Consider the following 56,968-nt stretch of genomic DNA (forward strand, 5'->3'; position numbering starts at 1 on the left):
GCGCGGAGCGAGCGGGGGGCGAAGCTCTCCGTCTCGGCCATCAGGTCGTCGGAGAGGGCGGCGAAGACCGCGGCGGTCCCGGCGGCGTCGCGCAGACCGAGGCCGCGGACGAGGAGGGCGCCGTGTTCGGTGACGAGGGCGCGCAGGGCGTCCCGGTGCCGGGCGGCCCAGTGCGCCGGGTCGCCGCTCGGCTCCACGGGGAGGACCGGCGGTCGGCCGACCCGCAGGAGCGGGACGGGCAGGGGCGGTGAAGGGGGCGATGCCATGGGGCCTCTTTCCGTGACGGGTGGTGAGGGGTGTCGGGTGGCGGGGTGGGTCGGTGGCTCGGTGGGGTCGGCGGGTGGTGGTGGAGGGGTCAGGCCGGTGGTGGGGTGATGCGGTCGAGGACGGCTCGGGCCGTCTCGGTGGGGCGGGTGTGGTGGAAGTGGTGGCCGCCGTCGGGCAGCCGGTGGAGGGTGACGTCGGCGGCGAGCCGGCGCCAGGCGTCGTGCGGCCGGCCGGTGGTGCGGGTGAGCGGGTCGTCGTCGGCGAGCACCAGGGTGAGCGGCACGGTCAGCCGGACGGGGGGTTCGTCCTGGTCCAGCACGGCGGCGAGGTAGCGGTGTGCGACCGCGCTGTCGTGCCGGTGGGCCGCGGCGCGGGCGGCGTGGACGTCCTCGGGGGCGGCGGGTTCCGGGGCGTCACCGGAAAGGGGCGGGGCGGTGTCCGTCCCGGTGCCGGCGGCGTGGGCGGCGAGGGCCGTGCCGGCGTCCGTGCGGTCGGCGGTGGTGCGGACGGCGGTGAGGCGGGTCCCGCTCCCGGTGACCCGGACGGCTGCCGGGCCCGTCCCGCCCGCGGCCGCGGGCACGGTGGAGTCGGCGGCCGCGGGCCCGGTGGAATCGCCGGCCGCGGGCCCGGCGGCGTCGGCGGCCGCGCGTTCGGACATCGCGTGCCCGGAGGTCGCGCGCGCCTCCCCGGTGGCGCCAAGAGCCGCAGCTGCCTCGTCCGCCGGGCCCGGGACCGCGCGCAGCTCCGCCGTGTCGCCCGGTGCCGTCGACGCCTCGCCGGCCTCCGCCAGCAGGCGGGCGCCGATGAAGACATGGCGGGCGGGGGCTCCGCGGTCCTGGAGGAGGCGGGCGGTGGCGACGGCGAGGGCGGCGCCGGCGGAGTGGCCCCACAGGACGACTCCGGTCAGTGCGCGGCGGGCGATCTCGTCGGCGGTCGCCTCGGCCACCCGTTCCAGCGGGGCGAGGGGGGTGCGGTCGGCCGGGTCGTGGCCGGGCAGTTCGACGGCGTGGGCGGCGTACCCGGCCGTCCGCAGCGCCTCGGCGAGCGGGCGGAAGCCGAGGGCGTTGCCGCCCGCGCCGGGGAAGGCCACCAGATGGCCGCGGGGTGCGTCCGCCGGTTCGGCGAGGGTCTGCAGCAGTCCGTGGTCCGGGCCCCGGCCGTCGTCGAGCAGGGCGGCCAGGTCGGCGAGGACGGGGCGGCGGATGAGGTCCTTGAGGGAGACGGCCCGGTCGAGGGCGATGACGAGCTTGACCGCCGCCAGCGAGGTGCCGCCGCGGTCGAAGAAGTGGTCGTCCCGGCCGACGGCGGCCTCCGGGACGCCGAGCACCTCGGACCAGGCCCGGGCCAGGCGCCGTTCGGCCGGGGTCCGCGGCGGACGGTGGCGCTCCTCCGGCGGCGCGGGGCGGGCGGCGAGCCCGGCGAGCGTCCGCTTGTCGATCTTGCCGTTGCCGGTGAGCGGCAGCCGGGCGTGCCAGTGGAAGGCGGCCGGCAGCATGTAGGCGGGCAGCGACTCGGCCAGACGGGCGCGCAGCGCGGTGGTCTCCAGGGGGTGCGGGCCGCTGTAGAAGGCCACCAGGTGGGTACCGGGACCCTCGCCGCTCACGACGACGGCGCCGTCGCGGACGCCGTCCACGCGCAGCAGCGCGTTCTCGATCTCGCCGATCTCGATGCGGAAGCCGCGGATCTTCACCTGGGCGTCGCGGCGGCCGAGGAACTCCAGCTTGCCGCCCGGCAGCCAGCGGCCGATGTCGCCGCCCTGGTAGAGCCGTTCGCCGGGGCGGTGCGGGTCGTCGCCGAAGGCCTGGCGGGTGCGCTCGGGGTCGTTGACGTAGCCGCGGCCGACGCAGACGCCGGAGAAGACGATCTGGCCGGGGGCGCCGAGCGGGACCGGTTCCAGGTGGTCGTCGGTGACGTAGACGCGGGCGTTGGAAACGCACGGGCCGAGCGGGATCCGGTCGCCGTCGGGGGCGCGGTCCATGACCTCGTGGTTGGTGTCGTCGGAGGTCTCGGTCAGCCCGTAGGCGTTGACGAGCCGGATGCCGGGGTGGGCGGCGAACCAGCGTTGGACCAGCGGCTTCTTCAGCGCCTCCCCGGTGACCGAGACGCAGCGCAGGTCCGGGAGCGGGCGGGGGGTGCGTTCCAGGTGGGTGAGGACGGCTTCGAGGTAGGACGGGACGACCTGGAGGACGGTGATACGGGCGGCGGCGAGGGTGTCGACGAAGCGTTCCACGTCCAGGACGACCGGCTGTTCGACCAGGTGGGTGCGGCCGCCGACCAGGAGGGCGGCGACCAGTTGCCACAGCGAGATGTCGAAGCACTGGGGTGCGGTCTGGGCAACGGTGTGGCCCTCGGCGATGCCCAGGTCGGCGATCTTGGCGTGGAGATGGTTCAGGAAGCCCGCGTGTTCGCACAGCGCGCCCTTGGGCTCGCCGGTGGAGCCGCTGGTGAAGTAGAGGTAGGCGAGTTGGTCGGCGGCGACCCGTACGCCGAGGTCACCGGTGGGGTGGCCGGCGGCGAGGGCGGCATCGATGCGGAGGGTGCGGACCGCGGGGAGGGCGGCGAGGGCCTGGTCCAAGGTGGTGGTGCTGCCGGGTTCGGTCAGGGCGAGGGTGCAGCCTGCGCGGGTGAGCATGGCGGCGATGCGGTCGGGCGGGAAGTGCGGTTCGACGGGCAGGTAGACGCCGCCCGCCTTGAAAACGGCCAGGACGGCGGCCATCCAGTCGAGGTTGCGTTCGGTGACGACGGCGACGACGCCCTCCCGGGTCAGGCCCCGGGACAGGAGGGCGTGGCCGAGGGCGTTGGCGCGGTCGTTGAGTTCCCGGTAGGTGAGGGAGCGGTCGCCGAGGACGGCGGCGACCGTGTCCGGGTGGGTGCGGACGCGGTCCTCGAAGAGTTCGTGGAAGCGGCGGTCGGGCAGCGGGCGGTGGGGCCCGGCCAAGGCGTCGAGCTGGAAGCGGCGTTCGGCGTCGGAGAGGAGGCCGTGGCGTCCGTAGGGGGCGTCGGGGTCGGCGGCGAAGTGGGTGAGGGCGGTGCGGTGGTATCCGGCGATCCGGGCCGCGCTCTCCGCGTCCAGCGCATCGGTCCGGTGGCGCGTCCGCAACCGGGCGCCGCTGCCGTGGCGGGTCACCGACAGCCGCAGCACACTGGTGCCGAGCGGGTCGCCGCCGTGGCCGTACGGGTCGATTTCGGCTTCGAAGAGCACGGGGTCCAGGCCGAGTTCGGCGGCGAGGCGGGGGACGGCGCAGGCGCGGTGGGCGGCGAGGTCGGTGAGGTGGCGGGCGGCCTCCTGGGCCAGTTCGCGCCAGGTGACGGGGGCGGCGGAGAGGCGGCAGGGCAGTGCGGGGCCGGTGGCGGCGGTGGTGCAGCCGGTGGTGACCTGCCGTTCCCCGGAGAGGGCGGCGAGCACCCTGGTGTGCGCGGCGAGCAGGATCGCCTCCCACGGGACGCCGTGCTCGCCGCCCCAGCGGTCGAGCCGGTCCAGCAGCTCGGCGGGGAGCGGGAGTTCATGGGTGGCGACGCCGGGCACGGGGGTGGGGGCCCAGCGGGGGACGGCGGTGAAGCCGGCACCGGTCAGGACGGTGCGCCAGTACTCCCGGTCGTGGTCGGTCGGCTTTGTCATCAGGAACCCTTCCTGTCTGTACGGACGGGACACGGCGGGCCGCGGCGGCCGGGGTGTGCCGGTGGTGGTGCGGCCGCCGGGGGTCAGCGCGGTGCGTGCTCCGGGGCGGTGGCGCCGGGCCCGCGGGGCCGGGGCGGCACCGGGGCCGGCCGGCGGCTGGGGTCCGCGGGGGCGGCCGGGTTGCCGGCCCAGTGGGCGTGTGCGGGGACGTCCTCGCCCTTCATCAGGAAGGAGTCGGCGCCGAGTACCGCGCCTTGGCCCATCGTCACGCCGTAGTGGACGAGGGCGCCGACGCCGAGGGTGCAGCCGGCGGCGAGGGTGCTGTGGGCGGACTTGAAGGTGCCGTCCTCCTGGGAGTGGCACTGAATCTTGCTGCCGAAGTTCAGGGTGCAGTCGTCGCCGATGGCGGTCAGGGTGCGTTCGGTGAGGATGCAGCCGTCGTCGAAGACGCGGCGGCCCATCCGGACGCCGAGCAGCCGCCACAGCAGGCTCTTGAAGGGCGTGCCGTTGAAGGCGTTGAAGTGGGTCTCGGGCACCTTCCACACGCGTTCCTGGTGCCAGAAGTCCCGCTCGTAGATGGAGCACACCTGGGGGCGCAGGGCGCGGAAGCGGGTCAGGCAGCGTTCCACGAGGGCGTAGTAGACGGCGGTGTACGTCATGGCGCCGACCAGGAAACCGGCTTCCATCAGGGTGCCGAGGGTGTCGTCGTCCCCGGTGGTCACGAGGCTCATCAGGACGATGCCGTGGAAGTGCGCCCAGCGGATGAGCAGGAAGAGGGCGATGGTGCGGAGGTTGTAGCGGTTCTTGGCCCGGAGGCGGTCGCGGAGGGTGTCGCCGGTGCGCAGGTGGTCGAAGCGGGCGTCGCGTTCGACGGTGCGCGGGATCTCGAAGCTGGGCGAGCCGAGGAGGCCCACGCCGGTGCGGATCTCGCCGTCGAGCGGGATCATCACCTTCGTCGCCAGCAGGCAGTTGTCGCCGGTGCGGCCGCCTGCGGGGTAGGCGATGAAGTTGCCGAGGAAGTTGCGCCGGCCGATCGTGGTGCGGCCGACGCGGAAGGACGAGCCGGAGAAGTCGGCGTTCAGGACCGAGAGTCCGTCGGCGATCATCGTGCCACCGCCGACGGTGGTGAGGAACGGCGAGTCGTGCTGGAGGAAGCAGCCGAAGTTGGAGCCGGTCTGTTCGACGCGGGACAGGTCGTACCCGATGCCTTGCAGGTAGGGGACGATGTAGCTGCTGTCGCCGAAGAGCTGGATGAAGAACTTGAGGTTGGTCAGGCGGGCGATGGTGCGGTGGGTGCCGTAGCGCAGGCCGTACAGCGGATAGGCCTTGTCCGGCCGGATCGTCCGGCGCAGCAGGCGGGGGACGGTGCACAGCACGCCCAGCCCGAGGGTGACGGCGCCGAAGAAGAGCGTCAGGGACAGCAGCAGGGCGTTGAGGTGGAACACCGCCGAGGTCAGGGGCTGTTCGTCGAGGTCGCCGTGGCCGCCGAGCACCGGGAGGCCGGTCCAGAGCAGGGAGAGCAGCAAGAGGGTCAGCGGGATGCCGACGAGCAGGGTCTTGGCGAGGTCCGCCGCGCCGAAGACGGCCCGCCGCAGCGTTCCGCAGCGCCGGGGGGCGACGCGTACGTAGTCGACGTCGGTGGGTCGGGCCGGGGAGCCGTGCCACCGTTCGCCCGCGGGGACGGTGTCGCCGCGCCGGAGGGTGGAGGTGTGGCCGAGTTGGGCGCCGTCGCCCATGGCGCTGTCGATGTCCAGGACGGTGCGTTCGCCGACGAAGGTGTCCCGGCCGAGGGTGACGGGGCCGGTGTGGATGCGTCCGGCGTGGGCCCGGTAGCAGAGGAAGAAGGAGTCCTTGCGGATGACGGAGCCGGCGCCGATGGTGAGCAGGTCGGTGCAGACGGGGACGGTGCGGGACAGGACGGTGACGTGCCGGCCGATCCGCGCGCCGAGCGCCCGCAGGTAGAGCGGGTAGAGCGGGCTGCCGACGAAGAGCACCACGGGGTTGGCGTGCACCAGCACCTTCACGATCCAAAAGCGCAGGTAGACGGCGCCCCAGACGGGGAAGTCCCGGGGCGTCCAGCGCCCGATGAGCAGCCATTTGGCCAGCACCGGGAGGGCGCAGAGGCCGGTGAACTCGGCGCTGCCGAAGACGACGGCCCGGCTGTAGAGCGCCGGGAGCGAGGCGGCGCGGGAGACCCAGGAGTAGCCGCGGGTGGTGGCGAAGGCGATGAGGCAGGAGTAGCCGAGGAAGAAGGCGAGTTGTGCGGCGCCGCAGGCGAGGTAGCGCGCGGTGGGGTGGGCGGGCAGCGGGCCGGCGGGTTCCTCGGGGACGGCCGAGGGCGCGGCCTCGGCGGGACTGCCGGGCACGTGGCCGGCGCAGGCGGCGGCGAGCGCGGCGATGGTCGGGTGCCGGTAGATGTCCTTCATCGAGACCGCGGGCAGCTCTCCGCGCTTGCGGACGCGGGCGCAGAAGTGCGCCATCACCAGGGAGTCGGCCCCCAGGTCGTCGAAGAAGTGGCTGTCGGCGGGGACGCGTTCGGTGTGCAGGACGTCGGCGAGGACGGCGGCGAGCGCGGTCTCCAGGGCGGGCGCCGGGCCGGTGGCGTCCGGGGCGGCGGGTGGTGCGGCGCGTTCGGGGTGGCCGGGCGTGGTTCCGGTCGGTTCTTCTCTCCCCACGTGAACTCCTTGGACGCGTCGTGCCCGTGCGCGCGGGCGGGGTGCGGTGGTGATCGGTGCGGCGGGACGGTGGCGGATCAGGGGGTGCGCATCCGGGGGCTCAGCGGGGTGTGCCGGTGCCCGGGGAATCCGGCAGGCCGCCTTCGGCGCCGTTCGCGTACCGCTCGCTTTTCTTCCGCACAGCTCCCCCATTTCCCGTCCCCGTCGAAGGGATCGTTGAAGAAAGTAGAACTGCCCTCTCGCTCGAACCAGCCGGGTGCAGGCCACAAAACCAACCGGTCGCCCCGCACGGAAAGGATCACCATCCCGCGGCGGAGCGCCCGACCCGCGCTCCGGGAGAATTGCGCGTGACGCGTCCATCACCTGCGGATCTCTCTCCGTTCGGGAGACGGCACGACAGGATCACCGGCCTTCACCACACCCACACGTAAAGCATGTAAATGCTACTTATCGGGCAGCTTCTTATCGTCCACACTTGGGCAAATACGGCAATCCGCCGGGCAAGATGACACACATTCAAGACCTCGACCGGGCATTCGGTTGGCGCGAATCGACCGACGCACCCCGCGTTCCGGATAAAGAATTACCCTGGCTCCGGTAATGACCGGTCACAATCCGTTGGACGCCTCTTCGGAGCGTTCCGAGAATATTTTTATATTCCCCGCCGGAAATCACCGGCGGCCGTATCACTCGGCACCCCGCTCACCACTCACACCGGAATCCACTCTCTTTTCCCGGGCCCCGGAAAGGGCACCGGATCACGGGAAGACCCCCGGACCGAGGAGCGCGCCGGCGCCGCGCCGCCCCGAGGCGCACCTGTGTGCGCGCCCGGCACCACGGCCCCCTTCGCCGCGTCCCTACGGTGGACGCCGGCACAACGACCAGGAGAAGAGGCGGAGATGACGGCTGATCAGGTACTGGGCGACGGGCGGGCACCCGGCGGCGCGCAGGTCCCGGACGAAGAGCTGGCCTGGCTGGATGCGACGGCACAGGCCGATCTGGTCCGCCGTGGGGCGCTGTCGCCGGCGGAGCTGACCGAGGCGGCGATCGCCCGGATCGAACGGCTCGACACCGAACTCAACGCGGTGATCACCCCGCTGTTCGAGAAGGCGCGCGCCGCGGCGGGCTCGGCGCGGCTGCCGAAAGGCCCGTTCCGCGGGGTTCCCCTGCTGCTGAAGGACGTCCTGTGCCACTCCGCGGGCGACCCCGTCCACCACGGCATGCGCGCGCTGCGCGACCGCGGCTGGCGGGCACCGGAGGACGCGACGCTGACGAAGCGGTTCCGGTCCGCCGGTTTCGTCATCTGCGGCCGGACCAACGTCCCGGAGCTGGCCACCAGCGTGACGACGGAACCGCTGGCCTACGGCCCGACCCGTAACCCGTGGGACCTGAGCCGCTCACCGGGCGGTTCGAGCGGCGGGTCGGCGGCGGCGGTCGCCGCGGGCATGGTTCCGGTGGCGCACGGCAACGACATGGCCGGTTCGATCCGGATACCCGCGAGTGCCTGCGGTCTCGTCGGCCTCAAGCCCACCCGGGCGCGGACCTCGCTGGGGCCGGAGTTCGGCGAGTACTGGGGGCCGGTGACGCATGAGCACGTCCTGACCCGCTCGGTCCGTGACAGCGCGGCGGTGCTGGACGCCATCGCCGGGGCGGCGCCCGGCGACCCGTACACCGCGCCCGCTCCGGCGCGGCCCCACCGCGAGGAGGTGGGCGCCGACCCGGGCGCGTTGCGCATCGGGTTCCGGACGGCGACACCGGGCACGGCCGCCCCGGCCCATGCGGACTGCGTGGCGGCGGTGGAGCACACCGCGCGCCTGCTCGACGGGCTCGGCCACCGCGTCGCCCCGCAAGCCGCGGCCGCCCTGGACTCCCCCGGCCTCTTCGAGGCGCTGCCGGACCTGTTCGGCGCCGTCCTCGCCTGGGAGTTGGCGCACTGGTCGCGGCGGACCGGCGCGCGGCTCGAACCCGCCGACCTGGAGCCGATGAACGGAGCGCTCGCCGAGGCGGGCCGCTCGGTCACGGCCGCGCAGTGGCTCTCCGGCGTACAGACGTGGCAGCGCTGGGGGCGCGACGTGGCCGCCCTCTGGGAGGACGGCATCGACGTCCTGCTCACCCCGACGCTCGCCACGCCCCCGCTGCCGCTGGGCCGCCTCGCCCCAACCGCGCAGGAGCCGGAGGAGCTGGTGGCGGGTGTCTCGCAGGGCATCGCCTTCACCCTGCCCTTCAACCTCACCGGCCAGCCGGCTGTCTCCCTGCCCCTGTACCGCAACGCCGAGGGCCTGCCGATCGGCGTCCAACTCGTCGCGGCATACGGGCGGGAGGACGTGCTGATCCGGTTGGCGTCCCAGCTGGAGGAGGCCGCACCGTGGGCGGGTGAGCGCCCGCCGTTCTCGGCGTAGGGGGTTCCCGCGGGGACGGGAGCGGCAGCTAGCCCCGCGGCTTCTCCACGGGCGCGGGCCGGTCCGGGCAGCGCAGGTCGGCCGCCGGGCGGTGTCCGGTGCGGAGGAATTCCGTCACCGCCCGGTCGCCGCAGGCGTTGCCGTGGGCGAGGTAGACGCCGTGGCCGCCGCGGTCGACGGTGACCAGCCGGGCGCGCCCGCCGAGTGCCTTGCGCATGCGCAGGGCGCCGGCGTAGGGCGTGGTCGGGTCCCGGAGGTTCTGGATCATCAGGACGTCGGGCGGTCCGTCCGCGGTGATGCGGACGGGCCTGTCGGCCGGGGCGCCGTGCCAGAAGGCGCACGGGGTGACGTTCACCGGCTGACCGGCGGTCAGCGGGTGCCGCAGCCGGTCGGCGGCCACGTCACGGGCGTATCCGCGGACGTCGCGGGGCCAGCGCACGTCGTTGCAGAGCGTCGCGAGGAACACGGTGGCGTCCCGGTCCGGCACCGGCGTCGCGTACCCCGGCGGCAGCGCGGGCACGGCGTTGGGGTCCTCCGCCGCCACGATCAGGCGGGCCAGATCGGGAAAGGCCGCGTCGTCGGTGAGCGCCTGCTGGACGGCCTGACGCAGCAGATTGCCGGTGAGCGGCTTGTGGGGGGTGTCGGTGGTGCGGGGTGCGCGGTCGAGCCGGTCGGCGAGGGCCAGCACCCTGGGCCGTACCCCGTCCGGGCGCCGGGCGAGACGCAGTCCGTCCCGGTCGCGGGCCGGGTCGGCGGCCCAGCGGGCGAAGTCGGGGAAGCGTTCGTCGGCGCCGGCGGCCGTACGGGCGAGCCAGCCGCGCCCCACGCGCGCCGGATCGGGGTCGTCCGTGCTGTCCAGCACGGTGCGGTCGGTGTGCTCGGGGTGCAGCTGCGCGTAGGTGGCGCTGACGTAGGTGCCGTAGGACACCCCGTAGAGCGACAGCCGGGGCGTGCCGAGGAGACGGCGGAGGCGCTCGATGTCGCGTACCTCGTTCGCGGTGGAGTAACTGCGCACCACCGCGCCCCCGTTGCGGGCGCAGGCGTCGGCCGTGCGGTGGGCGCGGGCCGCGCTGTCGCGGATGTCGCCGCCGGGCCCCGGCCAGCTGCGGTAGGCGAGCACGTCCCGGTCGTCCGCGCGCAGCCCGCAGCCGGAGCCGTCGGAGCCGCCCACGCCGCGCGGGTCGAGGCTGACCAGGTCGTAGGCGCCGTGCAGGGCCGTGCGCAGGGCCGGCCCCCGGTGGGCGAGGGCTTCGACGCCGGAGCCGCCCGGGCCCCCGGGGGCGACGAGGAGGACGCCGCGGCGGGCGGCCGGGCGGTCGCTCGGCAGGCGGGTGACGCGCAGGCTGAGGCGGGCGCCGCCCGGCTCGCGGTGGTCGACCGGGACGGACATCTCGGCGCACTGCTGGTCGCCGGGGCCGCCCGGCTGCACACACGGCGTCCAGGCGAGCCGGTCCGCCGGCCGGGGCACGGCGGGGGCCGACGGCGCGGCGCCGAGGGAGAACATCCCCAGGGCCAGGGCGAGTACGCATCTCCTTATGGTCCTCGCGGGCGAGGTGCCGGCGACCGGTCGCGACGCTCGTGCGGCCGCCCGGTCCCTCCCGATGGTTCGTGGTCCTGTCATGCTCCGCACTCTGCCGGGCGCGGCCGTTGCGCCACTTCCCCCGCGCGGGGGAACGGCCTCCCTCGCACCGGGGAGACCGGCGGCGACGCGCTCCGGGCGCCGCCGCGCGGACGGCGCCTCACCGGCCCGTCCCAGGGTCTGTCGTCAAACTCCCGTCTGCCCCACGAGCGACGACGGGAGTTCGACGACACGCCCTACCCGGGGGTGACGAACCCCGACTCGTACGCGGCGATCACCGCCTGGGTGCGGTCGCGCGCCCCCACCTTCGCCAGTACCGCGCTGACATGGGTCTTGACGGTCTCCGTGCCCAGCACCAGCGCGGCGGCGATCTCCTGGTTGGACATGCCCCGGGCCATCAGCCGCAGGACCTCCGCCTCCCGGCCCGTCAGCGCGGCGCGCTCCAGCAGCGCGCGGGCCCGGGGGTTGGTGCGGCCGGCGGCCATGCGGCGCAGGGCGACCGGGAAGAGCAGCGAGGAACCGGCGGCGACCAGCCGGATCGCGTGGCCCACCTCCGCGGGCTGCGCCCGCTTGAGCAGGAAGCCGTTGGCTCCGGCGCGCAGCGCCTCGTACGCGTAGTCGTCGTTCTCGAAGGTGGTGATCACCAAGATCTTCGGCGGGTCCGGGAAGGCGGCCAGCACCGCGCGGGTGGCCTCGATCCCGTCGAGCAGCGGCATCCGGACGTCCATCATCACCACGTCCGGGCGCCGTTGGCGGATGAGCGGCAGGACCGCGGCGCCGTCGGCTGCCTCGCCCGTCACCTCGATGTCCGGCTGCGCCTGCAGGATCGCCCGGAGCCCGGCCCGGACCAGGGGCTCGTCGTCGACGAGAAGAACGGTCAGCGGCACGGGATCACCCTACGGCGGCCGGCAGCCGGGCATGGACCCGCCAACTGCCCTCATCGGGGCCCGCCTCCGCGTGCCCGCCGAGCAGACGCGCCCGCTCCCGGATGCCGCGCAGCCCCCTGCCCCGGCCCGCCGCGGCCCCGGCGTCGCCCAGCGGATTGCGGATGTCCAGTTCGACGAGGTCGCCGTGGACCGCGATCCGTACGGTGACGGGGACCGGACCGGCGTGCCGCACCACGTTGGTCAGCGCTTCCTGGAGGATGCGGTAGCCCTCCCGCGACACCGGCCCCGCGACGGCGTCCAACGGCCCGGACACCTCGGCCGTCACCTCCGCCCCCGCGCCCCGCGCCGCGTCCAGCAGCCGTGCGGCGTCGGTGAGTTCGGGACGCGCACGGGGCTGCGGGGCGTCCTCGCGCAGCACCTCCAGGACCCGCTCCAGCTCCTCCAGGGCGCGCCGTCCGGTGTCCTCGATGGCGGTCAGCGCCTGCCCGGTGAACTCGGCCGAGCCCGCCGCCCGCGCCGCACCCGCCTGCACCACCACGGCGGTGAGCGCATGGCCGATCGAGTCGTGCAGCTCGCGGGCGAGCCGGTTGTGCTCCATCAGCCGCTCGGTGCGTTCCTCCAGCGCGGCGATGCGTTCGGCCGCCGACGGCGCGAGCAGCCACCGCGCCGCGGCGGCGATGACGGCACCGGCGCCGACCACCACGGCCACCAGGCCCAGGAGCGGCAGCGGCGCCAGCAGCGCGCGGGCGTCGCCGAGGCGCGCCAGCCGGACCGCCAGCGTGGGCAGCCACCCCGAGGCGCTCAGCGTGAGCGCGCCCAGCTGCACCCTCAGCACCAGCCAGCACACCGTGCGCCCGAGGTCAGCGAGGGACGCCGCCGGGGCCGCCGTGATCTCGGCGCGGCGGGCGTCCCGGTCGGGCGAGGGCCGCCCCGGGACGAGCATCAGCCGCGCCTGCACCCCCTCGGCGAGCCGCACCACCGGCACCAGCCCGAGCAGCACGAGCAGCGGCACCGAGAACAGCGCGGCACGCAGCAGCACGGTCTGCCCGTGTCCGTCCGGCCCCGGCCAGATGAAGAGGGAGACCATGGCGATCATGCTGCCGGTCACCAGGTGCAGCCAGCGGCTGCAGACGTTGGCGAGGGTCAGGGAGCGGAGGAACCGGCGCATGGCCGTCATCCTGGCACCGCCGTGCGGCGTCCGGCCTCCCCCGCACGGGGGAGGCGGGCGCCACGGGCGGGGGAGGCGCGGCCGGTTCACGGGGCGGCAGGGTGGAGCCACGCCGCAGGGCGCCGGCGGCCCTGGCCCGGAACCACCACGGGGGTGTGGCTCCGGACCGGGGCAGAGGCGCCCCGGCGCTCCCGGCTCAGCGGTGCCGCACGGCGGGCCCCCGGGGCGCGGACCCCCGCCTGCCGGGGCTCTCGACTGCCGGGGCCCCGCCCGTCACACCGTCAGCTCCGCCCCGTCCTCCGGGACCTCCACCCCCGCGCGCCGCACCTCGGCCGCGGCATCGGAGGACGGGTCCAGCAGCGGATTGGTGTTGTTGAAGTGGGTGTAGAGGCGGCGCAGGCCCGGGTGGCGGGCGAGGCGGGCGAGGGTGCCGCCGGGGCCGCTCACCGGCAGATGGCCCATCAGCGCCTGCCCCGCGTCCGGCGACCGGACCGCCCGCCCCAGCTCCTGCGCGCTGAAGAACGTTCCGTCGACGACGGCGCAGGTCACCGACGCCAGGAGGTCGTCGAAGCCGTCGGGCCAGGTGGCCAGGCAGGGCGCGTAGAGCAGCGCCCCGCCGGTCGCCGGGTCCTCGATCCGTACCGCGCTCACCCAGGGCACCCCGGAGGCGGGCGCCGCGACGTACTTCGGGGCCTTCGTGCCGACCGGGTGCAGGGTGGCGGTGAGCCCGCCGGCCAGCGGGAACGGCGCGGAGGCGGCTGTCCGGTCGGCGGGCCCGGCCTCCCGCCACCGCCAGGGCGCATAGCGGTCCAGCAGCCCCCGCAGCGGCAGCGCCGTGGCGAGCGCCTCGTGGACGGGCGGCGCGGCGTACACCGTCAGATCCGCGCCGCCGCGCAGCACCGCCAGGCCGAGGGCGTGGTCGACCTCCGCGTCGGTCAGCAGGACGCCGCGCACCGGGGTGTCGCGCGGCCCCGGGCCCGCGGCCAACGCGGACGCCGCCTCGATCTGGACCCGGATGTCCGGCGAGGCGTTCAGCAGCCACCAGTCCCGGCCGTTGCCGCTGACGGCGACGGAGTCCTGGAACCGGGACGGCAGCTCACCGCGGCGGCACCGGGCGCACAGCGCGCACCCGCAGTTCCACTGCGGAAATCCGCCGCCCGCGGCGGTACCGAGCAACGTCACCCTCATCGAAAGCCTCCCCAACTCGCCAAACACGCGGGGTTCTTGGCGGTTGCGCCCGCCCCGGAGCCCCGGAAGCCACCGCGGGCGCGGCGGCTTTCCGTGATCGCCGGGAAATCTCCCCCGGAACGGCACGGCTCAACATGCCTGCCGCTGGGTGCGGTTGACGCGGACGGCCGCGCCCCGCCGGGAGGCGCCGCCGATGGCCCGGCCGGGCGTCCCCGCCGCGCGGGTACGGTGGCGCGATGCCCCAGCTGAAGCCGCTGCACCTCGATCACGCCCCCGCGGTCCTCGCCTTCGAGCTGGCGAACCGCGCCTACTTCGCCGCCTCGGTCCCCGACCGCGGCGACGCCTACTTCGACCGCTTCACCGAACGGTTCGACGCCCTGCTGGCCGAGCAGGCGGCGGGTGTCTGCGCCTTCCATGTGCTCGTCGCGGAGGACGGCGCGGTGCTCGGCCGGTTCAACCTCGTCGACATCGAGAACGGCGCCGCGGAGCTCGGCTACCGGGTGGCGCGGCACGTCGCCGGCCGCGGCGTGGCGACCGCGGCCGTCCGGGAACTGTGCGGCGTGGCGGCCGAGCGGTACGGGCTGCGCACCCTGCGGGCGGCCGTCTCCCACGGGAACATCGCGTCCCGGAAAGTGCTGGTCAAGGCCGGTTTCCTGCCGGTGGGCCCGGCGGGTCCGGCCGATCTCGGCGGCGCGGCCGGCACCTGGTACCGGCGCGATGCGGAGCGCCCGCGGTAGCCCCGGCATCCGCCCTACCCGCCCACGCCGCGGTGCCGCACCGCCGATCCCGACCGGTCCTTCACGACCTCCAGCTGGGCCGGGATGCGGCCCTTCAGGTCCGCGACATGGCTGACGATGCCGACGCTGCGGTCGCGTTCGCGCAACCCGTCCAGGACGTCCAGCACCTCGTCCAGGCTCTGTTCGTCGAGGCTGCCGAAGCCCTCGTCGATGAAGAGGGTGTCCAGCCGGGTGCCGCCCGCCTCGTCGGTGACCACGTCGGCGAGGCCCAGCGCGAGGGCGAGCGAGGCGTAGAACGTCTCCCCGCCCGACAGGCTGGAGGTGTCCCGCTCCCGCCCCGTCCAGGCGTCGATCACCCGCAGCCCCAGCCCGGAGCGGCGCGTCCCGGCGCTGCGGGCGTCCGTGTGCACCAGGGTGTAGCGCCCGCCCGACATCCGCTGCAGCCGCTCCCCCGCCACCACCGCGACCTGCTCCAGGCGGGCGGCCAGCACATATGACTCCAGCCGCATCCGGCGCACGTTCTCGCCCGAGGTGCCCGCGACGAGCGAGGCGACGCCGCCGACCACGTCGGACTCGGCGTACAGCGGGGCGAGGTGGCGGGCCTCCGTGGCCGCCAGGTGCGAGAGGCGGTCCAGTGCGGCGCACCGCTCCTGCGCTCCCGTGCGGGCGGCGGCCGCCTCGCGCAGCCGTCGTCCGGCGTCCTCCGCACAGCGGCGCGCGGCGGCCGGATCGGGCGCGGTGCCCGTCGCCGCGGTGGCGGCCGCCGCCTCGGCGACGGCCAGTTCACCGGCGGCCGCGGCCGCTTCCGCCTCCCGGTGGGCGACCCGTTCGGCCAGCTCCCGGCGGGCCGCCTCGGGCAGTTGCGCGGCCTCGGCGGCGGCCGGGTCCGCGAACCCGGCCGCGGCGACCGCGTCGTCCCGCGCCGCCTCGGCCTCCCGCAGCCGCCGCTCCGCCGTGCGGGCGGCGCCCGCCGCCTCCACCACGGCGGCCAGCATCGCGGCCCGCCGCTCACCGCGCCGGGCCCGCTCCGCGACGCTCGCGCACTCGCCGCGGGCCCGTGTCACCTCGTCGCGGAGCGCGGCCCGTTCGGCCTCCAGCGCCTCGCGCCGGGAGAGGCGGGCCGCGATCCGGCGCTCGGCGTCCTGCCGCTCCGTGCGCCGCCGCTCCGCCTCGCGCTCCGCGGCCGCCAGCGCCTCCCGCGCGGGCCGCACCCCGGCCGCCACCGCGCGCACCTCGGCGTACTCGGCGGCCAGCTTCTCGGCGCGGGCGGCACGGTCGCCGGCCGGGGAGTCCCCGGCGGCGTCGGTGGCGGCGGACAGCTCGCCGTGCGCCTCGCGCACCCGGCCCTCCGCCGTGCGGTACGCCTCCTCGCGCTCGCGGTACGCGGCGAGCGCGGCCTCCTCCTCGGCGCGGCCGACGTGCCCCTCCCCCGGCTGCGCGGGCTCCGGGTGCTGCGTCGCGCCGCAGACCGCGCACGGCGTGCCGGCGCGCAGCGCGGCGGCCAGTTCGGCGGCGACGCCCCGCAGCCGGCGGTCCTTCAGCTCCAGCCAGTGCTCGTGCGCCCGGGCGGAGCGCTCCCGCGCGGCCAGCGACGCGCCGCGCAGCCGCTCCAGACGGGCCGTCAGCTCGTCCCGGCGCCGGGCCGCCACCGCGCGCTCGCGCGCCGTGGCCACCGCCGCCTCCAGCGCCTGCGCGCGCCCCACGGCCTCCTGGGCGTGCTCCAGCCGCTCCTGGAGGGCGCGGCGCCGCGCGTCCCAGCCGTCGAGCCACTCCGCGCACTCCGCCACCGCGTCCTCGTCGGCGGCGCCCTCGCGGTCCGCCGCGGCGCGTTCGGCGGTCAGCGCGGCGACGCGCTCCTCGGCGCGGCGGGCCGCGGCCAGCGTGCCGAGTTGGGCGCGCTCCTCGTGCTCCCGCTCGGCGAGCCGCGCGGGCTCCTCACCGGCGAGGGAGGCGGGCAGTTCGGCGCGGCGGGCACGCTCCGCGGCGCCCGCGGCCTCGGCCTCCCGCCGGGCCGTCGCACACCACGCCAGCGCCGGCGCCACCTCGGCGGCGCGGCCCGCGGCCGCCAGGCGTGCCCGGTCCCGGGCGTCCGCCGCGGCCGTCTCCGCCAGGCGGGCGGCGCGTTCTTGGGCATCGGCGAGGCGCCGCCGTACCCGGTCGCGCTCCTGCGCCTCCTCCCACACCAGGGCCGCCGCCCGCTCCGCCGCCTGCGCGGACCGCTCCGCCGAGGCGGCCACGGCCAGCCGCTCGCGCGCCGCGGCCCGCGCCACCGCCAGCCGTACGAGGACGGACGCGGCGAACCCGGGCTCGCCCACGCCCGGGGTATCCGGATCGGTCCGCGGGGCCGGGCGGCGGCCCGTGGTGCCCGGCTTCCGGGCGGCCGGGACGGTGGCCGCCGCGGAACCGGCCGGCAGCGCGGGCAGCGCCGCGAGGTCCGGGCACCTCCCGGCCGCCTCCGCGGCGCGGTGCGCGAGCGCCAGCAGCCGCTCGTCGCCGCCGCGGACCCGCTCGGCCGCCTCCTTGCGCCGGGCCGCCAGCCGCTCCTCGACGGCGGCGAAGCGGCGGGTGTCGAAGAGGCGGCCCAGCAGCCGCGCCCGGGATTCCGCGTCGGCCCGCAGGAACCGCGCGAAGTCGCCCTGCGGCAACAGCACGACCTGGCAGAACTGCTCCTTGTTCAGGCCGAGCAGCCCGCCGATCTCCTCGCCGATCTCCTGGTGCGACCGGCTCAGCGCCTTCCACCGGCCGCCCTCGCCCGGCCCGGCCACGTACTCCCGCAGCCGGCTCTGCGCCTTCTCCCGCGTGGTGCCCGTACCGCGCTTCTTCGGGCGGGTCTGCTCGGGCAGCCGGGTGATCTCCAACCGGCGTCCGGCGACGGTCAGTTCGAGGACCACCTCCGTCGGCGTCCACGGGTCGGCGAGATCGCTGCGCAGCGCCTGCCCCGCCTGCCGGACGCCGGGCACCGAGCCGTACAGCGCGAAGCACACCGCGTCCAGGACGGACGTCTTGCCCGCGCCGGTGGGGCCGTGCAGCAGGAACAGGCCATCGCGCGAGAGCCGGTCGAAGTCGACGGTCTGCGCGCCGCCGAACGGTCCGAACGCCGTGACCGACAACCGGTGCAGCCTCACGGCGCCACCTCTTCCGTCGCCTCGTGGAGCCGTACCTCTTCGAACGCGGCGCGCAGCACCGCCCGCTCCTCCTCGTCCGCCGCCCGGCCCTCGCGCACATGCTCCACGAAGTCCTCGGCCACCTCCTGGTCACCGCGGCCGCGCACCCGCTGGGCGTAGGAGGCGAAGGTGACGGCCGGGCCCTCGTCCGGGTCGAAGGCGAGGGCGAGGGTGTGCGGGAAGCGCTCGGTGAGGTGGGCCATCGGCTCCGGCGGGCGGACCGGGTCGGTGAGCGTCGCCTCCACCCAGTGCTCGGCGTGCCGCTCCAGCGCCGGGTCGTCGAGGAGCGTCTCCAGCCGGCCGCGCAGCCGGGCCAGCGGGCGCGGGACGGGGGCATAGGCGCGCTCCGCCGTCACCGCGCCGTCCGCGCCGAGGTCGATGAGCCAGGACGACTTGCGGTGCGCCGCCTCGGAGAAGGAGTACGCGAGCGGGGAGCCGGAGTAGCGGACCCGGTCGGAGAGCGTCTGGCAGCCGTGCAGATGGCCCAGCGCCACGTAGTCGACGCCGTCGAAGACCGCGGCGGGCACCGACGCGACGCCGCCGGCCGTCAGGTCCCGCTCGCTGTCGCTCACCTCGCCGCCGGTGACGAAGGCGTGCGCCAGGACGACGGAGCGGGTGGCGGCGGGCCGGGCGGCGAGGTCGGCGCGGACGCGGTCCATCGCGGCGCCCAGCACCTCGGTGTGGGCCGCGCGCCCGGCGCCGAGGCGCTCGCGCACGAGGGCGGGTTCGAGGTAGGGCAGGCCGTAGAAGGCGACCGGGCCGTCGGCGTCGTCGATCACGACCGGCTCGCCGCAGCGCTCCGGGTCGGTGCGCAGATGGATGCCGCCGCGCTCCATCAGCCCGGCGCCGACGCCGAGGCGGCGGGCGGAGTCGTGGTTGCCGGAGATCATGATCGTGGGGACGCCGAGCGCGGCGAGGCGGTGCAGGGCCTCGTCGAACAGCTCGACGGCGGCGAGCGGCGGCACCGCCCGGTCGTAGACGTCGCCGGCGACGAGGACGGCGTCGACTTCCCGGGCGGTGACCGTCTCGACGAGATGGTCGAGGAAGGCGCGCTGCGCGGTGAGCAGGCTCACGCGGTGGAAGGAGCGCCCCAGGTGCCAGTCGGAGGTGTGCAGCAGCCTCACCACGCCGCTCCCGTCCGCATCGTCACTCCCTCACCGGCCGCCCCGGGGCGGCCACGCCGGTCCGCAGTCACCCGGACATCCTCGCAGGCTCCGGGGGCGCGCCGGGACGCATGCCCCGATTCAGGCCTCGCCGTACGCCTCGCCGCCCAGCTCCAGGACGGCGGTGCCGGCGGTGCTGTCCGCCAGCCAGGCTTCGAACGACGCGACGTCCGCCTCGGGCAGGCCGATCTCGATGCGGACCTCGGCGCCGTAGGTGACCTCGCGCACCGTGCGCCCGGTGGCCCGCAGGTCGTTCTCCAGCTTTCCGGCCCGCTGGTGGTCGACGGTGACGGTCGCGAGGCGGTAGCGGCGGCGGACGACCGTGCCGAGGCTGTCCAGGGCCTCGCCGACGGCGCCGCCGTAGGCGCGGATCAGTCCGCCGGCGCCGAGTTTGATGCCGCCGAAGTAGCGGGTGACGACGGCGACGACGTACCGCATCTCGCGGCGCAGCAGCATCTGGAGCATCGGGACGCCGGCGGTGCCGCCCGGTTCGCCGTCGTCGCTGGCCTTCTGTACGCCGCCGTCGGCGCCGAGGACGTACGCGTAGCAGTGGTGGCGGGCGGTGGGGTGCTCCTTGCGGACGGCCGCGATGAAGTCCTGCGCCTCGGCCTCGGTCGCGACGGGCGCGAGGGCGCAGAGGAAGCGGGACTTGTTGATCTCGATCTCGTGCACGCCGGCGTGGGCGAGGGTCCGGTACTGCTCCTGCATCGCACCAGCCTATGCGGCGGCGCGGCGGGCCCGGTCACCGGCCACCCGCGCCGGGGTGCGGGGCGGTGTCCGCCGTCCGGGGGCCCGCGGCACGTCCAGGCGGCGTATCCGGGCGGGTGTTGCGGTGCGTCGGACGGGCGCGGGGGCCGCCCGTGGGCACTGTGGCCGGGGCGACGGCCTCGTGCGCGGGGCCCGCTCGCGCAACCCAGGAACCGTACGGCGGGTCGGCGGAGGGCTTCATGGACGACAACACACACACGACGCTGGCGGCGGGCGTGCCCGTGACGGGCGAGGCGATGCCCGAACCGCCGCCGGAGGTGGTCGAGGCGGCCCGCGAGGCGCCGGACCACTGGCTGGCCATGGTGGACCTGACCTGGTCGGGCGAGGGCCCGCCGCCGCTGTGGTCGGTGATCGGGCAGTGGCGGTCGGGCCCGACCGGCGAGATCGAGGACTGGCGGGACAACCCGGAGTACCGGCCCTCTCCGCAGATGCTGGACTGGGCCGAGCCGACGGACCCGGTCGACCAGGCCGTCCAGCTCGCGGCGACGGGGTACGGGCCGGTGCCCGAGGTCGCCCGGACGCTGGCGGTCGCCGAGGTGTCGTACCTGGTCACGGCCGCGGGCGCGCCGCTGCCCGCGGCGTCCCCGGAGGGCACGCCGGTGGTGCCGGTCTACACCTCGGAGGAGCATCTGGAGCCGGTGGGGCGGTTGCTGGTCGACCGGCGCCCGGTGGCGGAGCTGCTGGAGCGGCTGCCGGCCGGGCACGCGCTGTACGTCAACCCGACGGGCGCGGTGAGCATGCTGGTGGAGCCGGACGCGGTGCGGGCGGCGGTCGCGGAGCGCGCGCCGGGCCGGATCGCGGTGGAGGCGGCGATCGGGCGGCCCGGTACGGGCGCGGGCGGCGCGGAGCCGGTGCGGGACGGTGAGGCGGGTGAGCGCGGCGGCCTGCCGAAGCCGGCGCGGACCGCCGCCGTCGGGGCCGGCATGGCGAGCAGCGGGGCCCGCGGCGGCGCGGCCTGACGGCCCGCCCACGAACCCGCCCCGCCCGTCTTCCCCTTCGGGCGGGGCGTTCCGCTGCCCGCGCTCCGCACGGACGGGAATCCCGGGCGGCCGCCGGCCGTTGCCGGTACGGATCCCGCCGTTCTCCGGGGCGGCCGCGGGGTCCGGTACGGCACGGAACGGAATCGGGAGGCGCGTGTGTACGGCGATCCGGCGGTGATCCGCCGCATGCTGACGGAGCTGGGCGACACCTGGGCGGTGGTCGGCCTGTCGGCCAACACCTCGCGGGCGGCGTACGGCGTCGCCAGGACGTTGCAGGGGTTCGGGAAGCGGATCGTGCCGGTGCATCCGCGGGCCGAGACGGTCCACGGCGAGCAGGGCTATCCGTCGTTGTCGGCTATTCCGTTCCCGGTCGACGTGGTGGATGTGTTCGTGGCCGCCGACCGGGCGGGCGCGATCGCGGACGAGGCGGTGGCCATCGGCGCGAAGGGCGTGTGGTTCCAGCTCGGCGTCGTGGACGGGGCGGCGTGGGAGCGGGTGCGCGGCCAGGGGGTGGCGATGGTGATGGATCGCTGCCCGGCGATCGAGATTCCGCGCCTGGGCTGAGCGGCACGGGGTCCGGTGGCGGCGGCGCGGCGGGGTGGCGGTAGCGTCCGGGCATGAACACGCCACGTTCCGCCGTTCCCGGGGACGCCGCCGAATTGGTGCGGCTGCGCCGGTCGATGTTCGCCGCGATGAACGGCCGGGACGCGCCCGGCCCCTGGGAGCGCGACGCCGAGGCCATGGCCCGGCGCCGGCTGACGGACTCCCCCGAGGCGTTCGTCGCGTACGTGGTCGACGGCGCGCCCGGTGCGGGTGCGCCGCATCTGGCGGCGTGCGCGGTCGGCACGGTCGAGGAACGGCTGCCGGCGCCCGGGCATCCCACCGGCCGGTTCGGCTTCGTCTTCACCGTCTGCACCGACGAGCGCTACCGGGGCCGCGGATACGCCCGGGCGGCGACGCGGGCACTGCTCGTCCGCTTCGCGGAACTGGGCGTCACCCGGGTCGATCTGCACGCCACGGACGCCGCCGAACCCCTCTACCGCAGCCTGGGGTTCGCGCCGCACTCCACCGCGCTCTCGCTGGACGTGCAGGCGTGGCGGGCGGACGGCTGAGCCGGGTCAGGCGGTCGCCAGCCCGTCGAGGACGGTGGCGTGCGGGAGTTCGGCCAGCGCCTTGCCGGGGACGATGAGCTTGCCGCGGCGGCTGCCGCTGCCGATCAGCGCGTAGGGCGTGTCGGCGACGGCGGCGTCGACGAGCAGCGGCCAGTCGGCGGGCAGCCCGATGGGGGTGATGCCGCCGTACTCCATCCCGCTGTCGCCGACGGCGGTGTCCATGGGGGCGAACGACGCCTTGCGGGCGCCGAGTTGGCGGCGGACGGCGCCGTTGACGTCGACGCGGGTGTGGGAGAGCACCAGGCAGGCGGCGAGGGTGGTCGCCCCGCCGCGCTTCCCGGCGACGACCACGCAGTTCGCCGACTGCTCCAGAAGCCATGCGCCGTGGTGGGCGACGAGGACGGCGGTGTCGGCGATGGCCGGGTCGGTGTCGACGTAGCGGATCTCCTCCACGGGCACCGAACCGCTCCAGGCGCGCAGGGCGGCGGCGACGGGCGCGGCGAGCAGGTCCAGGCGTTCGACGGCGGGCCGGACATCGGAGAAGGCATCCATGGGCACGGGCATGGCGCCAAGTTAACAGCCGGAAGCGGGGGCCCGGCGGGGCGTCTCAGGGCGTGGGCGGCGCGGGGCCGGCCGGCGGGAGGCGGGGCCGGCGGGCGCTGCCCGGGGGCCGGGTCCGGCGGGCGCGGCGCGCGGCCCGGTTGCCGGAAGCCGGTACGGGGAGGCGCCGGGCGGGCGGACTCCGTCAACCCGCGGCGGCGCCGTTCACCCGGCGTCCGGTGTGCCGCCTTCGGGCTCGGACGGTGCCTCCAGGGCGGAGAGGGCCACGAGTTGTTCGGGCGTGACGCCCTCCGGCACGGGTACGGGCGCCGGGGTGCGCAGCGGCGGCTGCCAGCCGGACGCCGCCTCCCAGCGGCGGACGACCCGGGCGGGAGCCCCGGCGACGACGGCGTGGTCGGGTACCTCGCCGCGGACCACCGCGCCCGCCGCGACGACCGCGTTCCGGCCGAGCCGGGCGCCGGGCAGGATGACCGCGCCGGTGCCGACCCAGCTGCCCGGTCCGATGCTGACCGGTGCGCTGCGGGGCCACTGCTTGCCGACGGGCACCTCGGGGTCGTCGTAGCTGTGGTTGGTGGTGGTGAGGTAGACGCCCGGGCCGAAGAAGCAGTCGTCGCCGATGGTGAGCGGGACGTCGGCGATCACATGGCTGCCGCGTCCGAGCACGACGCCGTTGCCGAGGGTGAGGATCGGGTCGGGGCCCAGGTCGAGGTCGGGCATCATCCCGGCGGTCAGGGTGACGTCCTGGGCGATGATGCAGTGGTCGCCGAGGGCTATCCAGGGGTCGCCGAAGACCGTGCCCTGCGGGAAGGCGAGGCGGGTGCCGGGGCCGATGGCGCGGAAGCGGTAGGGCCCGGGGCGCTCGGCGGTGACCGCGCCCGCCCGGCTCATCCACCGCGTCCCGCGGTGCACGGCGCGCGAAGCGGCCCGGCGCCGCCAGGCGGCGAGGGAGGAGAACACGTTCTTGTTCGACACCACTCGCACACCGTACTCAGCGCGCCGGGCGCCCGGTCGCGCCCGCCCCTGTGATCTTCGCCCCAGCCCGGCGGGCGTGGCACGGGGGGCGTCGCTCAGTCGGTGAACGCCGCGGCGTGGGTCTCCGCGAGGTCCCGGTAGACGGCGGCGTTCAGCTTGATGCCCTCGCGCTCCTCGTCGGTCAGCTCCCGCTTGACCTTGGCGGGTACCCCGGCGACCAGCGATCCGGGCGGCACGACCATGCCCTGCGGCACCAGCGCCTGCGCGGCGATCAGCGAACCGGCGCCGATGTGGGCGCCGTTGAGGACGGTGGCGCCCATGCCGATCAGGACGTCGTCCTCGACGGTGCAGCCGTGCAGCACGGCGTTGTGGCCGACCGAGACCCCGGAGCCGACGGTCACCGGGAAGCCGGGGTCGACGTGGACGGTGCAGTTGTCCTGGATGTTGCTGCCGGCGCCGACGGTGATCGGGCCGCAGTCGGCGCGCAGCACCGTCTGGTACCAGATGCTCGCCCGGGCGCCGAGCGTCACCTCCCCCAGCACGACCGAGGTCGGGGCGGTGAACGCCGCCGGGTCCACGACCGGTGCGGTGTTGCCCACGCCCGCGATGAGTGCGCCCTGCGCCATTGCCGTTCTCCTTCGTCCGTTCGAATCGCGCCGGGTGCACAGTAGGCGACGGGGCGGACGCGGCGTCAGGCGGCCTCCCAGCCCGCCTCGATCATCCGGAAGATCTCGTCCACCGCCGCCTTCGGGTCGGCCGCTTCCAGGGCCAGCGCGTAGGCGTCGATCACGAACCGGGCGAGCGCCCGGCAGGCCGTCGCGCTCCGGGACGGACCGGCGTCGGCGGCGAGGGCCGCGGCCAGCGACTCCGCGTGGCGCAGCCACATCGACTCCTCGTACTCCCGCAGGGCGGGCGAGCCCTCGATCATCCGCCGGACCGGGGCGGCGGCGTCCGACGCGCAGTGCCGGACCAGGGCGTGGACCTCGCGGTGCAGTGCGAGCAGCGGCGGCTCGTCCGGCGCCCGGTCGGTGACCGCGCGGGTGAGCCGCCGCTCGAAGTCCTGGTCCTGCTCGAACACCAGGGCCTCTTTGGCGGCGAAGTGGGAGAAGAGCGTGGTGACGGCGACATCGGCCTCGGCGGCCACCTCGCGGATGCCCACGGCGTCGTAGCCGCGCTCCAGGAAGAGCCGCAGGGCGGCATCGGCGATCTTCCGGCGGGTCGCGGCCTTCTTGCGCTCTCGGCGTCCGGGCGGCTCGGTCATGCGCCGACGCTATCAAATGCAAAAGTGCAACAACTCCAAAACACTAACGGTTAGTGTTACGGTCGGCCGCATGAAGAGAGTGAGCTTTGCCGAGTTCGGTGGTCCCGAGGTGCTGCGCCTGGAGGACGCCGAGGAGCCCCACGCGGGCACAGGACACATACGCATCGCCGTGCGCGCGGCAGGAGTGAACCCCGTCGACTGGCGGATCCGGGAAGGCCAGCGGCTGGCGGCCCATCCGGTCGAGCTGCCCGCCGGGGTCGGGCAGGACGCGTCCGGGGTGGTCGACGAGGTCGGCGCGGGCGTCACGGGCGTCGGGATCGGCGACCGCGTGTTCGGCGAGGGGGTGGCCACGTACGCGGAGTCCGCCGTGCTCACGGCCTGGGCCCGGATGCCGGAGGGGCTGTCGTTCGAGGAGGCGGCCGGGTACCCGTCCGTGATGGAGACCGCGCTGCGCGTCCTTCGCGAGGTCGGCGTCCGGCCCGGGCAGACGCTGCTGGTCAGCGGCGCGTCCGGGGGCGTCGGATCGGCGGTGCTGCAGATCGCCCGGGACCGCGGCATCGCGGTGATCGGCACGGCGGGCGCCGCGAACCAGGACTATCTGCGGAGCCTGGGCGCCGTCGCGACGACCTACGGCGACGGCTGGGCCGAGCGGGTGCGGCGGCTGGGCCGGGTGGACGCGGCGCTCGATCTGGCCGGCTCGGGAGTGATCCGCGAACTGGTCGGCCTGACCGGGGATCCGCGGCGGGTGGTCTCCATCGCCGACCTCGGTGCGCCAGAGCTGGGCGTCCGGTTCTCCGGCGCGGCCGGAAGCCTGCCGGATGCGCTCGCCGAGACCGTCGGCCTGCTGGCCCGGGGCGCGCTCCACATCCCGGTCGAGAAGACGTATCCGCTCGGCGAGGCCGCGGCGGCGCACATCGACAGCCGGAGGGGGCACGCGCGCGGGCGGCGGGTCATCGTGATCTGAGCCCCGGCTACGGGAAGGCCGCCCGCGCCGCCCTCACCCACGGTGACGCGCCCCGCACCGCCGGCATGCGATCAAGGGCGGTGGCGGGCAGGCTGAGGCCATGCAGCGCGCACCCGTCATCGTGCACCCGCCCTGCTCGGGCGGCCGTCGCGTCACGCTCCACGGGCAGGACATCGGGCGGGCCCGGCGGCCGGGCGACATCGCCGCCATCCTGCGCCGCGCCGGGTTCCCGGCGGCGGATCTGATCTGGGACGACGCGGGGATCTGCGAGTGGCGGGAGGGCGGGCCCGACATCTGGTTCACCCGCTGAACGGCACCGGCCCGGTGGCGGAAGCCACCGGGCCGGGAAGAGCTGCGGAGCTGGAGATCAGTCGGCCGAGGCGCCGACCGGCTTCTCCTGCGCCGCCTCACGCGCGGCCGCGGCCTTCTTCGCGCGCTGCTTCATGACGAGGAACGAACCGGCGCCGAAGAGCAGGGCGGCGACCAGGCCCAGCCAGGAGAAGCGCTGGAGCCAGTGCTCGGCGACCACGCCGACGCTGTAGATGAGGGCGGTGGTGCCGCCGGCCCAGACGATGCCGCCGAGGATGTTGGCGATCAGGAACTTCCAGTAGGGCATCTTCAGCACGCCCGCCAGCGGACCGGCGAAGATCCGCAGCAGGGCGATGAAACGGCCGATGAAGACCGCCCACATCCCCCACTTGTGGAACTTCTCCTCGGCCATCGCGACATGGTCGGGCCCGAAGTGCTTCGGGAACTTGCGGCCCGCCCAGTCCAGCAACGGCTGGCCGCCCTTGCGCCCGATGAGGTAGCCGATCGAGTCACCGATGATCGCACCGGCCGACGCGCAGGCGCCCAGCACGAACGGGTCGATGTGGTCCTGGGTGGCGGCCAGGATCGCCGCGCTGACGAGGACGATCTCGCCCGGCAGCGGAATGCCCAGGCTCTCCACCCCGATGACCACCCCGACCAGGAGATACACGCTCAGGGCCGGTACCGTCGCCAGCCACTCCTGGATGTGCAAAGCCGCTTCCTCCGCATGGTGTCGGGCCCCCGTGGGCCACTGCCGGGTGTCACCGAAGCCGGTGCATCCGATTCCCCCGGCGCGCCGGACGGGCGCGCCTGGGAAGCGTACTCGACAGCCCGGCGCGCGGGCGGGGTCGCGCACGCGCCGGGGAACATCCGAAGGCGGGAGGCAGGGCCCAGGTCAGCTGTTCGGGCGGAGGGTCCAGACGATGGACATCTCGCCGGTCACCGCGCCGTCCTCGCGGGTGATCGTGACGTTCACGGGGAATTCGGGGCGCTGTCCGGCGTCGAGGTCGGCGATCACCTCGGCGACGGGGCGGCCCAGCTGCGCGGTGGCGGTGACGGGGCCCTTGGCGAGCTTCTTGTAGCCGATCTCGGCGCCGACGGCGAGCGGCACCGCGCGGTGCAGTTCGGAGCCGAAGGCGCTCATCACGATGGCGCCGCTGGCGGACTCGGCGAGGGTGAACATCGCCCCGGCGTGCGGTCCGGCGACATGGTTGTGGAAGTCGGGCTGGTCGGGCAGGCGGACGACGGCGCGCTCGGCCGTGGTCTCGGTGAATTCGAGGTTGAGGGTGCGGACCATCGGCACGGAGGCCGCCATCATCGCGCCGATCGACGGCAGGGGCTCGGAAGACATGAGCGTCATGTTACCTGTGAGTAGCTTCCGGCGGAAGGCCCGTCCCCACACCGCGGCGCCGGCCGCCGCATATCGTGGACGCCCATGACGACGACCGCACCGCAGCCGCCCGGGAGACCGGGCCCGCAGCACACCGGGAGCCCGCTCCCCCGCCCCGTACGCCCGGCCGTCGCGGCGGCGGTACGGCGGTGAGGTGGGGCAGACCCCAGTGGGCGGGGCGGAACTACACGATCCTCACGACCGCCACGGTCGTCTCGGGGCTCGGCCACGCCGGGGCGCTGATCGCCGCCGCGTTCGCCGTGCTGGGTGCGGGCGGCTCGGCCACCGACGTCGGGCTGGTCGCCGCCGCCCGCACCGTCCCGCTCGTCGCGCTGCTGCTGGTCGGCGGGGCGCTCGCCGACCGGCTGCCGCGGCACCGGGTGATGGTCGCGGCCAACGCCCTCAGCTGCCTCTCCCAGGGCGGCTTCGCGCTGCTGGTGCTGACCGGCGACCCGCAGCTGTGGCAGATGGCGGCGCTCGCCGCGCTGGGCGGCGCCGGGCAGGCGTTCTTCGGGCCCGCCTCGGAGGGCATGGTGCTCGCCAGCGTCTCCGGGGAGCACGCGTCGCGGGCGTTCGCGGTGTACCGGATGGGCATGAACGGCGCCAACATCGGCGGCGCCGCGCTCGGCGGCGCGCTGATCGCGGCCGTCGGGCCGGGCTGGGTGCTCGCCGCCGACGCGGCGGCCTTCGCCTGCGCCGGGGCGCTGCGCGCCTTCCTCGACGTGAGCGGGGTACCGCCGCGCACGGGCGACGGGGGCATGGTCCGGGCGCTGCGCGACGGCTGGCAGGAGGTGATCTCCCGGCCCTGGCTGTGGTCGGTGGTGGTGCAGTTCTCCGTGGTCAACGCGGTGATCGCGGCGGCGGAGGCGGTCTACGGCCCACTGGTCGCCGATGCGCACCTGGGCGGCCCGGGGCCCTGGGGCGTGGCGCTCGGCGCGTTCGGCGCGGGCACCGTGGCCGGGGCGCTGCTGATGACCCGCTACCGGCCCCGGCGGCTGCTGCTGGCAGGTTCGCTGTGTGTCTTCCCGCTGGCCCTGCCCTCGGCGGCGCTGGCGGTACCGGTGTCCGCGGGGTGGCTGACCCTCGTGATGGGCCTGACGGGCGTGGCGGTCGAGGTGTTCGTCGTCACGTGGATGACGGCGCTGCACCAGGAGATCCCGGAGGAGAAGTTCTCCCGGGTCTCCTCGTACGACTGGCTGGGCTCGGTCGCCGGGATCCCCCTCGCCACCGCGTTCGCCGGGCCCGTACAGGACGCCGTCGGCCTGCGCGCCGCGCTGTGGGGGTGTGCCGGTCTGGTCGTGCTGCTGACCGCGGCGGTGCTGTGCGTCCCGGGCGTACGGCGGCTGACCCGGCGGACACCGGAGGCGGTGGCGGGCGAGCGCACGCCGGACGTCGCGCCGCCGGTGGCGGAGGGTCCGGCGGTCGGCTGAGGCGGCGGGCCGCCCGGCCGGGTCAGCCGAGGCTGAACGCGCCCCGCGGCGGCTCGGGCGAGGCGACCGCGTCGGCGTCCGCGACCGGGGCGGCGTCGCCGGTCAGCCGGCGCAGGGCGGCGCCGTGCGTCACCCGGGCCGGGAAGGCGTCGCCGGCCGCGCGGCGGGTCAGCGCGGCCAGCGGCAGCGGCTCGGCGGAGGCGACGAGGACGGTGTTGCCGAAGCGGCGGCCGCGGAGCACGGACGGTTCGGCGATCAGCGCCACCTCCGGCCAGACCGCGGCGGCGTTCGCGAGTTGGCCGCGCAGGAAGGTGAAGGGCGCGCCGTCGGCGAGGTTCGCCGCGTACACCCCGCCGGGGCGCAGAGCGCGGGCCACCGCGCGGGCGTAGGTGACGGTGGTGAGATGCGCGGGGACCCGCGAGCCGCCGAAGACATCGCCGATGACGAGGTCGGCCGAGCCCTCGGGCGCCGCCTCCAGCTCCCGCCGGGCGTCGCCGGCGCGCACCGTGACGCCGCTGTCCGCGGGCAGCGGCAGTTCGTCGGCGACGAGGGCCAGCAGGCCCCGGTCGGCCTCGACGACGCGCTGACGGGAGCCGGGGCGGGTGGCCGCGACGTAGCGGGGCAGGGTCATCGCGCCGCCGCCGAGGTGCAGCACGTCGAGCGGCTTGCCGGGCGGCGCGGCCTCGTCCAGGACGTGGGCGAGGCGGCGGACGTACTCGAACTCCAGGTGTTCGGGGGCGTCGAGGTCCACATAGGACTGCGGGGAGCCGTCGACGGTCAGCAGCCGGGCCCGGGGCCGGTCGACGTCGGGCAGGAGTCGGGCGGTGCCGCCGTCCACGTCACGGATGACCGGTATCGGCTCGGAAGGTGCGTCCACGCTCCCATTGTGCCGGGCGGGCGGGGGCGGCACGGGGACGGGGCGCGGCGGGCGGGACCGCCGGAAGACGCCGTGCCCCGCGGCCGCCGCGCCGTCGCCCTTGAGCGGCGCGCCTCATGGACGCCCGGCGCCCGGGCGTCCGTCGGTTACGCTCCCGACGTGTTCGAACCCGCCGCGCCCTCCGACGGCCTCGCCGCGCGCGCCGTGCGCGTCCTCCTCTCCCCCTGGTTCCGGCTGGCGCTGCTCGTGGTGCTGCTCGCCGGGGCGGCGGCGGCGATGCTGTGGTGGCAGCCGCAGCGGCTGCTGACCGGGGAGTTGCCGGAGCGGCTGACGGGGCCCGGCGCGCTGATCGTCTACGCCGTCGCGTACGGCGTGTGCACCATGGCGTTCGTCCCGCGGCCGTTCCTCAACCTCGCGGCGGGCGCGGTGTTCGGCAGCGCCTCCGGGAGCCTCACCTCGCTCGCCGGGACGGTGCTGGGCGCCGGGTTCGCGTTCGGTCTCGGCCGGTGGCTGGGGCAGGACGCGCTGCGGCGGATGCTGCGGGCGCGGTGGCTGACCGCCGCCGACCGGCAGCTGAGCGAGCACGGTTTCCGCTCCATGCTGGTGGTCCGGCTGCTGCCGGGGCTGCCGTTCTGGGGGACGAACTACTGCGCCGCGGTCTCCCGGATGCGCTGGGCACCGTTTCTGCTGGCCACCGCGGTGGGCAGCGTCCCCAACACCGTGGCGTACGCGGTCGCGGGGGCGCGGGCGGCCGCCCCCACCTCGCCGGCGTTCCTGCTCGCGACGGCGTTCATCGCGGTGAGCGGGCTCGTCGCGGCGGGGCTCGCCTGGCGCAAGCGGGCGGCGCTGCGCGGCGGCTGAGCGGCGGTCACCCGGTGGCCGTCCGGGCGTGGCCCGCCGTACACCTTCCGTCGTTACGGTGCCCGGGCCGCCGCATGATCGCCTTCGCCGTCCGCCGTGCCGTGCCGCTTTCCCGACGCCCGGCGGCGCGCGGGAGCGGGCGGCCTCATCCCGGGATTGCCGCCCCATGAGCTGGTTCGCTTCCTTCGTCCTCGGACTCGTCCAAGGGCTGACCGAGTTCCTGCCCATCTCCTCCAGCGCCCATCTGCGGCTGACCGCCGCGTTCGCGGGCTGGCACGATCCGGGCGCGGCGTTCACCGCCATCACCCAGATAGGCACCGAAGCCGCCGTGCTGCTGTACTTCCGCGCCGACATCGCGCGCATCGTCTCGGCGTGGGCGCGGTCGCTGTTCGACCGCCGGATGCGGAGCGATCACGATGCGCGGATGGGCTGGCTGGTGATCGTGGGATCGGTGCCGATCGGGGTGCTGGGGCTGACGCTGAAGGACGCGATCGAGGGGCCGTTCCGCGATCTGCGGCTGATCGCCACCACGTTGATCGTGCTGGGCCTCGTCCTGGGGTTCGCCGACCGGCGGGCGGCGCGCGCGGAGCACGGCGGACGCCACCGCGCGGCCGCCCGCCGCAAGGACCTCGCCGATCTGAGCGTCCGCGACGGACTGATCTACGGCGTCTGCCAGGCGATGGCGCTGATCCCGGGCGTCTCCCGCTCCGGCGCCACGATCAGCGGCGGTCTGCTGATGGGCTACACCCGCGAATCCGCCGCCCGCTACTCCTTCCTGCTCGCCGTCCCCGCCGTCCTCGCCTCCGGTCTCTACGAGTTGAAGGACGCGGGCGAGGGGAACGTCGCGTGGGGGCCGACGCTGCTGGCCACCGTCGTCGCGTTCGCCGTGGGGTACGCGGTGATCGCGTGGTTCATGAAGTTCATCAGCACGAAGAGCTTCCTGCCGTTCGTGGTCTACCGCATCGTGCTGGGCGTTGTCCTGTTCGCGCTGGTCGGAGCGGGTTTTCTGACTCCGGACACGGGCGCTTAGGCAGGGTGATCGAGGTCTTCCGAGCGACGGAAGCAGACCGCTGATCCAGAGGTTTCCAGAGGCGATTCAAGCCCTTCCGACTTGATCATCTCCCACTTCACTCCCACAGTTGAACAGATGCGGTGAGCCGCTCATACGGAGGTCGACTCCGCTGAAGGGGCGTCATGCCAACCAGGGCATGGGGACTATCCCCGGTGGGCTCGCCTGATCGATTGACGCTGATTCCCTGCGAAACCCAGCGGGCTGGTCGCCTCGCGTGGCCACCGGACAGCCCGGATCCGGCCCGACGCCAGGCCAATTCGCCCCTGATACTCAAACGATGACCACCTCAGTGCCGCGCTATGTACGTCCGCCACAGCTACCACGAGATCCCGGCGTACTGCGCGGGTCTGTACGTCGAGATCTGCTACGGCAAGGATCTCGGCCGGGCCGACTGACCAGCTCGCGCTTCCCCGGATGTATCGCTTCACCCAAAACCGGGGCGATGGCGCCGGCCGCAGCTTGCCTGCACGAGCCCTCAAGATCGTGTGACAGGCTCTTACGTTCTCGCAAGTCCGGGATCGGACCCGCCGCCCCGCCGTCCCCGGCGCTCGACCTGCCGTCGATGGCCGCACCATCGATCAGCGGCAATCACCCCACGAAGGGACGCGGTTCCCATGAATCAGCGCCGGCGTTCCCAGGCCTGGAGGATTGCCTGGGCATAGGCGACTCGGACGTCCAGGTGTGCCGGCTTGAGGTGGTAGACCTTGTTGATACCGCGGTGGTCGAGGGCTGTGCCGTGGCCGGGCGTGCGCCAGCGAGTCCGGGTCGGGCCGTCGATGTCGGCGTCGAAGCCATCCCCGTCGAGCAGTGAGTAGACCAGCAGGCAGAGCCAGAAGAGCAGCCAGAGCGGGGATGTCACCGCGTATCCCAGCCAGGCGTACCAGCTGCCGACCTTGCCGGTGAACTGCTGTGATGCGGCGTGGGTCCGCACCGTCCACCGGACGCGCCGAGGCCACGGAAGCCACCGTCCGGCGCGACGCGTGATCCGGGCAAGGGGTGTGCCGTCTGCCGCGTACACCTCATGGACACCTGGAGAGGCCGGTTGAACGATGCTCGCCGGCATGCCCTCGGGGCCACAGTGGATCCACAGCGGGCGCGGGGCCTGACGGCTCCACCGCTGGGCCGATCGCGCCTCATACACCCGAGCAAGCGGAGCGTCACCGGCCGCAGCCCCCACCTGCATGATCGTCGAGCTCATTTCGGCATCGGCAGGGAGACCGTTGGGGCAACTGCCGCCAACCGGGACCGGATTGTGGGTACGGACCACGAAGGCGTACGGGGGGAGGCCGCCCGCTCCTGATGCGTTCCAGGCGGGCGCGGGGTGCTGATGCCGGCTCATGCTCATCCGAAAGGGTTCAGGGCAGCGGCGCGGTCCATGGCCTGGCCGGCTGCGTCACGGGCTTTGTCGATCGAGTCGTGAACCTTCTCCGAGGCGTATTGCACGTCTTCCGTGACGATGCGGGCGCCTTCCTTGTAGAGGTTCTTCGCCCCCATCACCGCTTCATAGCCACGAGCCGTCCAGGACCGGGGGTCGACGTAGTGTCCGACCTTCTCGCCCGCATTGTCGATGATCGGTTTGACGGAGTCCGCAAGGGCAGGAATGCGGCCCAACGGGGTGTTCTCGACAAGCTGCGGCACCATTCTCTGGAAGGCACCGTCCGTCAATCCTGCGCCGGCTCGGTACAGGTTGCGGTCGCCGAACTCCTTGGCCACGGCGACCTTGAACCTGTCCGCCATGTTGTCCGCTGTCACATGGATGGCATGTTTCTTCCGCGCTACCCATTTTTCGGCATCGTCGCCGAGCTTCGCGGTTCCGCCGACGTGCTCGATGATGTCGCCTGCACGCTTCCACGAGTCCGCCGCCTTGGCGCCGAAGTCCAGAACGTTCATGGGAATTTTGACTCCCTTGAACGCGCCGACTCCGACCTTTCCCACTCGCGCCATGTCACCAAAGGGGACGAAGCCGGCGACATCGAGACCGATGTCCACCCAGCTGCCCTTCTTCGCGCCCGCTGCCCAGCCGGCTCCATGGAAGGCCAGGGCGCCGGCGTTGAGGGCCATCCCGATGCCCTCGAAGACCACGGCGCCGACGAGGGTCTCGGAGAAGATGACTGCCAGCACGTCGCATGCGGCACTCGCGTAGCCGAGCCAGTCTCCGATCTCGTAGAGAAGGTCGGCGTTCTCCTTCATCCAGTTCCAGATGCCTTCGGCGAGCTCCTTGATCCCGTCGCCAAGGACCTTGAGATTTTTCATGAAGCGGTCGAAAAGTCCGGGCTTGTCCGGCGCTTTCTCGGCTGCCTTACGGATCGCGGCAGCGGCCGCACGCGCGGCCTCTTCGTGATCCTTCAGCAAGTTCCGGGCCTTGCCGATGACAGCGTCCAGGGATTCGGTGGCCTCGTTGACACGCCTGGTTGCCCAGTTCAATCGCTGCTGGGCGTTCTGGAGCGCTTCTTCGGTGTCGAAGCTCTGACCGGCAAGCTGAAGATCTGGGTTACCTTGCGCCTCCTTGAGGGCGCTGCGCGCTTCCTCGGCCTCCCGCTCGTACCGGTGGGCGATCGACTGGAAGTCGGTAAGTTTCGACTGCCATGTGTTCAACGCATGCGCGGCATCGATGAGGGAGCTGTGCCCCTCAGTCAGATGCTTCGGCAATTCGCCGACCTTCTTCGCGAAAGCGGCCGCCGCCTCGCCTTCCCACGCGCCGTCGGCCTTGCCGAGCTTGGTGAGGGTTCCGTGAGCGTCGTTCAGCTGATTGCCCACTCTGCTGAGGGTGGTGACCAGATGCTGTACCGCGGCGGGCACTCCGGGCGCCGGGTCGAAGCCGAGCGCGTCGTAGGTCTGCGTGCTCATAGGTGCGTTCTCCTCGGCGCGGTCAGAGAGAGGCCGGCGCCTGTGGGCTGGTGCCGGAATCGGGCTCTTCGGATTCGCCGAAGGTGATGGTGTCGGCCACGTCCGCAAGGACTGACTGGTAGAAGAAGAGGTCTTGGACGTCGGCAGTGCTCAGGCACAGAAGCAGCAGCCGGTCCTCGTCGGGAAACGGCATCCAGATCTCGATTCGGACGAAATGCCTCTCGTGCTCTCCGTCGGAGAGTTCCCATACCGCACGCGACCCGGCGATGTGCACGACAGCCGGTCCGGCGGGGAGACTGATCAGCTGGACTTCGCCGCTTCCTTGGCCTTGTTCCAGCGTCTCGGCGATGCCGGCGGCCGCGAGGTCGGCGTTCGTGTTGTCCAGGTCGCGAACGCTGATGGTGAGGGAGGCACGGCTGATGCGCTCGGAGGGCTGTTCCTCGTCATCGGATCCGGCAATGCGGAATACCCCGAAGGCGTTGTAGACAGTGCCGCCTGCAGCCAGTTCCTGTGAGTTCGTGGAGTACAGAGCTGTGGTGAGCTTGCGGAGCGGTTCGCGTTCTTCCTCTTCGCCCCAGTAGTCACGAGCGAACTGCCGCATCTGCTCGTCGAACGCCTCTTCCCCCTGACCGAGCCCCAGCGGGATGGCGTGGAACTCCGGTTGGACCTGCAGGCGGAAGGCTGCCCGCTCGACGTCAGGGCTGCCTCCCGGCTCTGCCGCGAAGGAGCGGTCCCTGCCGGAGTCAGCACCGGGTCCGGCTACAGCGGCCGTCGGGCGGTCGGCCTGCGCGTCAGCGCATGCCGGATCTGCGGGATGCGGTACCTGGGTCCGGGCGGCTCGAGGGCCTGGTATCGAGTTCACTTGCCGACAGCCTTCCCGGACGACGTGAACGACTCGGCGATCTGATGCTCAAGATGTTCATAGAGTTTGCGGGACTCGGAGAGACCTTCGGTGACGCCCCCCGTGGCATCGGCGATCAGGCCGATTCCGTACCCCCACTTGTCCTGAAAGTCATCGCAGGCATCCTCCAACTCGTCGTATCCGGCGCCCTTGGGTCCAATGTCCTTCAGCTCTTTCATCGCAGACCGCATGTTGCCCGCGCATTCGCCGAGTTGGTTGATGAGCTGCGCGAGCATCTCAAGTTCAACCTTGTAGTAGCCAGCCATCGCCGGTGCACTCCCCCTGGTGCCATCACTGCGTCACAAGCCTCACGCTCACTTTACGACCTCCGCCCCAGGTCAAGGGCACCGCTCCGCTCTCTGCGACCGCACGACACAGCAACGGCAGCTCAGGATTTCGCTCCAGGGTGGGGGTCTTCTCGTCGGTGAGCGCGTCCGCTCCATCACGAGGTATCCGGATAGAGGCTGCCCAACCTCGAAGCAGCCGGCTCAGAGAGCAAGTGTGGTTCGACGTTGCCTAGTTGTTCACGCAAGGGGGTGCCGCCGTAGATATCCGTGGTGTCTGCGAGCCCCTCGAAGAGTTGGCGTGCGCCTGACACAGAGACCGGAGCCTCGGTGTCGATCCAGCATCCACAGCCTGCATCTGTTCACCATGGCGTACATCACACCTCCACTCGGCCGGTGCAGAATCCAGGAGACGGCCAGGCGCAGCACTGTCCGGAACCACGGAGCGGGCGGACATCCCGAGGTTGCTGGTCTGTTGATGGGGGCCGTCGCACCGGCTGAGGGCGGCCATCCGTTGGATGGTTGTACGCGAAGGCCCCGATTCCGGTCCAGGTCGGACGGTGGAGGCGGGTGTGGCAGAAGCCAAAGTCATGCTCGGGACGACTGATGCGGGCCTCGACGCCGGTTCTCCGGCGACCGCGCCCGGTGAGCGACGGTCCGCGTGGTGACACGCTCGTCGCAGGCACCGACTGCGGTGCGTCGGCTGATTTCCGAGCTGGAGCTGATGGTCGGCGTCGAAGCCGCGTTCGTCATCGGCCACCATTGCCGTACAGCCGAAACCAAGCAGGCCGCTGGGCGCTGCCTTCGCGGACCGGGCGGGCACCGGGGGCGGCCACAGCCCTCTTCGACCGAGCTTACCGACGAGGCGATGCCCCGCTGGAGGTGATCGTGGGCTTCGACGGCGACGCGACCAACGGAGCTACCCGCACCGGCAACCGACTGAGGGTCTGCTCACCCGGATCCACCTGCCGATGGCGCGAACGTTCCATGCGCGGATGCTGCACCCAGCGATGCCCAAGCTGCTCGATCAGTTCGTTTCCCGGCCCCAGATCTGTCTTCGACCAGCTTCACCGCATCCTGCTCGCCGAACTCAACGCGGCGGGCGAACTCGACTGGTCCCGCGCGTGCGCGGACGGCTCCCACATCCGCGCGTAAAAGGGGGAGCCGACACCGGTCCCTCGCCGGTCGACCGACGGAAGACGGGCAGCAAACACCACCTGATCTGTGACGGCCGCGGCACCCCGTTCAAGGTCATCACCACCGCAGCCAACGCCAACGACGTCACCCAGACCCTCGCCCACGTCGACGGCATCCCGCCCGTGGCTGGACGGCCCGGCCGCCCTCGCCGCCGACCCGACGCACTTCTCAGCGACAAGGGCTACGACTCCAAACCCAACCGCCGCGAGCTGCGCAAGCGCCGGATCCTGCCGGTCATCTCACGCAAGGGCGCCCCCGATCTTCAAGGAGCTGGGCAAACTCCGGTACGTCGTCGAGCAGGCCTTCGCCCTGCTCCACCAGGTCAAACGCCTCGCCGTCCGATGGGAACACCGAACCGAACTGCACGACGCCTTCGTCGCCCTGGCCTGCAGCCTCATCTGCTGGAGACACCTCAAGAAGGCCCGGTCGTAATCGTCTTACGAGTTCCTGCCGCCGAAATCGATGGGTGAAGGCAGCGCACCTCGGCTATAGCGTCATACCGCGATTTGGTGATTCCCCGGTTCTTGGCGGAACTGCTGGAGATGCTTCTGAGCACTCATGACAGCGAATGGGTTTTTGTGCTCATTGGTGGTGGTTTGCCGGCGAACGCGAACTTCACCTATTACCACTGGAGGCGCATCGCCGACGGAAGGCCGGCTCAGGAGAACTTCGTCAGGACGAGACCAGGGCAGACGCAGACAGTACGGTCGCGTCGGTCGCAGCCCAGGATGCCTGCGACGTCATATACGGGCAAGCGTCAGTACCTGATGCGGCACAGGCACAAGGAGTGGCTTGACGAGGACGGCGGCGGGAACGCCCGGGTGACGATCGAGTCACGGATGGGCCATGAGGTCGCAGGTGTTGAGGGGCTGTACAGCAACGTCACCACGGCGATGGAGCGACGCATCATGGAGTCGTTGCAGATGCGGTGGGAGCGGTTCGTTGTGACGCTGGATCCTGAATGGCTACCAGTGTCTCCGACTTCACTCCCAGTTGATCTCCATGGCTGGATGAAAGCCCAGGTCAAGGCAGCACGGAGCGCTGATCGATGAACTGGCTCATGAAGTTCATCAGCACGAAGAGCTTCCTGCCGTTCGTGGTCTACCGCATCGTGCTGGGGATCGTGCTGTTCGCGCTGGTCGGAGCGGGTGTCCTGACTCCGGACACGGGCGCTTCGGCGGGCTGAAACCGGGCCGTGCAGGTAGCGCTATCCAGCACTTCCCAGCGCCTGATTGCAGCATCACGCCGTGATCATCTCCCACTTGTCTCCCACTCATCTCCCACCGGGGAGGCGGGATACGACCTCATAGAGCGTGTGCGTCCGCAAAGCAAGGGGTGACGCGGAAGGGCCCACACGGCTTGCCGTGCGGGCCCTTCCGTACAGAGGGTGGAGCGGGTCAGCTGAGGTTCGTGTCGCGGCCTGGGTTCTGTCTGTTTGGCCAGCGTCGGGCCCAGATGAGGATGCCCGCGAGGTGCAGGGCTGCCTGGTAGGCGATCGCGGGCTTGCCGGTTCGTGTGGCCAGGCCGCGCCGCTGCTTGAGGTGGTTGATGCACCGCTCGACGGTGTTCCGCTGCTTGCATGCCTCGCTGTCGAAGCCTGGCGGGCGGCCTCCGAGTCGGCCTCGCCTCAGGCGATGACCGGCCTGGTCGGACGGCTGTGGAATGACCGCGCGGATGCCCCGACGCCGCAGGTGGGTACGGATGGCGCGTGAGGAATACGCACGGTCGGCCAGGACGGCGAGGGGTCGAGTCGACCGACACGGTCCAGTCGGTGTCGTCCTCGGCATCGACTGTGGCCAGGAGAGCGGCGAGGACGCGTTCCCATGTGCCGTCGACGGCCCATCTGATCAGACGCTTGTGAGCAGTCTGAAACGGGCCGAGCTCGTCCGGCAGGTCTCGCCACGGCGAGCTGGTGCGGTACTTCCACCCGATGGCCTCAAGCGTGCGGCGGTGGTCGGCCCACCGCCGCCCGCGAACCGGATCGGCCGGCATCGGTGGCGCGATCCTGTCCCACATCGCATCAGTGATCGCTAATCGGACAGACACATCCAGTCGACCGAGCAACCAGCCAGGCGGACACGTGTCAGGACTGCCCATCCCAAGCCGGAAGTTCGGCTACGGTGACAATGCCGCGGACGCCCAGATCCGCCCGCCGGGCCGGGGCTGTCTGGTCAACGATGACGGAGCAGCCGGCCCACTGCCCGCCGCATTCCTCGACCATCGACCGCACAGCCGACGCCTGGCTACCCGTTTCGATCCAGTCATCGACCAGCAGCACCCGGTCCTTGGGGCCCACCGTCATCCGCTGCAGACGCAGTTCCTGGCGAGTACCCCGGTAGTCGGGGTCGCTGCGCCTGGTGACCTTCTTCCCGGGGAAGATCCCCTCGCGCTTGCGTACCGCGACGAAGCCGACGCCGAGCTCGACGGCAGCTGCCGCGCCCAGCAGAAACCCCCGCGACTCAATGCCGCAGACGGCCGTGACTCCGTCTTCCCGGAACGGCTCGGCCAGTCCACGGACCACCGCAGCAAGAGTCTCGGGGTCACGGAAGACCTGCCAGACGTCAGCATGGCCGCCGATCCAGCGGAAGCGTTCAAGGACCAGGCCGCGCGCGTGAGGCATCATGATCGCGAGTCTGCGGACGAACTGGCAGCCCGGGCAAGCGGATTCTCCGCTCGGGGAATGTCGAGGTTGCCCGAGCCGGTGCCGGCATCTGGCTTCTGCCGGTGGTCGAGCCCTGCTCCAGGCGCGGCCGGTGGGCGGGAACCTCGTGGGGAGACTCCCGCGACGCACACAGCGATCACCCGACGGTGGGTACGCCTACCAGCAGCGGGATCAGCGCCGACGGCGTGGTGCGCGGCAGGCGGTGCACAGGGGATTGGCGCCGTGGCCGTAGCGGTGCGTCGCCTCTCGGCAGGAAGCGCAGGGGTCGACCTGGGCCGGGCTGCAGCCGAGGTCGGCCGCGATCGCCCAGCGCTCCCGCTGCCGCCGAAGTCCCAGTGACACAGCAGGGCCGGGCGCGTCGGCGAGGTCGGGCTGGAGTGGGGCAGCCGATGGTGGCTACACCAATGCTCCGCCCCCCTATCGCGTTCCCCACCCACGGTTCTGGCGAACGCGACAGGTTCACCCGCCAACAAGTCCGCGTCCCCATGCACTACGCAGTCCCGCTGCGTGCAGGTGCCTGACTGAACCGGCTTGGCTCACATCTGACCAGCGGCCACACCCCACCTGGCCTATAACCAGCAGATACCGCCCACACCGGCCTCTGACCAATGATGTCGCACCTACCGATCAAACTTGGCCAACTCCTTTCCTTAGATCACTTGCTGCGATCACGGCAATTTATCTCCCTACATCCCGCTTGATCCTCTCTTTTCGTTTGAAGCACGACGTCAGATTCCGGACATTTGAGCGATAGAACGGTTGATCGCCGTCGAACGGAGTTCGTACTTTATGGCGCACTCACGGGCCGTTCCGGCAACAGTGCCGAAACGCCCGTTCAGGGAGGGATTGCAGAATGAAGAAGACGGTCGTGGGCCTCATGGTCGCCGGCACGACGCTGATGGGGGCGACTTCGGCGTCTGCTCTCGAGGCATGGTCGCCGGGCGGTCAGGCGTACTCCTACACGCGCTCGAACAATGACCAGGTCGGCCTGAAGATGTACAAGGCCAACGTCAAGGCACACGCTGATTACTACCGGACCACGGATCCGTCCAGCTACTACACCCTGTGGCACAAGTCGGGGATCAACGGGAGCACCGTCTACAGCAACCACGGTGGCAAGGTGACGCAGCTGCGCACCTGCAACTGGGTGCCGGACAACGACGACGAGTGCAGCAAGTTCAACCGCGGCTGATGCCGTGCCGGGTGGCTTGAACGCTCAGTCGCCTCTACGCAGAAGTTGAGGATCAAGAGGCAGGAGGGGCGGCGGTTCCGCCGCCCCTCCTGCCTTGTCGTGCCAGGTCGATGACTGGCGAGAGTGCTCCAGGGGGCAGGGAATGGACGGCGCAGCAACGGTGGATCCGATGCTGGCAGTAACCGGTCTTCGGTACGAGGTCGCTGACCGGGTGCTGCTTGACGGGGTGGACCTGACGGTGTCTGCAGGGCAGTCGGCGGCCGTGGTGGGGCCGAGCGGAAGCGGCAAGAGCACGCTGCTCGGCTGCCTCCTGGGGCTGATCCGGCCGTCGGCGGGATCGGTGCAGGTAGCGGGTGGCGACATCGTCAAGATGCGTCGACGGGCGTTGGAGCGGCACCGCAGCAGGCACATGGGAGTGGTCTTCCAGTTCGGGGAGCTGCTGCCCGAACTGACCCCGGTGGAGAACGTCGCGTTGGCGGCCCTGCTGGGCGGAAGCAAGGCTCAGCGGGCGTACCAGCGCGCCGAGGAACTGCTCGGTGAACTCTGTGTGCCCTACCGGGGAGTGCCCACCGGCCGGCTTTCCGGCGGCGAGCGGCAGCGCACCGCCGTAGCACGCGCTTTGATCAACGATCCCGCCGTTCTGCTGGCCGACGAACCGACCGGGGCGCTCGACGCCGCAACCCGCGACAGCGTGACAGAGGTGCTGTTCGAGGTGACCCGACGGCACGACTGTGCGCTGGTCGTCGTCACGCATGACGCCGAGGTGGCTGACCGTGCGGACCGTTGCTGGGAGCTCAAGAACGCCACGCTCGTGCGGCGTGATCTGGGAGGCCGGTCATGAGGGAGCGCTCACTGTGGGGGCAGCTTCTGCGCATGGGCTGGGCCTCGGGGCTGCGGGCGGGCGGCGGTCACGTCAGGGCGGTTGCCCTGCTGTTGGCCACTGCCGTGCTGACGCTGGGCCTGACGTCGATGATTGCGGTGCACGCCGCGTACGAAGGCATCGCACTCCGTTCGGCGAACCGGGCGTTGCAGTTCAAGGATGCTTTTCCTGATCGCCAGCCGGTGGCCTTGGGCAAGAATGACTTCGACGAGAGCGATGGCCGGCAGTTCAGCTTGGTCTACCTGCGTCCGCTGACCAAGGACATGCCGCTTCCCCCTGGCATCGATCGGTGGCCGGCGCCGGGCGAGGCGCTGTTGTCTCCCAGCCTTGTGCAGGCGCTGCGGTCTGAAGGAGCCGTAGGCCGGTACGGCAAGGTGGTCGGAACGATTCGCGATGAAGGGCTGGCCAGTCCGGGGGAACGGTATGGCTATATCAACCCCACCGACCGGCAGTTGGACAAGAAGGCGGCGCTCTCCGTCGTCGGGTTCGGTGGGGAGAAGGGGCTGCGGACCGGCGATCCGCTGTTCGTCGCCGACGAAGGGAAGTTCCTGACGGCCCTCTACCTGATCCTGGTGCCCGCCGGAGCTCTTGCCGTTGTCGCTGCCCGTATGGGATCGGCGGGACGTGACAAGCGCACGGCGCTGATCAGCGCCCTGGGCGGCGGCGGGCGCCATCGAGTTCTGCTCAATGTCGGGGAGTCGGCGGCACCGATACTCGCGGGCGCAGCCCTGGGGATGCTCCCGGGTTTGTGCGTGCCGGCCACAGGAAACCTCCGGCTCCCCTGGATCAACTACTGGGTTTCGGCAGCTGACCTGCAACGCTGGTGGTGGGCCGTGCCGGTGGCGGGATGCGTCGCCGCGGCTGTGCTGCTCCTGCTCGTGTGCGCATTGCACCGCACGGGGCGGCGTGGGCGGACACGTGCCACCCGGCTTGCCGCCCACAAGGGGCAGATGGTGCGCTGGGCTGCTCTGGCCTGCCCGCTGCTGGTGGTGGGCACCGTTTGGGGGCCGGCTCAGCTCGATCCTGCCCAGTATTCCGATCTCAGAATGAAGCTGTACAACACCGGCGTGGTGGCCGCCATGGCGACCTTGCCGTGCGCGGTCGCGGTCGGCGCCGCCGCCCTCGGCGCTCGGCTGGCCCGCTCGACGCGGCGCACCGGCGGCGCGGGCGCCCTCATCGCCGGCCGACACGCGTCCGCGCACCCAGGAGTGGTCTCTCGCCTGGTCGCCGGCGTCGGCATCGCGCTGGTCCTGGTGAGCCAGGTTCAGTTGAAGAACTCCCAGTTCGGCGAAAGTGCGCGGGCCGCGCAAGCCACGGTGAACAGGGTCGGAACCAGCATGCTGCTCATGCACATTGAGCCCGGCGGCCCGACGCGACGGCAGTTGGACCCGGTTCTCCAGCGCTTCCCGCGCGGAACGGAGATGATCGCGCTGTATCCGCCGACGGACCCGGCACCGGGGGGCGTGGTGCGGCTCCAGGGCTCTTGTCCGGCGTTGCAGGCCGTGCAGCTCACCTGCTCGCAGAAGCCTGCTTCCACCGCTGCGCGTAGTGCCGACCAGCGGATCGCCGAGGCCGTCTTGTGGACCAGCCCTGGCAGTGAACACATATCGGCGCAGCAGGGGCCTGTGCTGCCGGCCGGTACGGGCGGTGGTCCCCGGACCGTCGTGCTGGCCTCGTCCGACGGCAAGGACCTTCCCGAGGCGCAGATCAACCAGCTCTTGAGGGATGCCCTGCCGCTGGCCGCGGTCACCGTCGAATCCCCTGGCGGCTCCTGGCTGGTCGGTGCCAACAATCAGGTGGCCCATGGCCGCTGGGTCGTCTTCTTCGGGCTCCCCGGTGTGCTGATCGTCGCCCTTGCCATCGTCCTCGCCAACCTCGCCGAATTCCTGCGATTCAGCCACGTGGTCGCGCCCCTGAGCGTGCTCACCGGTGAGCGCAAGATCTACTACTCCACGGCCCTGTGGACCTTGCTGGTCCCGATGCTCGCGACGATCGCCACCAGTGTCATCGTCGCGTCCTGGCTGGCCATGCCTCAGGTGAGCGCGGCCAATGGTGTGGAGCTGTCCAGCGGGATGCTCGCCGCGACGGCGGGATCCCTGGCCACGCTCGCCGTACTGACCTGGTGGTGGGGCTCTTGTGCAGCGCAGCGCCAGTCGTCGCAGTGGCGTCCGCATGGCGAGTGACCAGCGGGTCCTGCGAGGAGGCCCGGATGACGGAGGAGCCGGCGGCGAGCAGGACGGCACGGTGGGAAAGTTCAGGGGCGCAGTGCGGCGCGGCCGGGTTGCTGTCTTCCTCGGCCCGGCCGTCCTTTCGCTTGCTCTGGGGCTGTGGGGTATCACGCGGGAATACAGCATGTGGCGGGACGAGGCGGCAACGTGGCAGTCGGCGCATCGGTCCCTGGCCGAGATAGGGCACCTCGTCGGCCAGGCCGACGTCGTCCATGGCCTCTATTACGTGGTGATGCACGGAGTGTTCGCCCTCTTCGGCGACAGTCTGGTCACCTTGCGGCTGCCCTCCGTCCTCGCCACCGCCACCGCGTGCGGGCTGACGGCACTCGTCGGAGCCCGGCTTTCGGACCGCTGGACCGGGATAGGTGCGGGGCTGGCCCTGGCGGTCATTCCGGCAGTCCAGGAGTTCGCCCAAGAGGGCCGCTCGTACGCCCTTGTCCTCGTCTTCGTGGTACTCGCTACCTGGCTCCTCATCAGCGCCCTTGAGCGGCCGGGCAGTCGGCGGTGGACCTGGTACGCGCTGGCCGTTCTGATCGCCGCGCTGCTCAACTGGTTCTCGCTGTTCGCGCTGGTCGCGCACGGTGTGACGGTGGCGTGGGCCCGCCTTGACCGCGCTCGACGAGCCGGGTGGCTGCTTGCCGCCCTCGGGGCTGTTGTCGCGGCCCTGCCGCTGATCCTGGCCAGCCGGGCCCAAGCCTCGCAGGTCTCCTGGATCAAGCCGACCGGCTGGTCGACGCTACTCGGCGTGCTGGCCACCGTGACGATCGCAGCCCTGTGCTCACTGCTGGCGCATGCGCGCATGCCGGGGAGCATGCGCGAGCACGCGCCCCAGGCACGCGTGAACCTGGCCACCGTCGGACTCCCGCTCTGCGCGGTCCCCCAGCTCGCTCTGGCGTTGATCTCCCTGATTCAACCCCTCTACGTGACGCGCTACGTGCTGTTCGCCTATGCGGGACTCGCGCTCCTCATAGGCGCCCTCCTCGCCGTGCTCGCGACGCGCTTGAGGACATCCGCCGCCGTACTGCTCCCCGCTGCTCTCGCCGTGGCCCTCCTGGCGCTTCTCCCGATCGAGCTCCGCGTGCGTAGCGAACAAAACCGTGTCGACGACGTCCTTACCGCGGCAGCCACTGTCGGCCAGGTCCGCGGCGCCGCCGACGGCGTGCTCTACATTCCCGCCGCACGCCGCGACACCGCCCTCGTCTCACCCCACGCATTCGCGGGTCTGCGAGACCTCGCCCTGGCCCAGGGACCGGTGGAGTCAGGAACCCTGAAGGGCATAGAGGCCGGGCCGCTCGATATAGAGCGCGCGATACTGAGCGCGCGACGGATAGTGCTTGTCACCGATCCCGGGCCCCGCCAAGACGACTCGATGGCCGACCGCACCAAGCAACGCACCCTGGACGCACACTTCGTGCGCTGTGCAGACAGCGTCGAACGAGGCCGCCGGATAAGCGTCTACGAACGGCGCGATGACGGTGGCGGCCGGCGGGTACCGGAAACCACACAGCCCGACGGCGAGGGGAGCAGGGGCCTGTTCTCCCACTTTGCCCCGGTCGGTGTGCTGCCATCGGTCCCGGCGAGGGCACGGGACGCCTGGCTGAGCTACTCAGATAGGCCTCGTACCAGCATGCTGTAGACCGAGGAGGCGGAAAAAGCGCGCTGGTCTCCGATGTGGCGGTGCCTCATTCCTCATAGCTGCGGCGTATGGCGTCATGGGTGGCGTCGACCAGCAGGGTTGCCCGGCTCTCGGGCGGCCGTCCAGGAGCGCTCCGTGGATGCGGGCCGCCTCGCCTGCGGTCACGGCCCTTCCACCAGCCGTTGGGGCTCTCTCCAACGCGGAGCGTCGTCATCAGGGACGTCCGGAGACGCGAAGTGGAACGGCACCCGCAGGTGGCCGGCCAGCGCCCGGCCGGCCGCGGCGGCGGCAACACCAGGAGGAGGGCCGTCAGGTCGCTGGTAGATGGTCGCCAGGCGGCCCTCCCCTTCTGAGGCGTCCAGGACCGCGACCAGAAGCACGAACCAGTCGTGGACTGTATCGCCGTCCCACAACACCTCCACCGCCACCACACGACCGGGGAGAGCCGCGGCCGGGCTGCGAGCGAGGGGAGGTCCAGCGGATCAGGCGGGGTGCGCTGCACGCGGTCGCCCAGAGCCTCGTATCGCGCGTGGACCACCCGCTCGGCTTCGTGCAGGCCCACCCCCAGCGGGCGCAGGGCCTCCCGGACGGACCTGACCGCCGACAGCCGGCGGTCGCGCAGCACATCGGCATCGACCTCTCGGCAGGTCCGCTCCTCCAAGCAGTCCCACCAACCGCTCACCGGGCCACCAGCCGGAGTTCCAGAGCGCATCATGGGGTCGAACGTACATCAGCGCTCAGTCGACTGACCGTGACGCCCTTCGGGGCCCGGGCCGGGGAACTCGGCGAGGCGAAGGGCCCAGTCGGCTACCGACTGACACTCGCCAGAGGCACGCGCTCACGGACCATCTCGCCGGTGTCCGGGTTGAGAACGTAAACCTGGAACGGGGCCCACGCCGGGTCGGCGAGGATGGCGGGCTCACGGTGGGATGAGACCAGCAGGGCCAGTTCTCCCTCCCAGGCCCTCAACCGACTCGGGGCCGGGCAGGCAACGGCGACCAAAGTCCCCCGCGTGCCGCCGGTGCCACTGCGCTCATGGACCGGCCGGCCGTCGCCGTAGCGGGAATCCCGGCGGCCGTGGCGGCTCGTCCATGTGCCCGTGGCGGTAGGCCCAGGCGGCGAGCTCGACCCGGTTACGGACGTCGAGCTTCAGCTGCGCGGCGGCGAGGTGCTTCTTGACCGTGCCGAGGGAGATGTACAGGCGTTCGGCGATCTCGGCGTTGGTGAGCCCCTCGGCGGCGGCCCGGACGGTCGTCAGCTCGCGTTCCGACAGCGGATGCGGGCCCGAACCGAGGAGCGGCGGGCGGGCCCGGTGGGAGGTGAAGTGCCGCAGCAGGCGGACGGTGATCTGCGGGGAGACCATCGCCTCGCCGCGGGCGGCGGCGCGCACGGCCTCGATGAGCATGGTGGGGCCGGCGTCCTTGAGCAGGAAGCCGACCGCGCCGCCGTGCAGGGCCTCGTGCACGTATTCGTCGAGGTCGAAGGTGGTGACGACGATGACGCGCAACGGGTCCGGTACGCCGGGGCCGGCGAGTCGGCGGGTGACGTCGAGTCCGGTGATGCCGGGCATCCGGATGTCCAGCAGGCAGACGTCGGGGCGGTGGTGCTCGGCGAGGCGCAGGGCCTCGATGCCGTCGTCGGCCTCGGCGACGACCTCGATGTCGGGTTCGGCGTCGAGGATGTAGCGGAAGCCGGTACGGACCATGCGCTGGTCGTCGGCGAGCAGGACGCGGAGGGTCATCGCAGCGCAGCCCCGCCGGTTGCCGGAGCCGGCCGCTCGGGCCGGTCCGCCGCGCCGGGCAGGTGGGCGGTGACGTGCCAGCCGGAGCCGGATGCGGCCGGTCCGGCGTGGCAGGTACCGCCGAGCAGCTTGGCGCGCTCGGCCATGCCGATCAGCCCGTAGCCGTCCCCGGTGGAGGTGCGGACGGGGCCGCGGCCGTCGTCGTGGACGTCCAGGCGCAGCCACCCGCTCTCACCGTGGACCCGGACGGTGATCCTGGTGGCGCCGCGGGCGTGGCGGTCGGCGTTGGTGACGGCCTCCTGGGCGATCCGCAGAACTGCGGCGGTGAGCTCGGCCGGTGCGCTGTCCAGTTCCTCCTCGCCGCTGACGGCGATTTCGGGGCGGTGGCCGTTGCCGGGCCGGGCGAGGGCGGTGAGCTGACGCGCCGGGGAGTCCGCGACCTGGCGTGGGTGTTCGCCATCGCGGAGCGCACCGACCAGGTGGCGCATGGCGGTCAGCGCGTTTGCCCCGGCGTGCTCGATGTCGGCCAGGGCGGTGCGCAGCAGTTCGGGGTCGCGGGCGGCGATGTGCTGGAGTGCTTGGGCCTGGACGACGATGCCGGTGACCTGGTGGGCGACGACGTCGTGGAGGTCCCGGGCGAGCGCGTTGCGTTCCTCACGCACGGCGCGTTCGATGTGCCAGGCCCGGCGCTCCGCCCGCCAGCGCAGCAGCAGTCCGGGGCCGAGCAGCACCAGCACCAGCAGCGCGTTGTCCACGTCGTACGGCCCGCCGGCGCGCCCGGCGGCGGCCAGGAGGGCTGCGAAGGAAGCCAGCGCCGTGCCCGCGATCACCAGCGGCCGGCAACGGCGGGCGACCAGCGAGAGCAGCAGGGCGAGGGCGAGCGCCTCGGTGAGGCCGATCGGCCGGTGGCCGGCGGGCAGCAGCCGGTAGCCGGCGGAGGCCGTGAACGAGATCAGCAGTGCGCCGGCGGCAGCTGCCGCCGTTCCCGTCCCGCCGCAGCGGTGGGCGGGGAACGGGCGCAGCGTCCAGAGGACGAGTGATCCCATCGCGGCGCCGGAGACGAGGAACAGTGCGTCGCCGACGGGGCCCGGGCGCATGTCCCACCAGCGGTCGAGGTCGGTGAGGAGTGCCGCCAACAAGGCGACCGCGGCGAGGAGGGCCGGCATCGGGTGGGGGCGCCGGGCGGCGGTGCCCTCGCGGGCGGAAGCGGGCGGACTGGCTGCCGGTCGGTGGTGCATGCCGCCACCGTACGTGGGCGCGAAGGCGCCGGGGGTGGCCGATCGGCTACTTCGAAGCGGGCCGGGTGGCTGCTGCGTCACCCCGCTGACCTGGGCGAACGTGAAGCTCGTCAATCCGCGGCCCGGTCCGCCCGCCGCCCGCACCTCCTGGAGGAAGCCCCGTGCCCCTGCCCGAAACCACCCCGCCCCCTCCCAAGACCTCCGGCGACGCCGGCCCCGACGGCGTCCGCCCCCGGCCCGCCCGGCTTGGCGCAGCCGTGCGCTGGACGGTCGTCGCCGCCGTCGCCGCCGCGCTGGCCGTCTTCGCCGCCGGTCCGCGCAGCGCGCCGGTCGCCGCCCACCGCAGTGGTGACGCGACGTTGGCCGAGCGGGTCGCCGGCCTGCTGCCGGACGGCCGGGGCGCGGGCGGCTCGGTGGGCGTCTCCGTCGCGGTCGTCGACCATGACACCGTCACCAGGGCCGCGCTGGGCACCACCGACGGCTCGACCCCAGTCACCCCGGACACCGCGTTCGAGACCGGCTCGGCGCAGAAGGTGCTCACCGCGAGCCTGCTCGGCAGCCTCCTGGATGCCGGGAAGATCAGGCTCACCGACACCGTCGGCGCCCTGTGGCCCGAGTACTCGTTCGCCGATCCGGCGGTGGCCGGCATCACCGTCGAGCAACTCGCCACCCACACCGCCGGCCTACCGTCCTTCCCGGCCGACGGCCCGCGCTTCCCGCTCGCGATGGCCGGCTACCTGCTGGGCGGCAACGGCTACTCGCTCCTCCAGGACCCGGTGCGCGCGCTCGCCGCCCTGACCGGCTCCGGGCCCGAGCCGGACACCGCGTTCTCCTACTCCAACCTCGGCTACGCCGTCCTCGGCGAGACCCTCGCCAAGGTCGACGGCCGCGACTACCCGACCGCCCTGCGCGAGCGGCTCCTCGCCCCGCTCGGCATGGACCACACCACCGTCCGCACCGCCCCCGGCACCCCGGACCGGGCTGCCCTCCCGTTCCACACCGCCGGCACACCGGTCGTGCCGTGGACCAACCCCGGCTGGGCGGCGGTCGGCACCGGCACCTGGACCACCAGCGCCGACCTCGCGGCCTTCCTGGCCGCGGGCGCCGCCCCGAACCCGCCCACCGCGCTCGCCCTCACCCACACCCCGCACGCCGCCGTCGCCGACTACGCCGACCGCGACGGGCACATCGGCCTGGGCTGGCAGCTCTGGAACGCCGGTGGCACGACCGTCAGCTGGCACAACGGACTGACCAACGGCTCCCGCGCGTTCGTCGCCCACACCACCGACCAGCGCGCGGTGGTCGTCCTCACCAACTCCACCCGCACACCGGCCGAGAAGATCGGCTTCGCCCTGCTCGGTGTCGACGCCCCCGAGTTCGACGAACCCCGGACCCCGCACCCCGTCCTGCTCGCCGCCACCGGACTGCTCACGGCCGGCGCCCCCGCGCTCGCCCTGCTCGGCGTGGTGCGGCCCCGCCGCGCCTGTATCTCCCGCCCCTTGGACCGCCTCAAGGCCGTCTCCCTGCCGCTGACCGCCGCCACCTGCTGGCTGCTGGCCCTGCGCACCGGCGAGTGGGGGCACGTCCCGGGCGTCCTGTGCGCGATCGGCGCGGGGCTGGTGACAGCGACGGCCGCCGAGTCCGTCCGCCGCTGGCCCGCCCTGCCGACGGCTCGGGGCCCGTACCCGTGGCTGCGCGCCGTCGCCTTCGCGCTGCCCGTCCTGCCGCTGGCCGTGCTGTTCTGCACGAATGCAGTGATCACCGTCGACCTGCCCTGAACGACGCGGGGGCGGGCGGCGAAGCGCCGGACGCCGTGGTGCAGTTGCACGACGGTCCGACCCACGCCGCCGTGGCCGGTCTCCACGCGGCAGCGGACCTGCAGAAGTCTGAGGTCGGCCGTTCGGCGCCCTTTGCGGCGCTGTATGCCTCATCGCCCTCTTCATTGCCCTGAACGCCGCTGGAACCTGTACCTGGAACAGCAGAGTGACCTCGCCGAGATCACTCGCGATTCGCTCGCACAGTCGCGGGTGCAGCAGCACATCCCAGAGCACACCGAAAACGGCTCCCACATCCAGCAGATGGCAGATCACCGGACACGGCCCCGGCAACCCCAACTCCTTGCCCCGCAACCGCACATCCAGCCGCCACCAGACAGCACCGACATCTTCTGCACCCATGCCAAACGTCTAACACCCACCACTGACAACGAGTCCCGATCCGGGGCTCTCCTCAAACAACGGCCTGTCCACGCAGATAGACTGACGGGGAATCCGAAGATCACCACCTGACCGCAAGGGCGTCACTGTGAACGAACACCTCCTTGGTGAGGAAATCGCAAAGCCCGAATAACACCGCAGGTCAGGAAGGGTCGGCTCCGCGCGAGCGGAGGTGTCCCGAGGTCGGCCACTGGGGGCAGGTCGTCCAGCCATCGCGCAGCACTCGTGGGAACCGGTGTGCCAGCCCCGGTCGGCCGAGCGGCCCCGCGCGTACTCGTGGACACACTGAAAGGCCGTTCACAAGCCACTGGAGCTCTGATGCTGCCCCTGACGATGCGGTAGAACTCCCAGTCTCCGTAACGCTTCAGACAGCGGTTGATCTCACACCGGGTTTTCCCTTCCGTAACCCTTCTCCCCTAGTACTCCTGTGTGCGCGGGTCAAAGCGGAGCCGAGTCAACACAACGCGGTGAAGGGCAGCATTCACCCGCCGATTTCCGCCACGGTTGAGCCGACGATGACATCTGCTGCCGGAGGCAGTATTCGACTGGGCTTGGCCTCGCGCTGTTCGCGCTCACCGGCGCCGGGGTGCTCGCTCCGCACGCGGCTCGGTCGGCGGTATGAGGCCGCCAGGGGCCGCGGCGGTCGCTGAGCGTGTGGGAAGGGACACATGCAGCCAGCGAACCCTTGGGGAACGTTCCGTTGTTTGCGCTGGTCAGCCCGGAGTTGGGGGAACGCCGACGGCGGCTGGTGCGGCGGTGGGGGCCGGGAAGGGGCGTGCACGGGGTGAGGAAATGTCAGTGACTGCCCCTAGCATGTCTGCCATGTCCCCTACGCCTTCCGCCCTTTCGGGCGCGCCCGCCCCTGCCTCCGAGGCCAACGACGCGATCCGCCGTTTCGTCTGCGCCCGGCCCAGCTGGACGTGGACGGCGCAGGACATGACGGAGTACGCGGCGCTGCTGGAGAACTGGACGCAGGCGGTGCGCGCGGAGGTCGTCGAGGCGGCGTGACGCAGCGCGCCTGACGCGGCGTCACCCGCGCCCCCGGTCACGGACGTACGGCGGCCCCCGGTGCTCCGGAGGCCGCCGCTCGCGGGTCATCCCCCGTGCTCAGCCCTCGTACTGCGCCACGATCTTGGTGTACGCGTACGGCTCCTGGTCGACGCCGCTGCAGCTGTCGCCGTCGCTGCCGGAGCCGCAGGAGCGGTCGCGGTTGACGGCCCAGTAGGCGAAGCGGGCGAGGTGGTGGGTGCGGGCGTAGTCGAGGATGGTCTTGAAGTCGTCTAGGGTGACGTTCTCGTCCGCCTCGTCGGTGTGGCCGTTCATGGAGGAGACGCCGATCTTGCGGTAGGCCTCGTCGTCGCTGTAGCCGTAGGCGGCCTTGACGTCGGCGGCGAGACCGTCGAGGGCGCTGACGGTGGCCTCGCCCATGGTGCCGGTGTGGCTGCCGAAGTCGAACGGCATGACCACCCAGCCGTCGTTGTCCAGCCCCGCCTTCGCGCCGCGGCGGATGAGGTCCTTGCCCTCGTCGGTCGGCCCCTCGGGCGTGGTGCCCATGGTGACGTAGGTGACGAGCCCCTCGTTGGCGTCCTTGACCTTCTTCAGGGCGTCGACGACGCGCTGCCGGACGGTCGCGTTGCTCATCTCGGTGTCCTCGATGTCGATGTCGAGGGCCTTGAGGTGGTACGCGTCGATGACCTTCTGGTAGGCGCCGGCCAGGGCGTCGGCGCTGGTGCACTTCTCGCCGAGCTTGTTGCCGCTCCAGCCGCCGGCGGAGATGACGACGTCGCCGCCGCCCGCGCGGATCGCGTCGATCGCCTTGGCGTCGCTGCCGCCGGTCAGCGGCCGGTCGCCGTCCCAGGCGGGGTTGCAGCCGCCGTCGGAGAGGATGAAGGCGAGGGTGAACCACTTGATGCCGGTCGCCTTCATCACCTCGGCGGGCGGCTGCGGGTCGCCCCAGCCGAGGTACTCGTAGGGCGCGGCGGCCATCGGCGGGGCCGCCTTCGGGGTGTGGGCGGGCGGCGCGGCGGCGGAGGGGCCGGCGGCGCCCGCCGTGGCGGCGGTGGCCAGGAGCGTCGCGGCCACGGCGCCGACCAGGGTGCGGCGGCGGGTGGGGGAGGTGGCGCGATCCATCAGGAGTTCTCCACTCTGCGGGACGGGGACGGGGACGGGCGGCCGGGGCGCCGGGGGCGGCCCAGCGCGGTGGACGGTGGCGCGGGTGCGTCCACCAGGTCGCGGATGACGGTGTGGTGCGGGGAGTGGCGGCACGCCGGGTCGGTGGCGGCGGCGTCCCCGGTGAGGGCGTACGCCTGGCAGCGGCAGCCGCCGAAGTCCCGCTCGCGCAGCGCGCAGCTGCGGCAGGGCTCGCGCATCCAGTCGGTGCCGCGGTAGCGGGCGAAGGCCGGGGAACGCTCCCAGATCCAGCGCAGCGACCGGTCGCGGACGCGGGGCGGGTCGAGACCGGGGAGGGCGGCGGCCGCCGGGCAGGGCAGGACGGTACCGTCGGGGGTGACGGTGAGGGAGACGGCGCCCCAGCCGCCCATGCAGGGTTTGGCGGTGCCGTCGAAGTGGTCGGGGACGACCCAGATCACCTCGACCCGGCCGTCGAGCTGCCGCCGCCGGCGCCGTACGGTCTCCTCGGCCTCGGCCAGCTGCGCGCGGGTGGGCAGCAGTTCGGCCTTGTTGAGCAGGGCCCAGCCGTAGAACTGCGTGTTGGCCAGCTCGATGCGGCCGGCGCCCCAGGCGGGGGCGAGGTCGATCAGCGCGTCGAGGGCGGCGAGGTTGTGGCGGTGCAGGACGACGTTGAGGCCGAGCGGCAGTCCGGCGTCGGTGACGAGGGCGGCGGCGCGCTCCTTCTCGGCGTGGGCGCGGCGCCGCCCGGCGATCCGGTCCCCCGCCGCCGCGTCGGCGTGCTGGACGGAGAGCTGGACGCTGCGCAGCCCGGCGCCGGTGAGGGCGGCCAGCCGTTCGCGGGTCAGCCCGACGCCGCTGGTGATCAGCTGGGTGTGGATGCCCGCCCCGTCGGCCGCGGCGACGATCTCGGTGAGGTCCGGGCGGAGCAGCGGTTCACCGCCGGAGAGATGGGCGCTGACCACGCCGAGGCCGGCGGCCTGCCGGAAGGTGTCCTGCCACTCCGCGAGCGTCAGCTCCGCGCTGCGTCCGGCGAGTTCGAGCGGGTTGGAGCAGTAGGCGCAGTGCAGCGGGCAGGCGTGGGTCAGCTCGGCCAGGAGCGCCCAGGGCGGCGGAGGCACGGGGGCCTGCGGGCCGGCGGTGGGCGCGGGCCTTTCGCCGGAGGCGGGCGGCGTGATGCCGGGTGCGGGCCCGTCGTCGGGGGCGTGCGGCGTGGCGCCGGGCGCGGACCCTTCGCCGGAGGCGGGCGGCGTGATGCCGGGCGGTGGCCCGTCGTCGGGGGCGGGGTGGGGCGTCATCGCAGCCAGCCCTCCTTCCGTACGCGGTCGAGGAAGGCGGGCACCTCGTCGGCGACCGGCGCGTCGGGGTGACGGCTCGTCAGCTCGCGCACGATCTGCGGGACGTCGCGGGTGCCGTCGCAAAGCCGCAGCACCTCGCCCGCCGAGCCCTCCAGCACCACGACGCGTTCGGGCAGGAGCAGCAGGTCGACGCCGCGGACCCGGTCGGCGCGGAGGAGGACTCCGGGGGCGGGGGCCGGGCGCCAGGCGGTCATGCCGGCGCTCCGGCCGGGTCGGCGGCGGGCGGACGGCCGCCGCGTTCGACCGCGTCGAGGAGCGACCAGAGGACCTCGCACTTGAAGGTGAGGGCGGCGACGGCGCGGTCCTGGTCCGCCTCGGTCCGGGCGCCGTCGAGGACGAGGGCGAGGGCTTCCTTGCTGTCCCGGCTGCCCTGGCCCTGCCGGTCGTGGAAGTAGGTCAGGCCGTCCCGCTCGATCCACGGGTAGTGGCGTTCGAAGGCGCCGATGCGGGTGCGCATGATGTCCGGCGCGGACAGTTCGGTCAGGGAGGCGGCGACCGCCTCCAGCGGGGAGCGCAGCCGGCAGAAGTTCACATAGCCCTCGACGGCGAGGCGGACGCCGGGCAGCACCCCGGACTCGTCCAGCAGGAGCGCGCGGTCGATCCCGGCGGCCTCGCCGAGCCGCAGCCAGCGCTCGATGCCGCCCTCGCCCTCGCGGTCGCCGTCGTGGTCGCGGATCCGCCGCAGCCACATCCGACGCAGCTCGGGCGTGCCGAGTTTCGCGGTGATCAGGGCGTCCTTGACGGGGATGTGGCGCTGATAGTGGAACCGGTTGCGGATCCAGCGGCGCAGCTCGTCCGGCGTCAACTCCCCTTCGTGCATCCGGACGTTGAAGGGATGACGGTCGTGGTAGTGCTCGCGTGCGACGGTGCGCAGGCGCTCCTCGAAGGAGGCCCGGGCCGCCGGAGGGACACGGTGGTCGGGGGTCGGGTCTCCCTGCAGGCCGTTCATGGCGCGATCTCCATCCCTTCCGCCGCGGCGCGCTCCGGTACGGCGGACGCCCGGGTGGGGGCGCCGCGCCTCGGATCGCGGGCGGCGGTGTGCGGGGTTGGTGGGGGTGAGAAGGGTGTGGGGGTGGCGTTCCGGGTGGGCGCGCGCCCGGAACGGGCCGGGCACGCGCCGCGGCGCCGGTGCATACGGCCGCCGGCCCGGCTACGGGTGCGCCCGTTGGCGGTGCACGGCGTCCGGGCCGGTCGGCGGCGGGTGCGGTCGGTGGGTCAGCGGTCGGCGAGGCGGTACGCGGTGACTTCGAGCGCGGCGTCGATCACGGTGTAACCGGGGGTGGCCCAGGCGGTCGCGGGCCGGGCGGCGCCGTGCGGACGGGGCGCGGCCGCCGGGGTCTCGGTGGAGGGTGCGTCCGCCGTGTGCGGGGTGCGTACGGTCGGCAGGCTGGTCATGGGGGTTCCGCCCTTCGCTGATACGGGTGGTGGGAACGGAGAGTTTCGGACACTGCGGCCGCACGCCCCGGGCGCCGCCCGCACCGGCCACGGCAGCGACGCCCGGAATTCCGTCAACTCAGCTGTATTTCATGCGAGTTGACGCGCGACAACCTTCGGTACGGCACCGTTCCGGCCGGCCGGGCATGCCCGGTGCACCCGCCGCGCCGTGACGCTCCGTACCGCATCGCAGAATCACCGCCCACGCGCGCCGGAGTCAATGGGGCGGGACAGCATTGGTCCGGTCCTTTTCCTCATGGGGCGCCGGCCCCATTCCCTTCCTGACGGGTAACGCGCCTGGTGGGGCGGCCTGTTCGGGGGCGCTCGGGGGCGCCTGTGGATTCCGGGGGTGGCGGCGGCATCCGGCGGCGGGCGGCGGGGGCGAGCGGTTCCGGAGGCGCGCACGGTGCGCCGGGCGGGCCTTGCCTCGCCTCCGGCTCCGCCTCGCTGCCGCGCCTTGCCACGGCCCTGGCCCCCGCCGCACGCCGGGCGTTTCCTCCGGCGGGTACCGGGCTTCGCCGCAGGTGGCGGGCGTGGCGCGGGAGTCTGAGGTGGCGGACGGCGGGACGCCGCACGGTGTCAGAGCACGCCCCGCGCTTCTCACGCCGCTGCCGGGTCTCTTGACGGTGTCCGGGGCCCGCAGTAGGTTCCCCGCCAGTCAACAAACAGGAAACTTTCCTATCAGCTTCTGGCGGTCCGCCGTCGGCCCCGTGCCCGGACGGGGTGCGGGCGAGCCGCGCTCGATTGCCGTGGCCGAACCCCGCCACGCACCGCCCGCGCCACCGCTCCCCCGGCGCTGTCCTGCCGCACCTTCCTGACCGGAGGCCCCCATGCGCAAGCGCAGCCCCTTCGACACCCACCGCCTCTCGCTCCCCAGCCTCGGTGCGTCCGCCCTGGCCGCCGGGCTACTGCTCGCCGCCGGGACGGCCAGACCGGCCACGGCCGGGCCCGTGCATCCGGCGGGCACCGGCAGCCCCGCCGCCGTGACCGATTCCGCGCCCGGCAAGCCCGTGACCGTCTCGGAGGGCTGGTCCATCCCCTGGGGGCTGAGCTGGCTCCCCGACGGGTCCGCGCTGCTGACCGAGCGGGACACCTTCAAGGTCTTCGCCCTCACCCAGGACGGCAAGAAGAAGCAGGTCGGCAAGGTCCCCGAGGTGGTGACCACCGGCGGTGAGGGCGGTCTGCTGAGCATCGCGGTGTCGCCGAAGTGGGAGAGCGGCCACCAGGTCTTCGTGATGCACACCGCCAAGGAGGGCAACCGCATCGCCCGCCTCACCTACCAGGACGGCAAGCTCAGCGGCTACACCGTGCTGGTCAAGGGGATCAAGAAGAATAAGTACCACAACGGCGGGCGCATCAAGTTCGGCCCCGACGGGCTGCTCTACGCCACCACGGGCGAGGCCCAGACCCCCGATCTGGCGCAGGACAAGAAGTCCCTCAACGGCAAGATCCTGCGGATGACACCCGACGGCAAACCGGCGCCGGGCAACCCGTTCGGCAACCTCGTCTACTCCATGGGCCACCGCAACCCGCAGGGCCTCACCTGGGACGCCCAGGGCCGCCTGTGGGAGGCGGAGTTCGGCAACGCCAAGTACGACGAGCTGAACCTCATCGAGTCGGGCAA

The 56,968-nt window shown here is 73.0% G+C and carries 48 protein-coding genes and 3 pseudogenes (2 of these 51 running past the window's edge); 20 read left to right on the forward strand and 31 right to left on the reverse strand.

What is annotated here, in order from left to right; all coding sequences use genetic code 11:
* The 3 genes from ABT345_RS04105 to ABT345_RS04115 form a co-directional block, all read right to left on the reverse strand.
* Positions 1-266, reverse strand: the beginning of a protein-coding gene (locus ABT345_RS04105) for a TauD/TfdA family dioxygenase (RefSeq protein WP_345081566.1). It extends 739 nt beyond the left edge of the window; only the first 266 of its 1,005 coding nucleotides appear in the window; the start codon lies at positions 264-266; its stop codon lies beyond the left edge, outside the window.
* 89 nt (positions 267-355) lie between these two features.
* On the reverse strand, positions 356-3,886 hold the full coding sequence (locus tag ABT345_RS04110) for an amino acid adenylation domain-containing protein (protein WP_345081569.1): 3,531 nt from the start codon (positions 3,884-3,886) through the stop codon (positions 356-358).
* Positions 3,887-3,969: 83 nt separating this feature from the next.
* Positions 3,970-6,561 (reverse strand): Pls/PosA family non-ribosomal peptide synthetase, encoded by a 2,592-nt coding sequence (locus ABT345_RS04115; RefSeq protein ID WP_386458397.1) that lies wholly within the window; start codon positions 6,559-6,561, stop codon positions 3,970-3,972.
* Between the two features lie 899 nt (positions 6,562-7,460).
* Here ABT345_RS04115 and ABT345_RS04120 point away from each other — a divergent pair.
* Positions 7,461-8,960 (forward strand): amidase, encoded by a 1,500-nt coding sequence (locus ABT345_RS04120; protein ID WP_345081572.1) that lies wholly within the window; start codon positions 7,461-7,463, stop codon positions 8,958-8,960.
* A 28-nt stretch (positions 8,961-8,988) separates the two neighbouring features.
* Here ABT345_RS04120 and ABT345_RS04125 read toward each other — a convergent pair whose 3' ends face one another.
* From ABT345_RS04125 to pqqB, 4 genes are all read right to left on the reverse strand, one after another.
* Positions 8,989-10,581, reverse strand: coding sequence for an alpha/beta hydrolase (locus tag ABT345_RS04125; RefSeq protein ID WP_386458395.1), 1,593 nt, complete (start codon positions 10,579-10,581; stop codon positions 8,989-8,991).
* Positions 10,582-10,775: 194 nt separating this feature from the next.
* Positions 10,776-11,426 (reverse strand): response regulator transcription factor, encoded by a 651-nt coding sequence (locus ABT345_RS04130; RefSeq protein WP_345081574.1) that lies wholly within the window; start codon positions 11,424-11,426, stop codon positions 10,776-10,778.
* Between the two features lie 4 nt (positions 11,427-11,430).
* A complete protein-coding gene (locus ABT345_RS04135) occupies positions 11,431-12,594 on the reverse strand; it encodes a sensor histidine kinase (protein ID WP_345081578.1) in 1,164 nt (387 codons plus the stop codon).
* Positions 12,595-12,867: 273 nt separating this feature from the next.
* Positions 12,868-13,782, reverse strand: a complete 915-nt coding sequence (gene pqqB, locus ABT345_RS04140) for a pyrroloquinoline quinone biosynthesis protein PqqB (protein ID WP_345081581.1) — start codon at positions 13,780-13,782, stop codon at positions 12,868-12,870.
* Between the two features lie 236 nt (positions 13,783-14,018).
* Between pqqB and ABT345_RS04145 the strand changes: the two genes are divergently transcribed.
* Positions 14,019-14,519 (forward strand): GNAT family N-acetyltransferase, encoded by a 501-nt coding sequence (locus tag ABT345_RS04145; RefSeq protein ID WP_345081584.1) that lies wholly within the window; start codon positions 14,019-14,021, stop codon positions 14,517-14,519.
* A 14-nt stretch (positions 14,520-14,533) separates the two neighbouring features.
* Here the strand turns inward: ABT345_RS04145 and ABT345_RS04150 are convergent, their stop codons facing one another.
* From ABT345_RS04150 to ABT345_RS04160, 3 genes are all read right to left on the reverse strand, one after another.
* Positions 14,534-17,644, reverse strand: coding sequence for an AAA family ATPase (locus tag ABT345_RS04150; RefSeq protein WP_345081587.1), 3,111 nt, complete (start codon positions 17,642-17,644; stop codon positions 14,534-14,536).
* Positions 17,641-18,807, reverse strand: coding sequence for an exonuclease SbcCD subunit D (locus ABT345_RS04155; protein WP_345081590.1), 1,167 nt, complete (start codon positions 18,805-18,807; stop codon positions 17,641-17,643). Before ABT345_RS04155 ends, ABT345_RS04150 begins: the two co-directional genes overlap by 4 nt.
* A gap of 120 nt (positions 18,808-18,927) precedes the next feature.
* Complete coding sequence (locus ABT345_RS04160) at positions 18,928-19,554, reverse strand: YigZ family protein (protein ID WP_345081593.1); 627 nt, start codon at positions 19,552-19,554, stop codon at positions 18,928-18,930.
* Between the two features lie 239 nt (positions 19,555-19,793).
* Between ABT345_RS04160 and ABT345_RS04165 the strand changes: the two genes are divergently transcribed.
* The 3 genes from ABT345_RS04165 (at position 19,794) to ABT345_RS04175 (ending at position 21,706) form a co-directional block, all read left to right on the forward strand.
* On the forward strand, positions 19,794-20,573 hold the full coding sequence (locus ABT345_RS04165; RefSeq protein WP_345081596.1) for a type VII secretion system-associated protein: 780 nt from the start codon (positions 19,794-19,796) through the stop codon (positions 20,571-20,573).
* Positions 20,574-20,750: 177 nt separating this feature from the next.
* The gene (locus tag ABT345_RS04170) at positions 20,751-21,158 is read left to right on the forward strand and encodes a CoA-binding protein (RefSeq protein WP_345081599.1); all 408 of its coding nucleotides are present in this window, start codon (positions 20,751-20,753) and stop codon (positions 21,156-21,158) included.
* Between the two features lie 53 nt (positions 21,159-21,211).
* The gene (locus ABT345_RS04175; protein ID WP_345081602.1) at positions 21,212-21,706 is read left to right on the forward strand and encodes a GNAT family N-acetyltransferase; all 495 of its coding nucleotides are present in this window, start codon (positions 21,212-21,214) and stop codon (positions 21,704-21,706) included.
* Between the two features lie 6 nt (positions 21,707-21,712).
* Here ABT345_RS04175 and ABT345_RS04180 read toward each other — a convergent pair whose 3' ends face one another.
* The 4 genes from ABT345_RS04180 to ABT345_RS04195 form a co-directional block, all read right to left on the reverse strand.
* On the reverse strand, positions 21,713-22,270 hold the full coding sequence (locus ABT345_RS04180) for a YbaK/EbsC family protein (RefSeq protein ID WP_345081605.1): 558 nt from the start codon (positions 22,268-22,270) through the stop codon (positions 21,713-21,715).
* A 201-nt stretch (positions 22,271-22,471) separates the two neighbouring features.
* On the reverse strand, positions 22,472-23,242 hold the full coding sequence (locus ABT345_RS04185; RefSeq protein WP_345081608.1) for an acyltransferase: 771 nt from the start codon (positions 23,240-23,242) through the stop codon (positions 22,472-22,474).
* A 92-nt stretch (positions 23,243-23,334) separates the two neighbouring features.
* Entirely contained in the window at positions 23,335-23,865 is a 531-nt protein-coding gene (locus ABT345_RS04190) for a gamma carbonic anhydrase family protein (protein ID WP_345081611.1), read from the reverse strand.
* Positions 23,866-23,930: 65 nt separating this feature from the next.
* Positions 23,931-24,500, reverse strand: coding sequence for a TetR/AcrR family transcriptional regulator (locus tag ABT345_RS04195; protein WP_345081614.1), 570 nt, complete (start codon positions 24,498-24,500; stop codon positions 23,931-23,933).
* Between the two features lie 70 nt (positions 24,501-24,570).
* Between ABT345_RS04195 and ABT345_RS04200 the strand changes: the two genes are divergently transcribed.
* Positions 24,571-25,464: an NADP-dependent oxidoreductase gene (locus tag ABT345_RS04200; protein ID WP_345081617.1), complete on the forward strand. Its 894-nt coding sequence runs from the start codon at positions 24,571-24,573 to the stop codon at positions 25,462-25,464.
* A gap of 100 nt (positions 25,465-25,564) precedes the next feature.
* Positions 25,565-25,774 (forward strand): hypothetical protein, encoded by a 210-nt coding sequence (locus tag ABT345_RS04205; RefSeq protein ID WP_345081620.1) that lies wholly within the window; start codon positions 25,565-25,567, stop codon positions 25,772-25,774.
* 57 nt (positions 25,775-25,831) lie between these two features.
* Here the strand turns inward: ABT345_RS04205 and ABT345_RS04210 are convergent, their stop codons facing one another.
* On the reverse strand, positions 25,832-26,485 hold the full coding sequence (locus tag ABT345_RS04210; protein ID WP_345081623.1) for a DedA family protein: 654 nt from the start codon (positions 26,483-26,485) through the stop codon (positions 25,832-25,834).
* A gap of 183 nt (positions 26,486-26,668) precedes the next feature.
* Positions 26,669-27,124 (reverse strand): DUF4442 domain-containing protein, encoded by a 456-nt coding sequence (locus ABT345_RS04215; RefSeq protein WP_345081626.1) that lies wholly within the window; start codon positions 27,122-27,124, stop codon positions 26,669-26,671.
* 188 nt (positions 27,125-27,312) lie between these two features.
* Between ABT345_RS04215 and ABT345_RS04220 the strand changes: the two genes are divergently transcribed.
* Entirely contained in the window at positions 27,313-28,593 is a 1,281-nt protein-coding gene (locus ABT345_RS04220) for an MFS transporter (protein ID WP_345082520.1), read from the forward strand.
* A gap of 22 nt (positions 28,594-28,615) precedes the next feature.
* Here ABT345_RS04220 and ABT345_RS04225 read toward each other — a convergent pair whose 3' ends face one another.
* The gene (locus ABT345_RS04225) at positions 28,616-29,470 is read right to left on the reverse strand and encodes a spermidine synthase (RefSeq protein ID WP_345081629.1); all 855 of its coding nucleotides are present in this window, start codon (positions 29,468-29,470) and stop codon (positions 28,616-28,618) included.
* A 159-nt stretch (positions 29,471-29,629) separates the two neighbouring features.
* Between ABT345_RS04225 and ABT345_RS04230 the strand changes: the two genes are divergently transcribed.
* Positions 29,630-30,331: a TVP38/TMEM64 family protein gene (locus tag ABT345_RS04230; protein ID WP_345081632.1), complete on the forward strand. Its 702-nt coding sequence runs from the start codon at positions 29,630-29,632 to the stop codon at positions 30,329-30,331.
* 166 nt (positions 30,332-30,497) lie between these two features.
* A complete protein-coding gene (locus tag ABT345_RS04235) occupies positions 30,498-31,361 on the forward strand; it encodes an undecaprenyl-diphosphate phosphatase (RefSeq protein WP_345081635.1) in 864 nt (287 codons plus the stop codon).
* A 661-nt stretch (positions 31,362-32,022) separates the two neighbouring features.
* Here ABT345_RS04235 and ABT345_RS04240 read toward each other — a convergent pair.
* From ABT345_RS04240 to ABT345_RS04255, 4 genes are all read right to left on the reverse strand, one after another.
* Positions 32,023-32,334, reverse strand: a complete 312-nt coding sequence (locus tag ABT345_RS04240; RefSeq protein WP_345081638.1) for a hypothetical protein — start codon at positions 32,332-32,334, stop codon at positions 32,023-32,025.
* A gap of 410 nt (positions 32,335-32,744) precedes the next feature.
* Positions 32,745-34,250 carry a putative T7SS-secreted protein gene (locus ABT345_RS04245; RefSeq protein WP_345081641.1) on the reverse strand — a complete coding sequence of 502 codons (1,506 nt, stop codon included), beginning with the start codon at positions 34,248-34,250 and terminating at the stop codon, positions 32,745-32,747.
* Positions 34,251-34,272: 22 nt separating this feature from the next.
* Positions 34,273-35,112: a hypothetical protein gene (locus ABT345_RS04250; protein ID WP_345081644.1), complete on the reverse strand. Its 840-nt coding sequence runs from the start codon at positions 35,110-35,112 to the stop codon at positions 34,273-34,275.
* On the reverse strand, positions 35,109-35,417 hold the full coding sequence (locus ABT345_RS04255; RefSeq protein WP_345081647.1) for a DUF6317 family protein: 309 nt from the start codon (positions 35,415-35,417) through the stop codon (positions 35,109-35,111). Before ABT345_RS04255 ends, ABT345_RS04250 begins: the two co-directional genes overlap by 4 nt.
* 1,028 nt (positions 35,418-36,445) lie before the next feature.
* On the opposite strand from ABT345_RS04255, the gene ABT345_RS04260 reads away from it, so the two are divergent.
* The 3 genes and pseudogenes from ABT345_RS04260 to ABT345_RS04270 all read left to right on the forward strand — a co-directional run.
* Complete coding sequence (locus ABT345_RS04260; protein WP_345082523.1) at positions 36,446-37,102, forward strand: transposase; 657 nt, start codon at positions 36,446-36,448, stop codon at positions 37,100-37,102.
* Between the two features lie 54 nt (positions 37,103-37,156).
* On the forward strand, positions 37,157-37,684 hold the full coding sequence (locus ABT345_RS04265) for a hypothetical protein (protein ID WP_345081650.1): 528 nt from the start codon (positions 37,157-37,159) through the stop codon (positions 37,682-37,684).
* 2 nt (positions 37,685-37,686) lie between these two features.
* Positions 37,687-37,818 (forward strand): annotated as a pseudogene (locus tag ABT345_RS04270) (undecaprenyl-diphosphatase); the annotation flags it as partial.
* 211 nt (positions 37,819-38,029) lie between these two features.
* On the opposite strand, the pseudogene ABT345_RS04275 reads toward ABT345_RS04270, so the two are convergent.
* A pseudogene (locus ABT345_RS04275) lies at positions 38,030-38,678 on the reverse strand (transposase).
* Positions 38,679-38,715: 37 nt separating this feature from the next.
* The gene (locus ABT345_RS04280; protein WP_345081653.1) at positions 38,716-39,255 is read right to left on the reverse strand and encodes a phosphoribosyltransferase family protein; all 540 of its coding nucleotides are present in this window, start codon (positions 39,253-39,255) and stop codon (positions 38,716-38,718) included.
* 892 nt (positions 39,256-40,147) lie between these two features.
* Between ABT345_RS04280 and ABT345_RS04285 the strand changes: the two genes are divergently transcribed.
* From ABT345_RS04285 to ABT345_RS04300, 4 genes are all read left to right on the forward strand, one after another.
* Positions 40,148-40,486, forward strand: coding sequence for a hypothetical protein (locus ABT345_RS04285; protein ID WP_345081656.1), 339 nt, complete (start codon positions 40,148-40,150; stop codon positions 40,484-40,486).
* Between the two features lie 142 nt (positions 40,487-40,628).
* Positions 40,629-41,327 carry an ABC transporter ATP-binding protein gene (locus ABT345_RS04290; protein ID WP_345081659.1) on the forward strand — a complete coding sequence of 233 codons (699 nt, stop codon included), beginning with the start codon at positions 40,629-40,631 and terminating at the stop codon, positions 41,325-41,327.
* On the forward strand, positions 41,324-43,549 hold the full coding sequence (locus ABT345_RS04295; protein ID WP_345081662.1) for a hypothetical protein: 2,226 nt from the start codon (positions 41,324-41,326) through the stop codon (positions 43,547-43,549). The genes ABT345_RS04290 and ABT345_RS04295 overlap by 4 nt, the downstream gene beginning before the upstream one ends.
* Positions 43,539-45,230 (forward strand): glycosyltransferase family 39 protein, encoded by a 1,692-nt coding sequence (locus tag ABT345_RS04300; RefSeq protein ID WP_345081665.1) that lies wholly within the window; start codon positions 43,539-43,541, stop codon positions 45,228-45,230. Before ABT345_RS04295 ends, ABT345_RS04300 begins: the two co-directional genes overlap by 11 nt.
* A 1,033-nt stretch (positions 45,231-46,263) precedes the next feature.
* Here ABT345_RS04300 and ABT345_RS04305 read toward each other — a convergent pair.
* Both ABT345_RS04305 and ABT345_RS04310 read right to left on the reverse strand, forming a co-directional pair.
* Positions 46,264-46,971 carry a response regulator gene (locus ABT345_RS04305; RefSeq protein WP_345081669.1) on the reverse strand — a complete coding sequence of 236 codons (708 nt, stop codon included), beginning with the start codon at positions 46,969-46,971 and terminating at the stop codon, positions 46,264-46,266.
* Positions 46,968-48,209 (reverse strand): sensor histidine kinase, encoded by a 1,242-nt coding sequence (locus ABT345_RS04310; RefSeq protein WP_345081672.1) that lies wholly within the window; start codon positions 48,207-48,209, stop codon positions 46,968-46,970. The genes ABT345_RS04305 and ABT345_RS04310 overlap by 4 nt, the downstream gene beginning before the upstream one ends.
* Before the next feature lie 161 nt (positions 48,210-48,370).
* Between ABT345_RS04310 and ABT345_RS04315 the strand changes: the two genes are divergently transcribed.
* A complete protein-coding gene (locus ABT345_RS04315) occupies positions 48,371-49,987 on the forward strand; it encodes a serine hydrolase domain-containing protein (RefSeq protein ID WP_345081675.1) in 1,617 nt (538 codons plus the stop codon).
* A gap of 854 nt (positions 49,988-50,841) precedes the next feature.
* On the opposite strand, the pseudogene ABT345_RS33220 reads toward ABT345_RS04315, so the two are convergent.
* Positions 50,842-50,964: pseudogene (locus ABT345_RS33220) on the reverse strand (transposase); the annotation flags it as partial.
* A gap of 283 nt (positions 50,965-51,247) precedes the next feature.
* Between ABT345_RS33220 and ABT345_RS04325 the strand changes: the two are divergent.
* Positions 51,248-51,433 carry a hypothetical protein gene (locus tag ABT345_RS04325; RefSeq protein WP_345081678.1) on the forward strand — a complete coding sequence of 62 codons (186 nt, stop codon included), beginning with the start codon at positions 51,248-51,250 and terminating at the stop codon, positions 51,431-51,433.
* 99 nt (positions 51,434-51,532) lie between these two features.
* On the opposite strand, the gene ABT345_RS04330 is transcribed toward ABT345_RS04325, so the two are convergent.
* The 5 genes from ABT345_RS04330 to ABT345_RS04350 form a co-directional block, all read right to left on the reverse strand.
* Complete coding sequence (locus ABT345_RS04330) at positions 51,533-52,555, reverse strand: chitinase (protein WP_345081681.1); 1,023 nt, start codon at positions 52,553-52,555, stop codon at positions 51,533-51,535.
* Positions 52,555-53,850 carry a pyrroloquinoline quinone biosynthesis protein PqqE gene (gene pqqE, locus ABT345_RS04335; RefSeq protein WP_345081684.1) on the reverse strand — a complete coding sequence of 432 codons (1,296 nt, stop codon included), beginning with the start codon at positions 53,848-53,850 and terminating at the stop codon, positions 52,555-52,557. The genes ABT345_RS04330 and pqqE overlap by 1 nt, the downstream gene beginning before the upstream one ends.
* The gene (gene pqqD / locus ABT345_RS04340; RefSeq protein WP_345081686.1) at positions 53,847-54,104 is read right to left on the reverse strand and encodes a pyrroloquinoline quinone biosynthesis peptide chaperone PqqD; all 258 of its coding nucleotides are present in this window, start codon (positions 54,102-54,104) and stop codon (positions 53,847-53,849) included. The genes pqqE and pqqD overlap by 4 nt, the downstream gene beginning before the upstream one ends.
* Complete coding sequence (gene pqqC / locus ABT345_RS04345) at positions 54,101-54,859, reverse strand: pyrroloquinoline-quinone synthase PqqC (RefSeq protein ID WP_345081689.1); 759 nt, start codon at positions 54,857-54,859, stop codon at positions 54,101-54,103. The genes pqqD and pqqC overlap by 4 nt, the downstream gene beginning before the upstream one ends.
* Positions 54,860-55,125: 266 nt before the next feature.
* The gene (locus ABT345_RS04350) at positions 55,126-55,305 is read right to left on the reverse strand and encodes a pyrroloquinoline quinone precursor peptide PqqA (protein WP_345081692.1); all 180 of its coding nucleotides are present in this window, start codon (positions 55,303-55,305) and stop codon (positions 55,126-55,128) included.
* Between the two features lie 869 nt (positions 55,306-56,174).
* Between ABT345_RS04350 and ABT345_RS04355 the strand changes: the two genes are divergently transcribed.
* A protein-coding gene (locus tag ABT345_RS04355; protein ID WP_345081696.1) for a PQQ-dependent sugar dehydrogenase crosses the window boundary here: on the forward strand, positions 56,175-56,968 show its 5' portion. Its footprint extends 340 nt past the window's final position; only the first 794 of its 1,134 coding nucleotides appear in the window; the start codon lies at positions 56,175-56,177; the stop codon falls past the right edge of the window.

Source organism: Streptomyces sp. NPDC000404 (assembly GCF_040300365.1).
Taxonomy (GTDB): domain Bacteria; phylum Actinomycetota; class Actinomycetes; order Streptomycetales; family Streptomycetaceae; genus Streptomyces; species Streptomyces ramulosus.

Coding starts and splice junctions, on each gene's coding strand:
- ABT345_RS04120 (WP_345081572.1), top strand. CDS start 7,461: ATGACGGCTGATCAGGTACTGGGCGACGGGCGGGCACCCGGCGGCGCG.
- ABT345_RS04305 (WP_345081669.1), bottom strand. CDS start 46,971: ATGACCCTCCGCGTCCTGCTCGCCGACGACCAGCGCATGGTCCGTACC.
- ABT345_RS04215 (WP_345081626.1), bottom strand. CDS start 27,124: ATGTCTTCCGAGCCCCTGCCGTCGATCGGCGCGATGATGGCGGCCTCC.
- ABT345_RS04160 (WP_345081593.1), bottom strand. CDS start 19,554: ATGCAGGAGCAGTACCGGACCCTCGCCCACGCCGGCGTGCACGAGATC.
- pqqC (WP_345081689.1), bottom strand. CDS start 54,859: ATGAACGGCCTGCAGGGAGACCCGACCCCCGACCACCGTGTCCCTCCG.
- ABT345_RS04330 (WP_345081681.1), bottom strand. CDS start 52,555: ATGGATCGCGCCACCTCCCCCACCCGCCGCCGCACCCTGGTCGGCGCC.
- ABT345_RS04260 (WP_345082523.1), top strand. CDS start 36,446: ATGCCCAAGCTGCTCGATCAGTTCGTTTCCCGGCCCCAGATCTGTCTT.
- ABT345_RS04165 (WP_345081596.1), top strand. CDS start 19,794: ATGGACGACAACACACACACGACGCTGGCGGCGGGCGTGCCCGTGACG.
- ABT345_RS04285 (WP_345081656.1), top strand. CDS start 40,148: ATGAAGAAGACGGTCGTGGGCCTCATGGTCGCCGGCACGACGCTGATG.
- ABT345_RS04195 (WP_345081614.1), bottom strand. CDS start 24,500: ATGACCGAGCCGCCCGGACGCCGAGAGCGCAAGAAGGCCGCGACCCGC.
- ABT345_RS04190 (WP_345081611.1), bottom strand. CDS start 23,865: ATGGCGCAGGGCGCACTCATCGCGGGCGTGGGCAACACCGCACCGGTC.
- ABT345_RS04350 (WP_345081692.1), bottom strand. CDS start 55,305: ATGACCAGCCTGCCGACCGTACGCACCCCGCACACGGCGGACGCACCC.
- ABT345_RS04300 (WP_345081665.1), top strand. CDS start 43,539: ATGGCGAGTGACCAGCGGGTCCTGCGAGGAGGCCCGGATGACGGAGGA.
- pqqE (WP_345081684.1), bottom strand. CDS start 53,850: ATGACGCCCCACCCCGCCCCCGACGACGGGCCACCGCCCGGCATCACG.
- ABT345_RS04125 (WP_386458395.1), bottom strand. CDS start 10,581: ATGACAGGACCACGAACCATCGGGAGGGACCGGGCGGCCGCACGAGCG.
- ABT345_RS04325 (WP_345081678.1), top strand. CDS start 51,248: ATGTCCCCTACGCCTTCCGCCCTTTCGGGCGCGCCCGCCCCTGCCTCC.
- ABT345_RS04255 (WP_345081647.1), bottom strand. CDS start 35,417: ATGGCTGGCTACTACAAGGTTGAACTTGAGATGCTCGCGCAGCTCATC.
- ABT345_RS04280 (WP_345081653.1), bottom strand. CDS start 39,255: ATGATGCCTCACGCGCGCGGCCTGGTCCTTGAACGCTTCCGCTGGATC.
- ABT345_RS04175 (WP_345081602.1), top strand. CDS start 21,212: ATGAACACGCCACGTTCCGCCGTTCCCGGGGACGCCGCCGAATTGGTG.
- ABT345_RS04290 (WP_345081659.1), top strand. CDS start 40,629: ATGGACGGCGCAGCAACGGTGGATCCGATGCTGGCAGTAACCGGTCTT.
- ABT345_RS04135 (WP_345081578.1), bottom strand. CDS start 12,594: ATGCGCCGGTTCCTCCGCTCCCTGACCCTCGCCAACGTCTGCAGCCGC.
- ABT345_RS04200 (WP_345081617.1), top strand. CDS start 24,571: ATGAAGAGAGTGAGCTTTGCCGAGTTCGGTGGTCCCGAGGTGCTGCGC.
- ABT345_RS04180 (WP_345081605.1), bottom strand. CDS start 22,270: ATGCCCGTGCCCATGGATGCCTTCTCCGATGTCCGGCCCGCCGTCGAA.
- pqqB (WP_345081581.1), bottom strand. CDS start 13,782: ATGAGGGTGACGTTGCTCGGTACCGCCGCGGGCGGCGGATTTCCGCAG.
- ABT345_RS04245 (WP_345081641.1), bottom strand. CDS start 34,250: ATGAGCACGCAGACCTACGACGCGCTCGGCTTCGACCCGGCGCCCGGA.
- ABT345_RS04110 (WP_345081569.1), bottom strand. CDS start 3,886: ATGACAAAGCCGACCGACCACGACCGGGAGTACTGGCGCACCGTCCTG.
- pqqD (WP_345081686.1), bottom strand. CDS start 54,104: ATGACCGCCTGGCGCCCGGCCCCCGCCCCCGGAGTCCTCCTCCGCGCC.
- ABT345_RS04295 (WP_345081662.1), top strand. CDS start 41,324: ATGAGGGAGCGCTCACTGTGGGGGCAGCTTCTGCGCATGGGCTGGGCC.
- ABT345_RS04235 (WP_345081635.1), top strand. CDS start 30,498: ATGAGCTGGTTCGCTTCCTTCGTCCTCGGACTCGTCCAAGGGCTGACC.
- ABT345_RS04205 (WP_345081620.1), top strand. CDS start 25,565: ATGCAGCGCGCACCCGTCATCGTGCACCCGCCCTGCTCGGGCGGCCGT.
- ABT345_RS04310 (WP_345081672.1), bottom strand. CDS start 48,209: ATGCACCACCGACCGGCAGCCAGTCCGCCCGCTTCCGCCCGCGAGGGC.
- ABT345_RS04145 (WP_345081584.1), top strand. CDS start 14,019: ATGCCCCAGCTGAAGCCGCTGCACCTCGATCACGCCCCCGCGGTCCTC.